Origin of the sequence: Kitasatospora sp. NPDC005856 (assembly GCF_040629945.1) — a bacterium.
Lineage (GTDB): Bacteria > Actinomycetota > Actinomycetes > Streptomycetales > Streptomycetaceae > Kitasatospora.
The window spans coordinates 56981-111462 of record NZ_JBEXWT010000016.1 but is presented as its reverse complement, the minus strand read 5'-3'; the positions used below and the strand labels follow the sequence as shown (position 1 = coordinate 111462).

Here is a 54482-nt window from a genome sequence, read left to right as displayed (position 1 = left end):
CCGGCGGTCGGCGTCGAGGCGGCTGCCCCACCGCAGCTGGCCGAACTCGCCGCGCACGGCCTGGGCGTGGCCGTGCTGCCGGACCCGGGCCCGCTGCCCGGTCTGCGGGTGCGCCCGCTGACCGGTCCCGTCCCCCGGGTCCGGATCGCGCTCGCCTGGCCGGCCGACCGGACCTCCTCACCGCCGACCGTCGCCCTGGTGGCCCACCTGCGGCAGGCCTACCCCGGGCCGGTCGGTGCTCAGGCTCCGGCCGGTACTCAGGCTCCGGTCGACACGCGGACTCCGGCCGGCACCGCCGCGCCGTCGGCGATGTGCAGCAGCGCGGCCGCGCCGTCGAGCACCTCCCGGTCGAGCGGGAAGTAGCCCTGCCGCGGGAGGATGTCGGTGCGGGTACGGGCATCGGCCGGCAACGCGGTGTCCGTCAACTCCCAGGCCGCACCGCGCCCCTGGAGGTGGGCCTCGTACGTCCCCGGCGCCGGCTCGGCGAGCCCGAGCGCCTCGCTGCGCCCCAGGCTCCCGGCGACGAAGGCGTAGCGCTCGCCCAACAGCGTGCCCACGATGTGGCCCGCTCCCGTCCACCGGCAGTCCAGCTCGCCCAGCGTCCAGGCGCTCGGGTTGTGCTGCAGGTGCCGGTTGTGGGCGAAGAGCAGGGTCGGTCCGCGCCGGGCCTCGATCTCGCGGATGTCGAGGAGGTTCTGCGCCATCAGCGCGTCCCGCACGCCCAGCAGGGCGCTGATCCGGGCGCTCTGGGTGCGGCCCCGGACCGCCGACTGGGCGTGGTAGCGCAGCAGCCCGATCCCGGCGGCCAGCCGGGCGCGGGCCTCGTACCACGCGGCCGGTGAGGTCGATCCGATCAGTTCCGGTGCCCGCATGTGGAGTTGGAGGAGCAGGTCGTCCGCGAGGCAGCGCAGCCGCACTGCCTCGGCGCTGTCACCCGGCGACCGGGCCGGATCCATCACCGCCTCCGTATGGCTCCAGCGCTCGTCCTCGCCCGCCACGCCGGCGACGTCCAGGTCCGACCCCAGGTAGTCGCGGGCGTGTTCGAGGTAGCCGCGCGGGCTGGGGGCGCTGGTGTTCTCGGTCGGGATGTCGAAGCCGTGGAAGGCCAGCCGCTCGGCGGGCGACCGGTCCCGGTTGAACTCCCGCATCCAGGCGACGAGTCGGCGGTTGGGAGCGAGTTCCCCGAACCCGTGCGTGAAGCCTTCCCTCAGCGCCGAGTCGAGCGTGCCGACGCCCTCCCGGACGTAGGCGTCCACGGCGAAGGCGGCCACCCGGTCGGTCTCCAGGGCGATCGACCGGAAGCCCCGGTCGACCAGCCGGGCGAACAGCTCGTTGCGGACCAGCCCGAACGCCGGCTCCTGGTGCGTCGGCTCGCCGAGGCCCAGCAGCTCGCAGGCGGGGGTGATGAGGTCATCCATGTCCTGGTTCATGGACCTCAAGCGTATCCTTGAAGGAACGGTTGAGACTTTTCCCGCTATCACCGCTCAACCGCCGCAGAAAGCCTCAAACGGCCCCGAACTCGGACAGCACGGCCGGGGTGGATCGATCGGCTTCGAACGCCCACCCGGGCCCGGAACGGGAGACGACCGGACGACCATGCGACCCGCCGACCTCGCCCGCGAGCACGGCATCTCGACCCAGGCGATCCGCAACTACGAGCGCGACGGCTGCCTCCCGCCCGCCGAACGCACGCCCACGGGGTACCGGATCTACACCGAGCTGCACGCGTCCGCCCTGCGCGCCTACCTCACCCTCGTCCCGGCGTACGGGTACGCCACCGCCGGCTCGGTCATGACCGCCGTCCATGCCGACCGGCTCGACCACGCCCTCACCGAACTCGACCGGGGCCACGCCCAGTTGCTGCGCGACCGAGAGACCCTCGCCGCCGTCCGCGAGGCCGTCGGCCACCTGACCGGCGGCGCCACCGCCGGAACCGGGCTTCCCGCACCACCCGGCCACCGCTCCGTCGGCGAGGTCGCGCACCGGCTCGGCGTCACCCCCGCGACCCTGCGGGCCTGGGAGGCCGCCGGCATCCTCACCCCGGCCCGGGACCGCGCCACCGGCCACCGCCGCTACCTCCCCGCGGACGTCCGGGACGCCGAACTCGCCCACCTGCTCCGCCGGGGCGGCTACCTGCTGAACCACATCGCCACCGTGCTGCGGCAGCTCCGCACGACGGGCGGCAGCGGTGAGCCGGCCGCCGCCCTCGACGCCTGGCAGCAGCGCCTCACCACCCGGGGCCTCTTGATGCTCACCGCCTCGGCCCGCCTCGACGACTACCTGGCACTGCGCACCGGAACGCCCCGACCGGTTTGACCTCAAGGCCACCCGAGGGCCCAGGGTGATCCGCGCGGACACCGAAGCAGCAACCGTCACCCCGCCGGAAGGCCGGTCGACACGCGACCCTCCAAAAACAGGACAGCCGGTTTGTCAATACAAAACCGAACGCGCCGTTTTCTTCCTCCCCCGAGCAATCCCCGCTGGGCGGAACGCCGGACTGCCGGTCCATCTCGAACCGCTTCGCCCGAGGCCCACCAGCGCCGCCCCGGAACACCCCGGAACGCCCCGACTCAGGCGGACCCGATCCCGGCCGCCTCCTCCGCACCCCGCCCGGCCGTCTCGTCGGCGACGGGCTCCGCCGCCCGGGACGCCGCCAGCTCCGCGACCACCCGGGCTCCCCGGTCCACCGCGAGGTCGAGCGTGGCCAGCACCCCGGGCACCGCGACACTGGGCATCACATGCTGGTACAGCGAGGCGATCCGGCGCTCCAGGTCCGCCCGGCCGGACATCTTCTGGGACTGGATCTGCACCCCGGTCCAGGCCCCGGTGACCAGCCAGGCCGTCTCGGCGGGCACCACCTGGGGCAGCAGTTCACCACGCCGGCCCGCCGTCTCCAGCACGCTCTCGGCCCGCTGGATCCAGCCGGGCGCCGCACCGCCACTGAAGTCGCCGAACACGTCCTGGCCGAGGGAGAGCCGCGCGCCGGCGCTCAGCACCGGGTCGCGTGGCATGAGATGGGCGACCACCATCCCGAGGTCCACGAACTCCTGGAGCTTGCAGTGCCGTTCGGGGATCTCGTCCCGGCCGAACTGCTCATCCACGACCCCCTGGGCGAGCTCCCGCTTCGACGCGAAGTGGAAGTACACCGCACCGCGGGTCACCCCGGCGCGGGCCACGACCTCGCCGATCGTCGCCCCCTCGTACCCGTGCTCGTCGAAGACCGACGCCGCCGCCTCCAGGATCAGTCGACGCGTCCGGACCGCCCGCTCCTGCCGCACCACCGCAACCACCCACCCGAAAGGCTCGGCAAACAAAACCAAACACCCCGTATCTTACCCGTCGAGCTCGGCGCGGAGCCTTGCTTCCCAGGCCGCCTGGGCCGTCCTCGAGCGGACCAAAACCGCGTAGACGGTACGGGACGGGCAGATGGCCGACATCTCGCACCGGCCCTCACGACCGGAGCAAAAACTCCCACTTGCCATCGGGCGGACGACGAAGGAGCAGTGAATCATAATGAACCTGTCAACCTATCCGTCCGACATCACCGCAGGTCAACAACGCCCACTCGACAAACCTGATCCCCGGACGACAATCGACATGCACCCACGGTGCCCGACCGAACACGCTCGGCCGCCGACGAACCTTCGCTCTGGCTTCTTGAAAACCAAACCGGTAGGTACGTATCTTACGAGCCCTGAGCAGCCCACCCCGCCCGTCACGGCCTTTCGGAGCGCTCCCTATGACTCTGCTTACCTACCCCACTCTCACCTCCACCCTCGCCACCGCCACCGGCACCGGCACCGGCACCGGCACAGACTCGCGGACGATCCCCGGCCCGACCGCTGCAGCCCCGGCACCTCGCCTGACCAGCACCGTCGCCAAGGAGTACGTCCACCGCGCCTGCCACGCCGAGGTCTTCATCACCGGCAGCCAACAGCTGACCACCACCGTCTTCGCCGTCACCGCGCAATGGCCGCGGGCCCACACCTTCTTCACTACGCCGGACGGCACCCGGCACGACCCGATACAAGCTGCTGAAACGATCCGCCAAGCCGGCCTCTACCTCGCCCACACCCGGTTCGGCGTACCGCTCGACCACAAGTTCATGATGTGGAACCTCGACTACACCACCCGGCCGCACCGACTGCTGATCGGCACGACGCCCACCGACCTCACCCTGGAGGTCCAGCTCCTCGCCCAGCCGCGCCGTTCCGGCACCACGGTCGACTTCACGCTGGAGACCGTCATCCAGCGGGGCACCCAGCGTGCCGCCACCGGGTACGCCCGCTTCACCACCGTCCCGGACTCCGCCTACCGGCGGCTGCGCCGGGGCCGCCACGACGCCGAGCACCCGCCGGCACCGATCATGACCGCCGCTCCGCTCCCGCCGGCCCGGGTCGGCCGGCTCCGCCCGTGCGACGTCGTCCTGACCCCGACCGACACCCCCGGCAGCTGGCTCCTCACGCCCGACTTCCGGCACCCGATCCTTTTCGACCACACCAACGACCACATCCCCGGCATGGTGCTGTTGGAGGCCGCCCGGCAGGCCGCCAACGCGCTGAGCAGCCCGGTCACCGTCACCCCGACCGCCGCGGCCACCACCTTCCACCGGTACGCCGAGCACGACACACCCACCACCATCACCGCCCGGTACACCCCCGGCGAGGACCCGGACGCCCTCACCACCACCGTGACCGGTCATCAGCACGGCGAACCGATCTTCACCACCGTGCTCACCGGCCACCCGGACCACCGCTGACCCGACGACCGTCGGCGCACCGACCTCACCACCCGAACGGCCCACCGGACCCTCCCCTGGGCTCTGGAAGATCGTCGCAACAGCCCGGTTCAAGGGGAGCGATGGACTTCGAGATCCGGGACCGGTCCGTGAACCGGGGCTGCCGGGCGCTGACAGAGGAACGGCGTGCTGACGCTCAGCTCATGCAGCAGGGCACGGGCAACGAGGAAGCGTGTCGGATCGTCGGGATCAACGATCGGACGGGGCGGCGGTGGGGTCACGGCCGCGCCCCGTCCGGCACTGATGCGGGCGGGGCACCGCCGATCACGGCTCCCGCGCCCGGGCCGCCTTCCGGCCCTGCGCGCCACCTTCACGAAGACGAGCGGATCCACATCGCCGACCGGCTCCGCGAGAAGGCCACCGTGCGGGGCATCACCGCCGAGCCGGGCCGAAGCCCGTCCACGATCAGCCGGGAGATCCGCCGAAACCGGCACCCGGGCAACGGCCCCTATCGGCCACACACCGTCCGGGCCCGCGCGGATGCCTGTCGGCCGCGCCCGAAGCCCGGCACGATCGGCCTCTGCCCGGAGCTGCGGGACTTCGTCCAGGACCGCCTGGACCGCAGGTGGAGCCCGGAACAGTTCTGCCACGCTCTGCGAGACAGCTTTCCCGAGCGGCCGCAGACGCACGTGGTCCACGAGACGGTCCCCGAGGCTCTCTACCTGCAAGGCCGGGGCGAGTTGCGCCGCGAGCCGGTGGGCGCTCTGCGCACCGGGCCCGCCCGCCGCGTCTCCCACCGGCGGGCCGCCGCGCGCCGGCCCGGGTTCGCCCATCCGACGGCCCGCGCCGCCACACCACCGTGAAGGTCATCCCGCACCCACCTCTCCCCGTAGCCCGGCGAACAGGTCGGTCTCTATCCCGCCGTCCCCTGACGCCGCACCCGCCGCCGACACCAGGCTCCGGGCCAGGTGGTAGTCCTCGGTCGGCCAGACCTCGCGCTCGATGTCCCGAGGGTGGGCCATGAAGGCCACACCCGGCTGGACCTGGGTGGCGTGCGCCAGCATCGCCGCGTCCCGTACGGGGAACTGCTCGGCACAGGCCACCCGGGTGGTGGTGGCCAGGGCCGGCGGGGTGTCGGGCCAGCCGGCGAGCAGCTCGCCCATCTCCGAGGGGACTCCCCGTTCCGTCATGGCCTCGTGCATGGCGTGGAACCAGGCCCGGGAGAGCGCCAGGTGGTAGTAGAGCTTGGACACCTGCCAGGCCTCGCCCAGCCCGGGGTGGCGCTCCGGGTCGGCGGCGGCCTCGACGGCCGCCACCGTGACCTGGTGGGTCATCACGTGGTCCGGGTGCGGGTAGCCGCCGGTCTCGTCGTAGGTGATCACCACCTGCGGGCGGAACTCCCGGATCAGCGCGACCAGCGGCGCCGCCGCGCTCTCCACCGGCTCGGCGGCGAAGCAGCCCTCCGGGAGCCGTTCGTCCGGCCCAGGCATCCCGGAGTCGACGAAGCCGAGGAACCGCTGGCGCACACCGAGGATCTCCCGGGCGGCCGCCATCTCCTCGCGCCGGACGCGGGCGATGTCGGCCCGGACCTCGGGCCGGTCCATGGCCGGGTTGAGCACCGAGCCGCGCTCGCCGCCGGTGCAGGTGGCGACCAGGACGTCCACGCCCTCGGCCGCGTACCGGGCGAGGGTGGCCGCTCCCTTGCTGGACTCGTCGTCGGGGTGCGCGTGGACGCTGAGCAGGCGAAGGCCTTCGGGGTGACGGGTGGACACGGGTACCTCCAGGTCCTTGGGTGATGGGGAGGACTGAGCGGTGATCAACCGGACCGGCGGGTGTTCGGGTAGAGCAGCGCCGGAGCGATGGCGAGCGCCGACAGGGCCAGCACCCACCAGAAGGTCTCGCCGAAGGCCGCGCCCGGCTGGCCCGGGTGCCTGCCCTGCGCCTGCTGGAGCGCCAGCGTCAGCACCGCCGTGCCGAGCGCCCCGCCCACCCGGTTCAGTACGTTGACGGCACCCGCCGCCGTCGGCACCTGGTCCTTCTCGACGCTCCCGTACACCGCTGCCAGCCCGGGGATCGCGATGATCCCCATGCCCGCGCCGCGCAGTGCCAGCGAGCCGGCGATCAGCCAGCCGGCCGGCTCGGAGCCGCTGCCCAGCTGGGTGAACGCGACCGTGCCGACCAGGGAGCAGGCGATGCCGATCAGGACCAGCGGACGCGGCGCGACGCGGTCGGTCAACCGGGCGGCCACCATGGCGGTGACCGCCGTCCCGAGGGCCTGCGGAGCCAGCAGCAGACCGGCCTCCACCGCGCTGCTGTGCCGCAGCTGCTGGTAGTAGAGCGGCACCAGGAACATCGAGCTGTAGAGCGCGGCGCCCTGCAGGAAGCTGTTCGCCGTCGCCACCGTGAAGCCGCGCCGGGCGAACAGCCGCAGGTCGATCAGCGGCGTCCGGATGCCCTCACGCCCCACCCGCAGCGCGTGCCAGCCGTAGACCGCGACCAGCACCGCCCCCAGCACCAGGGCGACCCAGCCGGCCGTCGCACCCTCACCGATCGTCGAGAGCCCGTAGACCAGCCCGGTCAGGCCGGGCGAGAGCAGCGCCAGGCCGGTCACGTCCAGCCGGGGCTTCGGCGCGTCCGACGCCTCGTCAGCCGGCAGCCAGCGGGCGGCGAGCAGCAGGATCAACAGCCCGACCGGCACGTTCAGCAGGAACATCCAACGCCAGTCGAAGTGCTCCAGCACCAGCCCGCCGAGGATCGGCCCCAGAACCGGGGCCAGGCTGATCGGAAGCATCAGCGTTCCCATCACCCGACCGACCCTGGACGGCCCAGCCGCTTGTATGATGATCGCCTGGCCGAGCGGTTGAATCATCCCGCCGCCGATCCCCTGCAGCACTCGGAAGGCGATCAGACTGCCCGTCGACCAGGCCAGGCCGCACAGCGCCGACCCGAGCACGAACAGGACGACCGAGGCGAGCCACGCCCGCCGCCCCCCGAAGCGACCGGCGGCCCAACCCGAGAGCGGCATGGTCAGCGAGATCGCCAGCAGGTACCCCGTGGCCACCCACTGCACCGTCGCGATCGAGCTGTGCAGATCGCGGCCGACGGAGTCGATGCCGACGTTGACGATCGTGCTGTCCAGCAGCGCGAGCACCGGCCCCAGGGCGAGCACCCCGCCCATCTTCCACAGGCCCGGCGGGATCGCCTCCGGCTCCCCGTCCCGGACTCCTGTCGGCCGGCCCTTGCCGGTGACGGATGTGGTCATGCGCCCTCCCCTGGTCGCCCCTTGGGCGAGCGGCCCCCGGAGCCTCGTGCGGTCGTTCCGACGCTCGTCCGGCGCACTCTCGGTCGCTCACCCCGGCGGCCGCTCCGGCCGCCCGAGAAGAACTTAGGACGGACCCACCGATTGGGTCAAATCTAATTTCTGTGCTCGACCCAGCTTCGTGCGCTAGGCTCCCCGGCATGACCGATACCGGGACGACTCCGAACCTGCGCGAGCTCAACAAGCGCCGCACCCGTGAGGCGATCTCGCACGCCGCGACCAGACTCTTCATCGAGCGGGGCTTCGACCGCACGACCATCGCCGAGGTCGCGGCCGCCGCGGGCGTCGCCAAGATGACCGTCACCAACCACTTCCCGCGCAAGGAGGACCTCTTCTTCGACCTGCACGAGGAGCTCGTCCTCCGGCTCGCCGCAGCCGTCGCCGAGCGCGCGCCGGGCGAGTCCGCGCTCGCCGCACTGCGCCGCGACTGCCTCGCCGGCCTCGACCGGCACGACGCCCGGCTCGGCTTCTCCGGCCCGGCCTTCGCCCGCACCGTCTTCGACAGCCCCGCGCTCGGCGCCCGGCTGCGCGAACTGCAGGAGCAGAGCGAGACGGCACTCGCCGAGGCGCTGGCCGAGGCGGTACACGAGATACCCGTCGGCTTCGAGTGCCGGGTCGCCGCCGCGCTGCTCGCCGCCGTCGACCGGGCGGTGTTCGCCGAAGTGTTCCGCCGCACCCTGGCCGGCGAGGAGCAGGCGGCGATCGCCGCCGCGGTCCGCCCGTCCGCGGTCCAGGCCTACGACCGCCTGGAGGGCGCCCTCGGGAACTTCGCCGCACTGGAAGCCTGAGACTCCCGAGCACCGCACCGGGCCGCGGCTCTGCCCCCGCTGCTCCCAGACCGGACCTGGCCAGGCCAGGGCACGCTTGACGAAAGGTTGACCTGCTCACGGCAGAAGGTTGACGATCATCGCCTCTATGGTCGGCCCATGCCCTCACAGCCCATCAGGCCCACCGTGCTGCCGGTCCTGCCCTACCGCAAGCCCACCCGCGGAAGGGACTACTGGGTCCTGGACAACGTGCTGCCGGACCCGGACGCCGTCCGGGAGCGCTGCCTGGCCCGGGGGGACTGGACCGAGGGCTACCCGCACCGCCCCGAGACCTGGCCCGGACTGCGCACCATGCCGGGTCTGGAACCCTCGGAACTGGCCCGGGTCGAGTCGCTGGTCCGCAAGGCCACCGGCGCCTCCCGGCTCTGGGTGCAGAGCACCCCGGGCGGTGGCACGCTCAACCACAACTGCGTCCAGGTCGTCGGCGCCGGAGAGTCGGAGTCCCGCCCGCACACCGACTCCCGCGCGCTCTGCCGCTACGCCGCCGTGCTCTACCTCAGCCCCGGCGCCCCCAAGGACGCCGGCACCAGCTTCTACCGCCAGCAGTTCCCCGGCGGCCGCCTCGGCGGCAACCTGGTCAACGCCCCGCACAACAACCTGGTCGAGGCACTCGGCACCCGCCACGTGCCGGCCGACCACTTCACCGAGGACGTCCGCGTCCCCAACCGCTACAACCAGCTGCTCCTCTACCACGCCAACCTGATCCACAGCGCCACCGGCTACTACGGCACCGACCTGGCCGAGCGGCGGATGACGGCCGTCTTCTTCTGGATGGCCTGACCCGGCGGACGGCCCGACCGGACAGGCGCCCTCCGGAGCGTCCGGCGCTCACCCGACCCCCACGTGCGCCAGGCTCGCCCTGATCAGCGCCGCCGCCAACCCGTCCGGGTCCCCCGGCCGGACCGGCACCGCCAGTCCCTCCGGTTCGCCAAGCAGTCCGGTTCGCCAGGCAGTCCGATCGTCCGGACCCCGCGGGAGGTGTGGCCGAACCGGTCCGGCAGTCCGGCAACGGCCGGTTCCACGGCCATCACCTCCATCCCTCCCCGGTTGCCCCGATTCGGATGCCCCTCACCCGGGGAAGCTCGCCGCATGAGCGAGCGAAGCACGGGGGTCTCCCCGTCCGAAGGTTGGGGGAGAGTCGTGGAGGGGTGCGCGCGGGCGAAAGCCCCCGCCGAGCAAGGTGTGCACATCAGCGAGCGAAGCGAGGCGGGCGCATGAGTCGTGACGCCGTGCCCACGACCGAGACCGTCCGCCCCGACTGGGCCGCGATCGACCAGCTGCCCACGGTCGAGCTGCTGCGCCTGATGAACGCCGAGGACCGCACGGTTCCCGCCGCCGTCGCCGGGGAACTGGAGCGGATCGCCGCCGTGGTCGATGCGGTGGCCGCCAGAATGGCGCGTGGTGGTCGGCTGGTCTACGCCGGGGCGGGGACGGCCGGGCGACTCGGTGTGCTGGACGCCGTCGAGTGCCCGCCGACCTTCGGCACCGATCCGGCGCTGGTCGTCGGCCTGATCGCGGGCGGGCGCTCGGCCGTCACCGCCGCGGCCGAGGGCTCCGAGGACCGCACCGACCTCGCCGAGGCCGACGTGGCCGCCCTCGCCCTCACCCCCGCCGACACCCTGGTGGGCGTCTCCGCGTCCGGACGTACCCCGTACCCGCTGGCCGCCGTCCGCGTCGCGCGGGCGGCCGGGGCGCTGACGGTCGGACTGGCGTGCAACCGTGGCTCGGCGCTCGCGGCCGCGGCCGAGCTGGGCATCGAGGTGGAGGTCGGCCCGGAGGTGCTGGCCGGATCGACCCGGCTCAAGGCGGGCACGGCGCAGAAGCTGGTGCTGAACCTGCTCTCCACGGCCGTGATGGTCCGGCTCGGCCGGACGTACGGAAATCTGATGGTCGATCTCCGCGCCACCAACGACAAGCTGCGCGACCGCGCCCGACGGATCGTCGCCGAGGCGACCGGCGCCGACGAGGGCGCGGTCGACCGCGCCCTGACCGTGACCGGCGGCCGGGTCAAGGACGCGATCCTCTCCCTGCTCGCGGACGTGGACGCCCCCACCGCCGCCCGCCTGCTCACGGCCTCGGACGGGCGGCTGCGCGAAGCCCTCCGCCTCGCCCGGGCGTAGCAGCCCCCGCCTCACCTCCGCCCTAGCAGCCCCGCCTCGTCCAGCCACGCCAGGGCCTCCCGCTCACCCCACCCGCACGTCCGCCGCCGCGACGACCTCGCCGAGGCGCGGGAAGTCCAGCTCCACCGACGCCCGGTGCTCCTCCGCCGAGAGCGCGGCCATCGCGTCCTCGACGAACACCAGCCGGTATCCGTGGTCGCCGGCGGCCCGGGCGCTCGACTCCACGCCGAGGTTGGTCGCGATCCCGGCGAACACCACGGTCTCCACGCCCCGCGCCCGGAGCAGCTCGTCCAGGCCGGTGCCCTGGAAGGCCCCGATGGTGCGCTTCACCACGACCTCGTCGGCCGCCGCCGCGACCTCCGCGAGCAGCTCGCTCCCGGGCGGCTGCTCGGTGACGTTCGGACGCTCGACCCGCACCGCGACGACGAGCGCGCCCGCCGACCGGAACTCCCGGGCCAGCTCCAGCGAGGCCTTCACCACCTCCGAACCGGTGCGCGGCGCGAGCGGGTTGGCGACGATCCGGTCCATCAGGTCGATCAGGACCAGGGCCGTGCTGCGGGCTTCGAGGGTGGTCATGGGGTCACGCTAGCCCATCGGACGACTGCTCCCCCGAAGCCCGGCCCCCCTGCGAATCCCGGCCCGACGCCGACGCCCGACCCGTCCCCGACGCCCGGCCCGCCTTCGAATCCCGGCCCGACGCCGGAGCGCCCTCCGCCGCCTCCCGCGTGATCTCCGCCCGGAACCCCTCGATCAGCACCCGCAGCCCGTACTCGAAGTCGGCGTCGTGGTCGGTCATCCGCAGCACGTCGACCGCTTCGCGCAGCAACGGCAGTTCGCGCAGGGACTCGTCCGGGAACGGCGGCCGTTCGCGGTCCTCGGCGTCCTGTCGCCAGGCCTGCTCCTCGGTGACCCAGCCCATGATGTACCGGTCGACGGTCAACAGCAGTCGCAGCGCCGTTCGCGGCTTCAGCCCTGCCCCGCAGAGGGCGCTCAACTGGGCCTCGACTGCCGGAAGTTCGTCCTCGGTGGGCAGGGTTCCGGCGTGCACCCGGGCGCCGTCGCGGTACGCGAGCAGGGCGTTGCGCTTGGCGCGGGCGTCGGTGGCGATCCACTCGGGCCAGTGCGCCGGGTCCGGCTCACGGTCGGGCGGGAGGGCTTCGGCGAGCATCGCCTCGGCCATCAGGTCGAGCAGCTCCCGCTTGCTCTTGAAGTGCCAGTACAACGCCGGTGACTGGACGCCGAGTTCACGGGCGAGCCGACGGGTGGTCAGTCCGTCGATGCCCTCCTCGTTGAGCAGGCGCAATGCCGTGCGCACCACCTCGTCGCGTTGCAGCGCCATCCGATCAACCTCCTGGGATACCGGCAGTCGTCGGCGACTGCCGGCGGTTATCCGCTTGCCAGGCCACCTTATCGCCGATAAGTTCCCGAGCTGGAATTTATCAGCGATAAGGACAGCCGTCACGACACCGACGGCCACGAAGGGATCCCACCCCTCATGACCTCCGGACCGCACGCACCCTCCGCGCCGAACACCGCCCCCACACCGAGCACGACCTCCGGAGCGCGCCGCTCCTGGTCCCGGCTGCTGCCGAACACCGCGCCCTGGAGGTCCTCCCGGGACTTCCGGCTGACCTGGACCTCCGGCACGGTCACCCTGCTCGGCTCGATCTTCACCATGACGGCGATCCCGCTCCAGATCGCCGACCTCACCGGCTCGCCGCTGGCCGTGGGCGCGGTCGGCGCCGCCGAACTCGTGCCCACCGTCCTGTTCGGCCTCTACGGCGGCGTCCTCGCCGACCGTGCCGACCGCCGCACCGTCGCCCTGGTCACCGAGGTCGCGCTGGCCGCGCTCAGCGCTCTGCTGCTGGCCAATGCACTGCTCGGCACCCCCGCCGTCTGGCCGCTCTACCTCACCGCCGGGGTGGCGGCGGCGCTGCAGGGCATCCAGCAGCCTTCGGTCGAGGCGATGATCCCCCGGCTGGTGCCCCAGGACCAGCTGGTGGCAGCGGGTGCCCTGCTCTCGCTGCGCTGGAGCATCGGCGGCGTGGCGGCCCCGGCGGCGGCCGGCCTGCTGATCGCGACCGCCGGCGTCCCGGCGGCGTACCTGGTGGACCTGGGCACCTTCCTGCTCTCGATCGCCCTGCTCGCCCGGGTCCGGCCGGTCCCCTCGGAGCGGGACGCCGAGGCACCGCAGCTCACCGAGTTCCTCGACGGCGCCCGGTACGCGGCCCGGCGGCCCGACCTGGTCGGCACCTATCTGGCCGATCTCGCGGCCACCGTCTTCGCCCTGCCCACCGCGCTCTTCCCTTTCCTGGCCGCGGAGTTGGACGCCACCTGGGCGCTCGGCCTGCTCTACTCGGCCGGCGCGGTCGGCAGCCTGACCGCCGCCGCGACCGGCGGGTGGGCGGAGCGGGTCCACCGGCACGGCCGACTGGTCCTGCTCTCCGCCGCCCTGGTCGGCGCGGCGACGGCGGCGGCCGCGTTCGCCCCGGGCCTGTGGGCCGTCCTGCTCTGCCTGACCGTCGCGGGCGGCGCCCACTGGATCGGCGACACCTTCCGCAGCGCCATCTGGAACCAGTCCATTCCGGACGAACTCCGGGGCCGCGCGGCCGGGTTGGAGATGCTGATCGGCTCCGCCGGGCCGGCCCTGGGCGACCTGCGGGCCGGCGGGCTCGCCGCCCGCCAGGGCATCCGGGCGGCCCTGCGCACCGGCGGCCTGCTCTGCCTCGGCAGCTCGGCCGTCCTGTCCGCCGCGGTCCCGGCGCTCTGGCGCTACGACCAGCGGGCGCACCGCACCGAGCCGGCCACGGCGGAGCCCACCCCGTGACGCGCCCCACGCCCCAGCCGCACCGGCAACCGCACCGGCCTCACCCCAGGGACCACCGCTCAGTCCAGGACGAGCGCCACCGCGTGCCGCTCGATCAGCTCCCCCAGCTGCCGGACGTCCTCGACGCCGCGCTTGGGCAGCATGGTCACCACCCCCGTGTCCTCACTGCCGGCCATCAGCAGGAACAGACCGGGCGTCTCCAGGTAGTACCGCTGCTCCGGCCAGCCGAGCTCGGTGACCGAGGCCGCGGTGTCGACGACCACCCCGTAGTCGTCCAGCAGGACCCTGAACTCGCCCTTGTCCGCCGCCACCCGCGCCACCCGCCGCACCCGCGGCCGGAGCGACACGAACACCGTCAGCAGCGCGAACAGCACCAGCGGCACGGCCGGCAGCAGCGCCATCCCGCCGACGACGGCGAGCAGCCCGGCAGCCACCGTCGCACCGGCGGCCACCATGTACCTGGCGCGCCACGCCCGGCGCCCGGCCGCCGTGCGCCGGCCCCACGCCGCGAACGCCTCCCGGAAGTCGGCGGCCGTCGGCGTATAGCGGACCTCGACCCACGTCACCGCTCGCTCATCCGCACTCATGTCCTCGCCCTCCGGCCCCCGGTACGCACGACTCCCGACGCACGATTCCGACACACAACTCCCGGCGGACCACTCCCGGCGCCCGCCTCGCCGGATCGTAGCAAAGACCGTACGTACCCGATTCGATCGCTCCTACGGAACCCGTGCCCGCCCCGGCCGCGCCCGACCCGGTGCCCGGCGACACCATCAACAGCGTCAGGAACCTGTTCCCCCACCGCCTGCCGCCGTTCCGCCGCCCGGCCCGACCGACCCACCTCGTCCCCGGCGCAGCGGCTCCCATGAGACCCCGGCCGGAACCCGGCGCGGGCCTCCTCGGACCGTCACACCGTGAGCGCCCGTGCCGAGGCCCGGATCGGCGCCGGAAGCTCCGTCCACCCCCGCAGGTAGCGGTCCACCGCCGCGGCCACCGCCCGCCCCTCGGCGATCGCCCAGACGATCAGCGACTGCCCTCGCCCGGCGTCCCCCGCGACGAACACGCCCTCCGCCTCCGTGGCGAAGCCGTCGTCCCTGGCCAGGGTGCCCTCCGGCCCGGTGGTGAGGCCGAGTTGGGCGAACAGCCGCCGGTCCGGCTCCGGCCCGGTGAAGCCCAGCGCGAGCAGCGCCAGCTGCGCGGGCAGGGGCCGCTCGGTGCCGGTCCGCGGGCTGCGGTCGGCCGGCTCGGCTTCGGCGAAACGGACGGCGGCCAACCGGCCGTCCGGGCCGGCCTCGAAGCCCACGGTGGTCGCCGCGAACACCCTGGGCCCGGCCTCCGCGGCGCCGGACTCCTCGTGCGAGGTGGTCTCCCGGTACACCTTGGGGTGCACCGGCCAGGGCTGTCCGGAGGCCCGGCCCTGCGGCGGACGCGGGTTGATGTCCAGTTGGGTGACCGAGGCGGCGCGCTGGCGCAGAGCCGTTCCCAGGCAGTCCGCCGCCGTGTCCCCACCGCCGACGATCACCACGTCCCGCCCCTCGGCGGACACCGGCGGGACCGGGCAGTCGCCCTCGTCCACCCGGTTCGCCCAGGTCAGGTACTCGATCGCCTGGTGCACCCCGGGCCGGTCCCGCCCCGGCACCGCCAGCTCCCGGCAGGCGCCCGCGCCGACCGCGACCACGACCGCGTCGTACTCCGCCCGCAGTTCCTCGCCCGGGACGTCCCGGCCGACCCGTACACCGGTGCGGAAGGTGGTGCCCTCGGCCCGCAGCTGGTCCAGTCGTCGCTCCAGCCGGTGCTTCTCCAGCCGGAAGGGCGGGATGCCGTACCGCAGCAACCCGCCCGCGCGGTCGGCCCGCTCGTACACCGTGACGGCGTGCCCGGCCCTGGTCAGCTGCTGGGCGGCGGCCAGCCCGGCCGGGCCCGAGCCGATCACCGCGACCCGCCGCCCCCCGGCCCGCTCGGGGCGGTCGGGCGGACGGGGTCCGTCCCAGCCCTCCTCCCAGGCCCGGTCGGCGATCGCCAGCTCCACGTTCTTGATCGTCACCGCGGCGCCGTCGATCGCCAGCACGCAGGCGCTCTCGCAGGGAGCCGGGCAGAGCCGCCCGGTGAACTCCGGGAAGTTGTTGGTCGCCAGCAGTCGCGCCGCGGCCGCCCGCCAGTCCGAACCCCCACCCGCGCCCGCCCCAGCGACCGCCCCCGGCTCCCCATCCCCACCGGCCTCCGACCGCGCCACCAGCCGGTTCCAGTCCGGCACCAGGTTCCCCAGGGGACAGGCGTGGTGGCAGAACGGCAGCCCGCAGTCCATGCACCGCCCCGCCTGCCCGCCCACCAGCGGCAACAGCTCGCCCGGCCGGTACACCTCCTGCCAGTCCCCCAGCCGCTCCCGCGCGTCCCGCCGCGCCCGCTCCGCGCGCGGGGTGGTGAAGAAGGCCATCCGGTCTGCCATCGCGGCCTCCGGCAGGGCGTGCCGACTCGGACCAGGCGGCCCACCCGGCAGCGCGCCACCGTACGGCCACCGTACGCCCGCGAAGCACCGCGCAAAAGGGGGGCCGTCGCGGACGGTCCCGGGGCGGGCACGAACACCCCGGGGCCGCCCGGAAACGCCGTGAGCACGTCAGGGAGAATCTCCGCCATGACCCACACCGTGCTGATCGCCGAGGACGACCGGGCCATCCGCGACTCGCTCGCCCGCGCCCTGATGCTGGAGGGCTACCGGGTGCGGGTCTCCGCCGACGGCACCCAGACCCTGGCCGTCCTCGCCGAACAGCGCCCGGACGTCCTGGTGCTCGACGTGATGATGCCCACGCCGGACGGCCTGGAGGTCTGCCGCAGGCTGCGCGCGGCCGGCGACCGCACCCCGGTGCTGATGCTCACCGCCCGGGTCGAGGTCGCCGACCGGATCGCCGGCCTCGACGCCGGCGCCGACGACTACCTGGTCAAACCCTTCGACGTGGACGAGCTGTTCGCCCGCCTGCGCGCCCTGCTGCGCCGCCACCCTCCCGAGCCCTCGACCGAGGTGCTGGCCGTCGGCGACCTGCGGGTCGAGCCGCCGGCCCGGCGGGCCTGGCGCGCCGGGCAGGAGCTCGAACTCTCCCGCACCGAGTTCGACCTGCTGGAGCTGCTCGTCCGGCACACCGGCTCCGTCCTCGACCAGGCCACCTTCTACGAGCAGATCTGGGGCTACGACTTCGGCCCCGGTTCGAAGAACCTCGCGGTGTTCATCGGCTACCTGCGCCGCAAGCTCGACCGCCCGGGCCTGGTACCGCTGATCCACACCGTCCGAGGCGTCGGCTACACCCTGCGCGAGCCGTGACCGGTCCCGCCCGCCGAAAGAGGCCCGGGTCGCCACGCCCCGCCCGCCGGGACAGGCCCGGGTCGCCACGCCCCGCCCGCCGCCTCCCCGGATTGCCGCGCCCGGGCCTGCGCACCACCCTCGCACTGGCCTTCGCCGCGATGACCGCACTGGTCGCGGTGCTGATCGGCGCACTCGGCTACCACGCCGCCGCCCGGTTGATCCGGGACGACGAGACCGCGGACTTCACCGCCGCCGTCGACTCCGTCGACCGACAGGTCGAGCGGCAGGTGCTCTTCCCGGGCGACTTCGCCGGCCCGAGCGGCCTGAGCAACGACCTGGTGCGCCCGATCCGGGTCACCACGCAGTCCCTCGCCCCCGACGGCCTGGTGCTGCCCGGCACCGCGCGGCTCGACCTGCCCCCGACGTCGGGCGACTACGACCTCGCCCGGGCCGAGCAGCCCGGCCGCACCTCCATCGGGCTGCGCCACCGGCACGGCGACACCTACCGGGTCGGCGTGGTCTCGCTCGGCGGCGGGCGCGGAGCGATCCAGATCATCCAGCAGGTCGGACCCACCGAGGAGCTGCTGGCCACCCTGCGGGACCGCACGGTGGCCCTGGTGGCGGTCGTCACGGCCCTCGCCGGCGGAGCCGGCCGGCTGCTCGCCGGGCGGATCACCGGTCGGCTGGTCCGGCTCACCGAGGCGGCCGAACTGGTCGCCGCCAGTGGGCGGTTGGACGTCCCGGTGCCCGCCGCCGGAACGGACGAGGTGGGCCGGCTCGGCCGAGCCTTCGACCGGATGCTGGTCCGGCTCGCCACCGCGAAGGAGAACCAGCGCAGGCTGGTGCAGGACGCCGGACACGAGCTGCGCACCCCGCTGACCAGCCTGCGCACCAATCTCTCGGTGCTGCCCGACCTGGACCGGCTTCCGCCCGCCGAACGCGCCGCGCTGATGGCCGATCTGGTCGAGGAGTCCCGGGAGTTGAGCCACCTGGTGGAGGAACTGGTGGCGCTCGCGGCGGACCGCAGGGCGGACGAGCAGCCGACCGAGGTGGTGCTCGCCGACGTCGTCCGGCAGGCCGCCGCCCAGGCCCGGCGGCGCAGCGACCGGGAGATCGTGGTGGACGCGGACGGAACCGTGGTAACCGCCCGGCCGGACGCACTGGCCCGCGCGGTCGGCAACCTGCTGGACAACGCCGCCAAGTTCGACCCGTCCGGGACCGGCCCGATCGAGGTGGTGGTGCGCGGCCCGCGGGTCGAGGTGCGCGACCGCGGCCCGGGCATCGACGCGGCCGACCTCGACCGGGTCTTCGACCGCTTCTACCGGGCCACCGCCGCTCGCAGCCTGCCCGGCTCCGGACTGGGCCTGGCCATCGTGCACGAGGTGGCCCGCTCGCACGGCGGAAGGGCCTTCGCCGCCAACCGTGAGGGCGGCGGCGCGGTGATCGGCTTCACGCTCGGCGACTGAGGGCCCTCGCCGCAACCACGCGGGCCCGGTGCACGGGGCACCGGGCCGGCCGGGCCCTCCGGAGGGTTCGTCAGGAGGCCCTGGTCACCCCCACCACTGCTCCGGCACCGGCTCCGGCTCGGACTCGGACGTGTCCGGGATCGTCACCGGTTCGGCGCAACGCACCAGCAGATCACCCTCCTCCGTCCCGGCGACGAGGTAGCCGCACTCGCGGAGCACGACCGCGGCCGCGCCGCTCAGCGCCGCGAGCGCCTCCCGGGAGGGCGGCCCGCCCGGCTCCGCGCCCGGCGTCCAGCCGACCACCACACCCTCGGGGTGACGGTCGATCCACAGCGGTGAGGGCCCCGGTCCGGTGTCGAACCCGGCGCGGGCCAGGGCCTCGGTGACGTCCTCGAAGAGTTCACGGTGATCCACCATTGGCGCAGCGTAGGCCCGGGAGCGCGCCACGCCCGGCCGCGGCGCGCGCCGAAACGGTTCAGCGGCACTCGACCGCAGCATCGGTACCCGTTGGGCCGAGCGGCGGCCAGCCGATCGGGCGTCAGGAGCCTCCGTCCGGCCCGACACGAGCGGCCGGACGGCCCGATGGACGTGCACAGTCGGCCCCCTGCCGACAGCATGACAGAGTAAGCGCTCCATCACCCTGAGCAACGGGTCCAGCGGAACACCTGGTCCGCGCGCCGGTCCGGCCGGCGGGCCCGTATCGAGAGGTCCCATGATCACAACACTTCGCCGGCCGGCGCTCCCGCCGGCGGGCCTCCAGCACGGTTCGCCGAGGACGCCGGGGAGCCCGTCGTGAGAGCCGACCAGCAGTCGCAGCCGGGACCGGTGACCAGCACGCGCGCCAACCCCGCCAACATGGCCGAGTCCCTGTCCGACTGGACCGACGGCCGGCTGGGCATCTACTCCCTGGCCAAGTCCAATCTGCGCAAGATCTTTCCCGACCACTGGTCCTTCATGCTGGGCGAGATCGCGCTCTACACCTTCGTCATCATCATTCTCACCGGCGTCTGGCTGACCATGTTCTTCACGCCGAGCATGGGCGAGGTCGTCTACGACGGGACGTACGTCCCCCTGCGGGGCATCCCGATGTCCGAGGCCTACGCGTCGACGCTCAAGATCAGCTTCGACGTGCGCGGCGGCCTGCTGATGCGCCAGATCCACCACTGGGCGGCGATCGTCTTCGTCGCCTCGATGCTGACCCACATGATGCGCGTCTTCTTCACCGGCGCGTTCCGCAAGCCGCGCGAGATCAACTGGGTCTTCGGCGCCATGCTGCTGATCCTCGGCATGTTCGACGGCTTCATGGGCTACTCGCTGCCGGACGACCTGCTCTCCGGCACCGGCATCCGCTTCATGGAGGGTGCCATCCTCGCCGTCCCGATCGTCGGGACGTACCTGTCGTTCTTCCTCTTCGGCGGCGAGTTCCCGGGCACCGACATCATCCCCCGGCTGTTCACCGTCCACGTCCTGCTGATCCCGGGCGTCATGGTGGGCCTGCTCGCGGCGCACCTGATCCTGGTCTTCTACCACAAGCACACCCAGTTCGCCGGGCCCGGCCGGACCAACGAGAACGTGGTCGGCATGCCGCTGCTGCCGGTCTACACCGCCAAGGCCGGCGGCTTCTTCTTCCTGGTCTTCGGCGTGGTCGCGGTGATGTCCGCGATCGCCACGGTCAACCCGATCTGGGCGTACGGGCCGTACCGTCCGGACCAGGTCTCCACCGACGCCCAGCCGGACTGGTACATGGGCTTCTCCGAGGGCCTGATCCGCGTGATGCCCGGGTGGGAGATCAGCGTCTGGGGCGGTCACACCCTCAACCTCGGGGTGTTCATCCCGCTGATGGTCTTCCCGCTCGTGCTGCTGGTCATCTGGGGCTACCCCTTCCTGGAGGCCTGGATCACCGGGGACCGGGGCGAGCACCACATCGCCGACCGCCCGCGCAACGCCCCGGTCCGCACCGCCTTCGGCGCGGCCTGGATGAGCCTCTACCTGCTCCTGCTGGCCGGCGGCGGCAACGACCTGCTGGCCACCCACTTCCACCTCTCGATCAACGCGATCACCTACGCGGTGCGCATCGGCTTCTTCACCGTGCCGGTGGTCGTCTTCGTCATCACCAAGCGGTGGTGCCTGGGCCTCCAGCGGCGGGACAAGGAGAAGGTGCTGCACGGCCGGGAGACCGGCGTCATCAACCGGCTCCAGCACGGCGAGTTCATCGAGGTGCACGCGCCGCTGCCGCCGGGCCGCCTCTTCACCCTCACCGCCCACGACCAGCCCCAGCCCTCCGAACTGCCGCCCGAGGTGGACGAGAACGGGGTGGCCCGCAAGGCCGGGCTGTGGACCCGCACGCGGGTGAAGCTCTCCCGCGGCTTCTACGGCAAGGGCAGCCAGATCGCCAAGCCCACCGTCGAGGAGCACGAGGAGATCAGCAGCGGCCACGGCCACCACTGATCCGCGCCCCGACACGAAGCAGGGCCCGCCGCACCGGAAACGGTGCGGCGGGCCCTCGTCGTGCCCGGGCCGGTGGACGGCAGCCCGGGACCGCTCAGCCGCGCAGGACGGCGGGGACGACGGCGAACAGCGCCGCCGCCACGGTGACGGAGAGGCAGAGCGCCGCCCAGCGGGCGCAGATCCGACGGCACTCGACGCGGTAGCGGGCGGCCAGCCGGCGGCAGCGCTCGACCGCGCGGTCGACGACCTCCTCGGCGTAGCGCACCCGGTCCGCGGCATAGGCCTGCTCGAGGCTCTCCCGCTCCGCCGCCGGCAGCCAGGGGAACTGCGCGGCGAACGCGCGGGCGTCCCGTTCGGCCGCCGCGACCTCCGCCTCCCAGGCCAGGAACCCCTCGATGCGGGCGAACTCCGCCCGGGAGTTCACCCGGGGGCGGGCGCCGGCGGACCTGCCCCGGCGGGGGGTCCGCGCTCTCGGCGGACGCTGTCTGCCACCCATTGACCGCTCCTCAAGTCCTGTCGAGTCGTCCTGCCGGACCAGCCTGCGGGGACGGGCTCCCGACAGGGATCGCTCCGCGACCAGGCAACTACTACCAGCGACGAACAGCAGGTGGCGGGCGGCTCGCCACAGGCCGGGCGATTCTTGCCGGACGGTGGAGCGGGGGCCGCACCGACCGGGCAGCGCGCGAGCGGCCCCCTGCGGTGCCCGGGGACCTCCGGGTGAACACGGACGGACCCGCCGCTCGGTGCGCCGAGGGGCGGGCCGGTCCCGTCGTGCCAGGGGTGGCAGGGGAGCGCCCCGCCGGGTGGGGAACAATGGACGGCATGTCCCGACGTCGTTCCGCGCCCCGCGCCGCCGCGCCCCGGCTGCTGCCCTCCTCCCCCTGCCCGTGCGGCCTGCCCGCCAGCTACGGCGACTGCTGCGGCCGACTGCACCGGGGCCAGACGGCGGCCGGCACCGCCGAGTCCCTGATGCGGTCCCGGTTCAGCGCCTTCGCCGCGCAGGACGAGGCGTACCTGCTGCGTACCTGGCACCCGGACACCCGGCCCGCGGAGGTCGACTTCGACCCGGGCCTGCGCTGGACCGGGCTGGAGGTGGTCGCCACCACCGAGGGCGGCGCGTTCCACGCGGAGGGCACGGTCGCCTTCCGGGCCCACTGGACCGAGGGCGGCGAGCAGGGTGTGCTCACCGAGAACAGCCGCTTCGTGCGGCACGAGGGCGCCTGGGTGTACCTCGACGCCCTCTCGCTCGGCTGAGCCGCCCGGCCCGCGGCCGCCGGGGTGCCGCTCCGGCGGGCCACTCCGGCGGGCCGGCTACAGGTAGTCGTCCAGCCGGGCCAGGGCGAAGCCCTGCGCGGTGACGTCGTTGACGACCTTGCGCAGCAGATCCGGCATGGAGGCCTTCCAGATGTCGGTGCCCCTGAAGTGGGTCAGGATGATGTCGCCCGGATGCAGCTGCCGGTCGTCGTAGCGCCATTCCATGTGGTCGGGGAAGGCCTCCTCGTTCCACAGCGGCACCGCCTCCACCCCGCAGGACGCCGCCGCGCGCAGGGTGTCGTCGTTGTACTCGCCGTAGGGCGGCCGGAACAGCCGGGGGCGGACGCCGATCTGCTGCTCCAGCCGGTCCTGCTGGTTGCAGATCTCCTGGCGCTGGGTCTCGTAGTCCAGCACCTTCAGGTTGCGGTGGTTGATCGTGTGGTTGTTGATCTCCACGCCGTGGGCGTGCAGGTCGCGGAAGTAGCCGTAGTTCTCGCGGACGAGGTAGTCGGAGACGTAGGTGCTGAGCGGGATGCCCAGCTCCTCGGCCATCCGGGAGAACTCGGGATCCTTCTCGGCGCCGTCGTCGACGGTCAGGAAGACCACCTTGTCGTCGGTCGGGACCCGGTAGACGACGGGCGGGCGGCCCTCCGCGAGCTTGACCCCCTGCACCGGGGTGAGCGCGGCCCTGGTCGCCGGGCGCGGCGGGGCCTTCAGCGGCGGGCGCTCCAGGCCCCAGCGCTGGGCGGCCTCCGCGGTGGCGCGGGCGGCGGCCTCCTGACGGGCCGTGGCCTCGCCGCCGCTCTGCTCCTCCTGGTGGGCCGCTCCGGGCTGCAGCGGCTGCGCCGCGGGCGGGGCGGCGGGGGCGGCACCCTCCGCCGCCCCGGCGGCCTCCGCCTCCGCGACACCGGCACCGGCACCGGCACCGGCCGGAGCCGCGGCTGGCTCGGCGGCCGGAGCCGCCTTCGCGTTCGCATCGGCGATCGGGGCGGGCTTCGGCCCGGCGGGAGCGGCCGGACCGGCACAGCCGGCCAGGACGGCGGAGAGGCAGACGGTGGCCAGCAGGCCGGTCCGTACGCCGGCCCGATGCCGCTGATTCCCCCTCAGATCAGCACTAATACGACAAACTGATGGTCTGTTCATGGGAGCACTGCTCCCCCGTCGCGCCCCACCGCCAATCCCCTCATCACTCGCGCGGGGCAACGACGCACCGGGGCCTTGCCGTTCCTTTGCCCGCGCGGTGGGCGGCCGGACGGCCGGACGGGGCCGAAGTGCCGGGCCGCCGGGCCGCCGGGAAAACCGATTGCGGCGACGGCGCCATGAAGTGGATCATGCGCGCATGACGAACACCGCGCCCCGCAGCTCCGGCACCTGGACCGTCGCCCCGGCCGACGTGACCATCCCGGAGGCCCTGGACCTGCTGCGCGAGTACTACTACGACGTGGCCAACCGCTACTACCGCCTGCACCTCGACCGGGAGGGCACCCCCGAGGAACTGGAGTCCGGCCTGGCCGACTCCCCCAGCGACGACCTCGCCGCCCCGGACGGCCTCTTCCTGATCGGCCGTCACGACGGCCTCGCCCACTCCTGCGCCGGTCTGCGGCGACTCGACGCCACCACCGCCGAACTCACCCGCGTCTTCGTCCGCCCCGGCCTGCGCGGCACCGGCGGCGGCGCCGAACTGCTGGCCGCCGTCGACCGGGCCGCCCGCTCCCTGGGCGCGGACCGGATCGTCCTCGACACCCGCCTCGACCTGCTCGAGGCCCGTGCGCTCTACCTGCGCAACGGGTACCGGGAGATCCCCGCCTACAGCAGCGGACCGTACGCCGAGATCTGGTACGGGAAGGACCTCACCGCCGTGGAGCAACAGCACTGACCCCGAGGGGCCGGCTCGCCGAAGCGCCGGTGGGGGGCCGCTCCTTCAGACCTCTGCCGTGGGACGGGCCGGGCCGAGGTGGTGCACGGCGGTGCGGTCGGCGTGCGCGGCGAGCAGGTCCCGCAGCTGGTGGGCCGCGGCCTCCAGGTGGTCGCCGTCGCGGCCGGCGTGGAGGGTTTCGAGGACGAAGGCGACGCGGGTCGTGTCCCGGGTGACACGGGTGCGGTGGGCGTCGCGGTGGTTCCAGTGGCGGGTGAGGACGTCGGTGGTGTCGGCGTAGATGATCTCGCCGGGGTTGGGGTGCTCGACGGCGTCGGGGTCGCCGAGCGGGGTGAAGGACTCGGTGCCGTCCGCGTGCCGGATGACGACGTCACCGGTGACGCGGTCGAGGTCGAAGGCGCCGGCGGGCAGGCCGTGGCGGACGGAGACGGCGTTGTAGGAGTCCACGGCCGGGTTGACGCGCGGCAGCGCTCCCTTCTTGGCGAGGCGGCGGCCGAGGGCGTCGACGCTGGGGCGGATGCGGCGGGGGTTGGTGCCGAAGGAGCGGTAGGCGGCGTGCCAGGCCTCGATGCGGGGGTCGCTCTCGTCGGCGGGCTGCCAGCTGCCGTCGGCGAGCCGCTGCTCCAGGTCCGCCAGGGCGGCGGTGGTGTGGGGCCAGGGCTCGTGGCCGCGCAGGCCGGTGGCGGTGACCACGGCGATGAGGGTGTCGGGGAAGGCGGCGGCGACGGCGGGGTCGAGGCGGAAGACGGGCATGGGCGGGCTCCGTTTCATGGGTCCGGTGGGGGGCGGGGGCAGGACTTTCGCATGCCGACGCGGTCCGGGGCCGGTGGTCCGGGCGCCGGTGCGGCCCGGACGGCGGGGCCGCCGGTGCGGTCAGGTGAGGGCGAGGAGGCTGACGGCGAGGGCGGCGGCGCCCAGGCCGAGGAGTTGGCCGCGGTGGACGCGTTCGGCGAGGACGCCGCGGGCGAGCAGGACGGTGCCGGCCGGGTAGAGGGCGGTGATCACGGCGACGACGGTGAGGTCGCCGCTGCGGGCGGCGAGCAGGAACAGCAGGTTCGCCAGGGAGTCCAGGACGCCCGCGGTGGCGGACAGCGCGTACGCGGGACGTTCGGAGCCCAGGCGGCGGCGCAGCAGAGCGGCCGCGGCCAGCGTGACCGCCGAGGAGATCGCCCGGCCGGTGATCAGCGGGGCGACCCCGCTGTCGGCGGGCGCCTGGTGCAGGAAGACCAGCTGGAGGGCGATGGCGGAGCCCGCACCGAAGGCCAGCAGCAGCGCGGTGCGGGAGGGGCGGGCGGAGCCCGCGCCGTGCCCGGCGCTGACCAGGACGACGGCCGCCAGAGCCAGCGGCAGGCCCACCAGCCCGGCAGTGCCCAGGTGCTCGCCCTCCAGCAGGCCCACCGCGACGGGCAGCGCGGCGGACACCAGGGCCGTCACCGGGGACAGGACGTTCATCGGGCCGATCGCCAGTGTGCGGTAGAGCAGGACGAAGGCGGCGGCCGAGGCGACACCCGACGCCGCGCCCCAGCCGAGCGCGCCCGCGCTGAAGGAGGCGCCGAGGACCGGCCACACCAGCAGCTCCACCAGGAGACTGGCCGGGGCCGCGACCAGCACGGTCCGCAGCACGTGCGCCTTGCGGGCACCGAGGCCGCCGAGGAAGTCGGCGCACCCGTAGGCCAGTGAACTGCCCAGGGCCAGCAGCAGAGCGATCACGGCAACATCCCTTACCATTTCAGTGGAACGACTACACAGTACATCCAATCGACCGGTTCAGTGCAACAAAACGACCGGACCGTGCATTCGAGTGGTCCGCTACGAGGATGGTGATCACATGACCGAGACGGCCGCAGCCCTGCGGACGGTCGCGCAGAACGTCAAGGCCGCCCGCCGGCGCGCGGGCCTCTCCCTGGACGAACTCAGCCGGCGCGCCCAGGTCAGCAAGGGCGCCCTGGTCGGTCTGGAGAAGGCCCAGGGCAACCCCAACCTGGCCACCCTCGTCCGTCTCGCCGACACCCTCGGCGTCTCGGTGTCCGACCTGATGCAGGGGCGGCCCGAAGGGCGCGTCCGCCTCGTCGCCGCCGACGACGTGGCACCGCTGTGGACCGGGGAACGGGGCAGCGACGCCCGGCTCATGCTGACCACCGCGGGCCCGACTCCCGTCGAGGTGTGGCGCTGGCGGCTGGAACCGGGCGAGGAGTACCCCAGCCACCCCCACCAGGCCGGCGTCGTGGAGACCGTCAGCGTCACCTCCGGCCGCATGACCCTGGTCGTCGACGGCACCGAGCACACCGTCGAGGCGGGCCAGACCGCCGCCTTCGACGGCGACAGTGCCCACACCTACCGCGGCTCGGGCACCGGGACGTGCCACCTGATCATGACCGTCCACCTGCCGCCCGGACCCGTCGCCGCGACCTGACCGGCGAACCCGTCCGGCTCGAACCCGTCGACCCCGATGAGCCGATGACCCGGCGACCCCGTGGCCCGGCGGCCCGGCGTGCCCGGACGTGGCCGCCGGAACGATCCGGGGCTACACCGCCCCGGCGTCCGCGTGCGGCTCCGGTCCGTCCGTCAAGGCGGCCGCGAGTTCGGCCGCCGAGGGCGGGTTGGCGCCCGGACGGGCGACCGTCAGCGCGGCCGCCGTCACCGCCTGGGTGAGGCAGACCCCGAGGTCGGCGTCGGCCGCACGGGCGTGCAGGAAGGCGGCCATGAAGGAGTCGCCGGCGCCGACGGTGTCCGCGACCGGTACCGGCAGGGCCGCCGCCTCGGCGCGTCCGCCCTCGGCGGTGCGCGCGAACGCGCCCTCGGCACCGAGGGTGACCGCGACCACCGCCGGGCCGAGGGCCAGCCAGCGCTCGGCGACCGCCTCGGGCCGCTCGCCCGGGTAGAGCCAGGCCAGGTCCTCGTCGCTGGCCTTGACCAGGTCGCTCAGCGCCACCCAGCGCTCGACCCGGCGGACGGCCTCGGCCCGATCCCCCATCAGCGCCGGGCGCACGTTCGGGTCGTAGCTGATCCGCGCCCGCCCGTGCCAGCGCTCGACCAGCGCCCGCACCGATGCCGCGCCGGGTTCGGTGACCGCGGCGATCGAGCCGAGGTGGATCACGGTGGGCGGCTCGGCGATCCCGGTCGGCGGCAGCGTCCAGTGGATGTCGAAGGTGTAGCGGGCCCGCCCCTGCCCGTCCAGCTCCACCACCGCCGAGGGCGTCCGGGCGACCTCGGCGGCCCGCACCCGCACGCCCGCCGACTCCAGGTGGCGCCGGATCAGCCGCCCGTTGTCGTCCGGCCCCAGCTCGGTGAGCAGCGTGGCCGGGCGGCCCAGCCGGGCCAGGCCGTAGGCGACGTTCGCGGGGCTGCCGCCGGGGTGCACCCGGTCCGGCGCCACACCCGATCGGACGATGTCGGCGACGCATTCGCCGATCACCAGAACGGGTGAAGCTGGACTGGTCACGGCGGCTCCTGGCATCCGGTACGCGGGCGTCGTCTCGGTCGCCAGCCTACGGGGTGCGTTCGGGCGCGCGGCGCCGGACAGCGGAGTACGGCCGCCGGACCTGGCCAGGTTTTCCGACGGCCGTGGATCGTCCGTCAGGGGACGATGCACTCCTCACGTTAGCCCGCGTGCGGAGGCGCCGCCATCACCCTGGGCCGTCCGGGGGACCACGGTGTGAGGCCGAGGTGCAGGAATCGCGCCCGGGCCGCTCCGGCGGTCCACTAGCATCCGTGGCCCAGGCGTTCAGCTCCGGCGGATCCCGCCTCCGCTCCCGGTCGTGAATCGCGGTGATCACCTTGTTCGGGCCCCGCGCCGGTCTCCTTCCCTCGCTCGTGCTCAGTGCGGTCGTGCTGTCGGCGAGCGTGCCGACGGCCGGCGCCGCCGACGGGCTGGGCGATCCGGTCTTCCCCTCGCTCGGGAACACCGGGTACCGGGCGCTCGGGTACGACCTCGCCTTCGACTACCGGGCCGGGACCAGGACGGTGGACGGCACGGCCCTGATCACCGTGCGGCCGGACCGCGCCCTGGCCCGGCTGGACCTGGACGCGCTCGGGCTGACCGTGCGCGCCGTCCGGGTCGACGGGCGGCCCGCGCGGTTCGCGACCCACGACGAGAAGCTGACGGTCACTCCGGCCAGGCCGTTCCGCCCGGGCGCCACCGCCCGGCTCGCCGTCGAGTACACCGCCGACCCCCGGGCCGCGCTGCCGCACACCGGCTGGGTCCCCACCCCGGACGGCTTCGCGGTGGCGGGCCAGCCGGACAGCGCCCACACCGTCTTCCCGTGCAACGACCACCCGGGCGACAAGGCCCGGTTCACCATCGCGGTGACCGCCCCGGACGCCCTCCTCGGCGTGGCCAACGGGGAGTTGACGGCCACCGAGCGGCTGGGCGACGGCCGCACCACCCGCCGTTACGTCTCCCGCGAACCGATGGCCACCGAACTGGTCCAGGTCTCGGTCGGCGACCACACCGTGCGCGAACGCACCGGCCCGCACGGCCTGCCGCTGCGCGACGTCGTGCCGACCGCCCGCGCCGCCGAGCTGGAGCCCGCGCTCGCCCTCACCCCCGGCCAGCTCGCCTGGGCCGAAGCCCGCCTGGGGCCGTTCCCGTTCGAGACGTACGGGATCCTGCCGGTCGACACGGACGACCCGGCGGCCTTCGCCTTCACCGGTCTGGAGACCCAGACGCTCACCCTCTACAAGCCGAACTTCCTGCGGCAGGCGGAGCCGGCGATCGGCTCGCACATGATGCACGAGCTGGTCCACTCCTGGTTCGGCGACAGCGTCTCCCCCGCCACCTGGTCCGACCTCTGGCTCAACGAGGGCCACGCCGACTTCTACGGACTGACGTACCGCTACGAGCGCGGGTGGCCTGACGCCTGGGGCTTCACCACCCTGGTCGACCGGATGCGCCACCTCTACGGGCTGGGCGACCAGTGGCGGCACGACTCCGGGCCGGTCGCCTCCCCCACCGCCGCCGACCTCTTCGACAGCCAGCGGTACACCGGCGGCGCGCTGGTGCTGTTCGCACTGCGGGAGAAGGTCGGGACGGAGACCTTCGACCGGATCGAGCGCACCTTCCTGGGCACCCACCGGTACGGGAACGCGTCCACCGAGGACTATGTGCGGACGGCCTCGGCGGTGTCCGGTCAGGACCTGCGGGGCTTCCTCCGGGACTGGCTGTACGGGCTGCGGACACCGCCGATGCCGGGCCATCCGGACTGGGTGGTGGGCCCGGTCGGCCCGACCGGGGCGGCTCCGGGAGCTCCGGGAGCCACGGCGGTTCCCGGGCGCTCGGTCCGGGAGGGTGGGGCCGCGGTGGCGGGCGGGCCCGCGGTGGCGCGGGGCTCCGGGACGCTCTGACGGCGCGGCTGGGGCTGTTGGTGCACGCCCGGCGCGCCGCCGTGCGTCCGGTCGCACCGTACGCGCCCCTGACCGGCAGGGGCGGGTGGGGCCATGGTGGTTCCCACGGCCCGCCGGCCGCCCGGCAGAGACCCGGTCGGTTCGCGGGCCGTCCAACGCTTGCCGACGCTCCCCGCCGTGAACCCGCGACGGGCCCGAACCGTAACCCTTCCGGCGCAGCGTCGTTGGACCGGCCATGAAGAAGCGCAGCATGCTTGCCGTTGCCTCGCTCGCCGTTGGTGTCGTGGCCTCCCTCACCGCGCCTAGTGCGCACGCCAGTGCCGTGGGCGGGCAGGAGGGACTGCCCGGGCCGCTGAGCAGCGCTCCGGACGTGGTCCCCGGGCAGGTCGGTGACGCGGGTGGCGTCCTCGGGGAGGCCACCGGCTATGTGACCGGGTCGGCGAACGGCCTGGTGGCGGCCGCTCCCGCGTAGTCGGGCACCGGTCGGCCCCGATGTCCTGGTCCCCGTTCTCCGGTCCCCGGTCGCCGTCGGCCGCGGTTCAGGACATCGGGGCTCCGAGGTCCTGGGTCCAGTAGGGGGTGCCGGTGGAGCTGGTGGCGAAGCCGACGCCGATGTCCTTGAATCCGCAGTCGAGCATGTTGGACTGGTGGATTCCGCCGTCCATCCAGCGGGCGAAGACGGCGGCCGGGGTGGTCGGACCCCGGTCGAGGTTCTCGCCCCACTGGGACCAGCGGTAGCCGGCGGCGGTGATCCGGGCCTCGGTTCGGACGCCCTCCGGGTTGACGTGGTCGAAGAAGCCGCGGGTGGCCATGTCGTCCGCGTGCTTCTGGGCCGAGCCGTGCAGCCGGGGGTCGATCCGCAGCGGGGCGCAGCCGGCCCTGGCGCGTTCGGCGTTGACCAGGTCCACCAGCTGGCGTTCCGGGTTGGGCTGCGGTGTCGCGGTGGCGGTGCGGCTGGCGGTCGGCGTCGGTGTGGGAGACGCCGTCGGTGTCGGGCTCTCCGCGGGTGTCGGGGTCGGTATCGGCGCGGACGCGGCGGGTGCGGCGGCGACCGTCGGGGTGTCCTGTGCCGCGGCCGGGGCGGTGGGCTCCGGTGCCGTCGCCTGCGGAGGCTCGCCGGCCTGCGGCCAGACCAGGGCGAGGGTGGTCACCGCGACCGCCGCGGCCGCCCCGCCCGCCAGGACGGCCTTGCGGGCCGCGGTGCCGGCCCAGCCGCCGTGTCCTCCCGCGCCCGCACCCGAGTGCGCTCCGGCCCCGGCCCCCGCTCCGGTGGCGGCCGTCGAGGAGGCGACGGTGGCCGCGGTCTGCTGGAAGTGCAGCAGTACGGGCCAGTCGAGCGGCACTGGCACCAGGGCGAGGCCGGCCAGCAGTCCTTCGGCCGGGAAGAGGTCCCGGCCGAGGCCGCCGCAGTCGGCGCAGTCGCGGATGTGGCGGGCGATGCGCTTGCGCCAGACCGAGTTCGGAGTGCCGTCGAAGCCCGCGGTGAGCTCGGTCAGCCCGGGGCAGCGCGGGTAGGCGCAGAGCGCTCGGACGACGACGCGGCCCGCTTCGAGCTGCTTCTTCATCCGCTGGACGCGCACGGCGGTGTGCTGCGGACTCAGGTCGAGGGCGTCGGCGAGTTCGGCGCGGGTCAGCTCGCCGGCGGCCTCCAACCACCAGAGGGCGAGCAGCTCGCGGTCGTCGGGGTCCAGCCAGCGGGTGGCCTCGGCCACCTCGCGGCGCTGGCCGGACAGGCCGAGGCGCAGGATGGTGAGGTCCGTGAAGTCGGCCCGGGGGTCGGCGACCTCCCAGGTCTCGTCCAGGCCGCCGACGGTCGGCTGCTGCTGGCCCGCGGCGTACCGACGGCGTACCTGGTTCATGGTGATGGCCACCAGCCAGGACCGGAAGGACTCCGGCTCGCGGAGCCCTTCCAGGCCGTCCAGGGCGCGGATCATGGTCTCCTGCGCGACGTCGTCCACGTCGACGTGGCCGCCGAGGGCGCGGCCGGCCACGTTGTAGACGAGCGGGAGCCAGGCGGCGACCAGCGCCTCCTGGGCCTGCCGGTCGCCTGCCTGCGCCGCCAGCACCAGGGCGGTCCCGGTCCTGTTCTGCACCTCAGCGTTCATCGTCCGCACTCCGTCTTGCCGTATCCGTCCGCCGCTGCCTCCTCGGAGACCCGCGTGGAGTGATCAGATAACAACAATGTGCACGGAATCGGAAAATCGGCCCGGACCGCTCGGATCTGACGGCTGTGGCCCGGACCGCTCGTCTCGGGCCGCAGCCGTCAGGCCCGGGCCGGCTCACGCCGGGGACGCGAACACCTGGGTCCACCACGGGCCGTTGTTGCCGGTCCGCACGCCCACGCCGAGCTGGGTGAACGAGCAGTTGAGGATGTTGGCCCGGTGGCCCGGGCTGTTCATCCAGGAGTTCATCACCGCGGCCGGGTCCTTCTGGCCGCGGGCGATGTTCTCGCCCCAGCTGCTCCAGCTGTAGCCGGCCACCTCGATCCGGTGGTCGGCGTGGTAGCCCTCGGGGCTGGCGTGGTCGAAGTAGTTGCGGTCGGCCATGTCGTCGCTGTGCGACTGGGCGGCATTCGTCAGCCGGGTCTCGGAGCTGACCGGCCCGCAGCCGGCCTTCGTCCGCTCGACGTTGACCAGGTCCACGACCTGCTGGGCGTACGACGGAGCCGCACCCCCGCCCGCCGGCGGAACCCCTCCCCCGCCCACCTGCGGGGGCAGGGTGGGTCGCTTGATGGAGAGCGGGAAGTCGATGACGGAACGGGCGGCGCTCGGGGGGGCCGCCCTGGGCACGGGAGTCGCCGGGCTGGCGGTCCGGGTGGCGGACGGGGAGGCCGGAGCGGTCCCGGTCGGCGCGGCCGGAGCGCTCGCCGTGGCCGCCGGGTCGGTGGCGGTGGGACCGGCCGGGGGCAGGGCGTCCGGGTTCGTCCCACCGGTGCCGGGCACCTGGATGCCGTCGTGCGTGCCCAGCTCCGCGGAGATCAGCGCGTCGGCGGCCATCGACTGGCCGGCCACGTCCCGGTCGGTCTGCTTGCCGCCGTACGCCGCGTAGCCCGCGCCGGCCAGCGCGGCGAACAGCCCGGTGCCGGCCACGGCGGCGACGACCGCGGTGACCGGCACGATCCCGCCGCGCCGACGCGCCCGCCGGCCCCGGCCGGTGTGGCGCTCCGCAGCCCGCCGCGCCGCCCGGCCGCCGGAGCGGCCGCGGGTTCCGCCCCCGCTGTCGCTGCCGACGCCGCCTCCGCTCGCCGGGAGGATGGTCGTCCTGTCGTCGCTGTTCACGTGGCCACGCTTTCTGTTCCGGGTCGACTGGTCGGGTGTCGACACATGGGAGACCTCCGGGCGGCGCGCCGATAACAGAAACTCCGAACGAATGTCCGGCGACCGGGCCTCGGCCTCAGCCGGCCGGCGCCTCCGGAGCCATGTCGTAGGTGAGGAACCTGGTCCGGGTGGCGACCTGGTCATATTTTCCACGGGCCCGGTAATTGTCCTCGGAGGTGATCCAGCGGACGGTGTTCCACCCGCGTTCCGCCGCGATTTCCCGCAGGCGGCCCAACAGCGCGTCGACCGCACCACCGCCCCGGACCTCCGGCGCCACGAACAGATCGTCCAGGAAGCACCCGACTGCCCCGTGCAGCGGTCGCGCGAACGGACGGTAGTGCGCGAGCCCGACCGGCCTACCGTCGCCGTCCCGCACCAGCAGCCCCGCCAGCTCGTGCCCCGGATCCGTCAGCCAGGACCACACCAGCTCGGCCTTCTCCTCCGGCATCGGGACCCGGTAGAACTCGCAGTACCCACGGAACAGTTCGCGCCAGGCCGGGTAGTCGGCGGCCTCGGGCGCTCCGACGCTCCAGGAGGTCGTGGGCGTGTCACTCATCTCGGTCTCCATCACTCGGAAGGCGGTGCGAGCCCTCAGCATGACGCCCCGTCGTCCGGCCGCTGATCACCTCCCCGGCCAAGACCGACCGCCCTCTGCGCCACTGCGGCGCCTTGCGCCGACGGGTCACGGGAGGGGCCGTGCCGTGGCGCCCGCACGGATCAGACGGAGGAACAGGGCCCTGTGCTCGTGCCAGGCCCGGGGGTCGGGCGAGCGCTCCTTCAGCGCGTCGGCGACGACCAGGAGCAGCCGCACGACGTCCTCGGGGGCGCGTCGGCGGCATCGCCGTCCCGAGGGCGCGGTACTGGCACACCGACACGTACGAGAAGACCGACGGCCGGCGGCAGGTGGTGTGGTCCCAGGCCACCGCGATCCGGTGGGCGGGAGGAACCCACCCGGGCCCCGGGCATCGGCGGCGAGCGGAGCCGCCGATGCCGTTCGGCGGCCTCGGGACCGACGGGGCTGCCCGCCGGAGGTCCTGCCGCGGGAGCGGGGGTCGTGGTGCGGGAGCGGGACCGGGGGCGGATGCTGAGGGCCGTGGAGGTGGTGGTGTGGCGGGCTTGCTGCGGTTGGCGTCGGTGTCCCGGGAGGTGGCGGCGGAGGCCGGACGGCGGGCGAAGACGGGGCTGCTGGCCGCTTGCCTGCGCGACCTCGGGCCGGTGGAGGGGGCGGCGGCGGTGGCCCTGCTGTCCGGGGAGTCCCAGCGGCTGCGGACCGGGATCGGTCCGGCTGCGCTGCGCGGCCTGCCGGAACCAGCGCCGGAGGCCTCGCTCGGGGTGCGGGAGGTGGAGCGGGAGCTGGAACTGATCGCGGGGGTGCACGGGGCGGGGGCCCAGGCGCAACGGCGGCGGCTGTTGCACGGGCTGTTCGCACGGGCGACCGAGGTGGAACAGGGGTTCCTGCGGGCGGTGCTGGTCGGGGACCTGCGGCAGGGGGCGCTGGACGCGGTGGTGGGGGACGCCGTGGCGCAGGCGGCCGGGGTGCCGGCGTCGGCGGTGCGGCGGGCGTTGATGTTCCGGGGGTCGGCCCGCGCGGTCGCGGAGGCCGCGCTGACCGGTGGGCAGACGGCGCTGGCGGCGTTCCGGCTCGAGGTGGGACGGGCGGTGCGGCCGATGCTCGCCGCCTCCGCGCCGGACGTGGCCGGCGCGCTGGAGCGCACCGGCCCGGCCGCGGTGGAGTGGAAGCTGGACGGCATCCGGGTGCAGGTGCACCGGGAGGGCGGGCGGGTCGCGGTGTTCACCCGCGGGCTGGACGACATCACCGCCCGCGTCCCCGAGGTGGCCGAGGCCGCACTGGCACTGCCGCTGGGTTCGGCGGTGCTGGACGGCGAGGCGATCGCGCTCGGTCCGGCCGGCCGGCCGCGCCCGTTCCAGGAGACCGCCGCACGCACCGCCTCCCGGCGGGACCCGGACCGGCTGCGCGCCGAAGTCCCGCTGCACACCTACTTCTTCGACCTGCTGCACCGGGACGGCGAGGACCTGGTCGACCGTCCGGGCCGGGAGCGCTGGGCGGCGCTGGCCGAGGCGGTGCCGGACGGCCTGCGGCCGGCCCGGGTCGAGACCGGGGACCGCGACCGGGCGCTGGCCTTCTTCCGCGAGACGCTGGCGCTCGGCCACGAGGGCGTGCTGGTGAAGGATCCGGCCGCCCCGTACGCGGCCGGGCGGCGCGGCGCGGGCTGGATCAAGGTGAAGCCCCGGCACACCCTGGACCTGGTGGTGCTGGCCGCCGAGTGGGGCAGCGGGCGGCGGCAGGGCTTCCTCAGCAACCTGCACCTGGGCGCCCGGGCCGCGGGCGAGCCGGGGCTGGGCCCGTGGGTGATGCTCGGCAAGACCTTCAAGGGCCTGACCGACGAGACGCTCGCCCGGCAGACCGTCGAACTGCTGGCCCGGGAGACCGGACGGGACGCCTGGACGGTGCGGGTCCGACCGGAACTGGTCGTCGAGATCGCCTTCGACGGGGTGCAGCGCAGCTCCCGCTATCCGGCCGGCCTCACCCTGCGGTTCGCCCGGGTGGTGCGCTACCGGCCGGACAAGAGCGCCGACGAGGCCGACACCGTCGCGACCGTCCGGGAGATCGCCTCCGCCGAGGGGCTGTGAACCCCACGGGCAGTCGGCCCGGACCGGGGCTGCGGCACGCACGCGCTTCGAGGTGACGTCGATTCAAACCTTCCCCACTGCTGGGCAGTTGACACAGGAGCCTAATCGGCCATTCTCGGCGATCCCGCCACCGCACCCTCCAGGGAAGGATCAGCGGCGGCTAGGTTGACATGGACAACGAGAGGCGGCCGCCGGGCAGCCGGCGGCGCACTGGCGAGAGGTGCCCACCATGAAGGTGAGTGTCGACCGGGACCGCTGCTGCAGCTCCGGACTGTGCGTCATGAACGTTCCCGAGGTCTTCGACCAGGACGACGACGACAGTCTGGTGAGGCTCCGTCAGATGTCGTTCCGGCCCGATCAGTTCGCCGACCTCAGACTGGCCGCCCAGCTCTGCCCGGGCGGTGCGATCACCGTGGTCGAGGACGAGCCGGCGGAGGCCGAGGCCGTCGCGGTCGACGACTGACCCCCGCCCGCCGGTCCGACCGCCGACCCCAGCGAGATCCAGCGGCCGCCACCCCAACCGCGCCCGCAACCGCAACCGCAACCGACGAACGCTCAACAAGCACGCCCCCACCGGTGAACCATCGCGACGCAAGGAGACCCCGCCTTGACTAGCTCCTCCACCGCCCCCGCCCTCGCCCTCCCGGCCCGGCACTCGGCCGGCTGTCCGTACGGCCCGCCCCCCGCGTACACCGAGGCCGCCGCCACCTCCAGCCTGACCCGCGCCACCATGCCCGGGGGCGAGTCCGTCTGGCTCGTCACCGGCTACGCCGAGGTCCGCGCCATCCTGTCCGACCGCCGGTTCAGCTCCGACGTGCGCCACCCGTCCTTCCCCCTGCTGATCGCCGGCGGCCGGGATCGGATCACCGAGAACCCGAGCTTCCTGAACCTCGACGACCCCGAGCACAACCGGCTGCGCCGCATGGTCACCGGCGACTTCCTGGTCAAGCGGATCGAGGCGATGCGCCCGGACATCCAGCGGATCACGGACGAGACGCTGGACACGATGACCGCAGGCCGCACCGGGGCCGACCTGGTCGCCGACTTCGCGCTGCCCATCCCCTCGCTGGTGATCTGCCTGCTGCTCGGCGTCCCGTACGAGGACCACGAGTTCTTCCAGCGCGTCAGCCGGGCGCTGCTCAGCCGGAGCAGCTCACCCGAGCAACTCCTGGACGCCCGGGACGAGATGCTGGAGTACCTGAAGGAGCTGACGGCCCGCAAGCGCAAGGAGCCGCAGGACGACATCCTCAGCCGTCTCGCCGTCCGCGACGACCTCACCACGCAGGAGATCGCCAGCACCGGCTTCCTGCTGCTGGTCGGCGGGCACGAGACGACCGCGAACATGATCTCGCTCTCCACCGCCCTGCTGCTGGAGCAGCCGGAGCAGATCAGCAGGCTGGCCGACCCGGCCGCGCTGCCCGGCGCGGTGGAGGAGCTGCTGCGCCACCTCACCATCATCCACACCGGGGTGGCCCGGGTCGCGCTGGAGGACGTGGAGCTGGCCGGCACGACGATCCGGGCCGACGAGGGCGTGATGGCGATGCTCTCCACCGCCAACCGGGACGCGGAGGTGTTCGGCGGCGCCGGCCGGCCGGCCGAGGAGCTGGACCTGGACCGGGACGCCCGGCGGCACCTGGCCTTCGGCTTCGGCGTGCACCAGTGCCTCGGCCAGCCGCTGGCCCGCGCCGAGCTGCAGATCGCGCTGGCCACGCTCTTCCGGCGACTGCCCGGGCTGCGGCTGACCGTCCCCCACGAGGAGCTGGAGTTCCGCACCGACGCGTTCATCTACGGCATGCGGTCACTGCCCGTCGCCTGGTGACGACCGGGTGAGGCCGGATGCGTCCGGGCGGGTCCGGGCGGGTCCGGGTGAGACCCGCGTGGCGGGTGGGTCCGGGTGAGGCCCGAATCGGGTCCGGGTGAGGCCCGCGGAGCCCCGCGGAAGCCCGCCGGGTCACCCGACTGGCCCCGGCGCCGGGGCGGAGGCAGGCTGGGAGGGCGAAGAGACACCACCGGCCCTGCCGCGCCCGCGCCCCGGCGCGCCGGGACCGGCCGAGGAGACGGAGCCCGCGATGACCGACATGAGCGACCGCTCCAAGGTGAGCACCGAGGAAGACGAGGACGTCCGCGCCGCGGACCCCGAGGAGGGAGTCCCCTCGATGCAGAACCTGCACGCTCAGGACACCTCCCAGGCGGAGGGCGCCCCCATGCTGGACGAACCCGGCCAACCCGGCTGACCGTCCGCCGTACCGACTCGACCGCCCGGTGGGACCGGGCGGTCGCCGCGACCGCAGGTGTCGCTGCTCAGGCGGCGGTCCACCCGCGGGGGAGGATAGGCGCATGACCGAACACGACCAAGGCAACCGTCAGGCCCGGCAGCCCGCGGACCCGCGCACGTCGTGGGCGACCTGGACCACCCAATCGATCATCAGCGGCCCCGGTGGAGTCACCACCACCGAGGTCGGCCCGATCTCCGGCGACCTCACCGTGCACACCACCTGGGTGGACGGCGAGGCCAGGCTGACCGTCCAGTACACCGGCGCGCTGGACTGGTACACGGTCGCAGGCAGCCCGGTACCGGCGGGCGACGAGAGCACCGCGCGGGCGATCCACCAGGCGATGGTGAACGGCGTCAAGGCCGGCCGCGGCGCGGGTGCCCCGGCGCCCCCGAAGCTCTAGGAACCCCCGGGAAGCCCGGCGGGTGGCGGAACGACGGCGCGCCCGGGACCTCTCCCGGGCGCGCCGTGCTGCTCCCGCCGTGCTGCTCCCTGGGCCCACCACGACTCCCACGGCTCCCCACGGTTACGGAGCCTTCGCGCCCTTCGGCGCCGGCGCGGCCGCGGCCCAGTAGCTGCCGTCCGCCGGGCGGCGCTCGCGCAGGTCCTGCCGCACCTCGCCGGCCAGCCGGCGGGTGTCGCGGCGGTTCATGGTCGCGCCGATGCCGGCGCCGACCAGCAGCGGCATCACCGCCGGAAGGTGCCGCAGCGAGCTGCGGGTCAGCCGGCGGCGGACCTGCTGGCGCACCTCCGAGCTGATCGCCAGCGCGGCGAAGCCGGCGGGCCGCACCAGCAGGCTCGCGTCGATCCCTCGGCGGTTGGCCCAGGCCCCGAGGTAAGCACCCGCCCGATGGGTGGCGGTGCCCTGCGCCGGGGTGCCGTAGACCTCGTGCAGCTCGGCGATCAGCTTGATCTCCACGGCCGCCACCGCGAGCGTCTCGGCGGCGATCTCCACCGGCATCGCGGGCGGCACCGGCAGCATCGCCACCGCTCCGACGCCCGCGCCGAGCGCGCTGGAGGCCCGGACGGCGCCGGCGACCAACAGGTCGGCCAGCTGCTCCGGGAAGGCCGCCTCCGGGTGCTGCGCCCGCAGGGTGGCGAGGTCGCGCACCGGGATCCGGGGAGCGGTCTGCACCAGCTGTTCGGTCAGGGCCCTGCCGCCGTACACGGCGCCCCTGGCCGCTCCCCTGGCGGCGGCCCGGCCACCGTGGCCGAGCAGCCGGGCGGTGTGCAGCACCACGGCCCGGCCGCGGCCGCGCTGCTCCGCCGCGTACTCGGCGACCGGGCCGACGGGCTGCTCGGACTCCTCGACCAGTTCGGCGAGCTGCTCGCTCAGGTCGGGCTCGGGGACCGGCCGGGAGCGGCCCGGCCTGCGGAAGACTGCCATGGGAATCCGGTGCCCCTTTCGCGACGACGGCACGGCCCGGAACGGCCTGGAACGGCCTAGTCGGCGACCTCCACCCCCCGCCAGAAGGCCACCCGGTCGCGCACGTGCTCGGCCTCGGGTTTCGGGTCGGCGTAGAACCAGGCGGCGTCCGGGTTGGTCCGCCCGTCCACCTCCAGGGTGTAGTAGCCGGCGGTGCCCTTCCAGCCGCACACCGTGGTGGTCTCCGAGGGGCGCAGGTACTCGGCGCGCACCGCCTCGGCCGGGAAGTAGTGGTTGCCCTCGACGACGACGGTGTCCGCGCTCTCGGCGATCACGACGCCCTGCCAACTCGCTGTGGTCATACGGCGATTGTGCCCGACGGCGGACAGCCTCGCCCAGGGTTCCCGGCTCCGGCCGACCGCGGTCGGGCCGGTTCAGGGCATCGGGTGGGCGTGCACCGGCACATGCGGACTCTGGTGGCCGCCGCTGGCGAGCATCCGGACCTCGCCGGCGTCGCTGATCTCGGCCCGGACGATGCCGCTCTCGTCCTCGTACACCGGATGGCCGCCCGGCCCGCTCGCATCGGTGCGGGTGACCACCACGACGTCCTGCGGGGCCTGGGTGCCCGGGGTTCCGGGGAAGGTGAGGGCGTAGCGCTCGGCGGGTTCCATCACACCTGCTCCTGCCTACCCGGCGGCCTCGGCCGGCACGGCGGCCGGCATGTGCGAACCGCGGACCTCCAGCTCCGCGAGCAGCCGGGCGGTGGCCTCCGCGACCGCCTCCACCGCGCGGTCGAAGGCCTCCCGGTTGTGCGCCGCGGGGGCGCGGAAGCCGGAGACCTTGCGGACGTACTGGAGCGCGGCGGCGTGGAAGTCCTCCTCGCCGGCGTCGGGCGTGACGGGGGGTCGCAGCGTCTTGATGTTGCGGCACATGCTCCCAGTCTCGCTCGCGGGAGCCGTGTCGGCGACTCCCTCTCGTCACGAGCACCTCACGGCGCCGTCATCCGGCCGGATTAGGATGCCCGATGAACGAATTCGTCCCACCTTCGTCCATTTCATCCCGCCGCGCGCTTCCCCGGTCCGTCGGCATCACTCCGGAGTCACCCCCTTGCCTCTCGCGCTGCTCGCGCTGGCCGTCACCGCGTTCGCCATCGGAACCACCGAATTCGCCGCCATGGGGCTGCTCCCCCAGGTCGCCGACAGTCTCCACGTCTCCATCCCGCAGGCGGGCTGGCTGATCTCGGCGTACGCGCTGGGGGTGGTGGTCGGTGCGCCGCTGCTGACCGCGCTGGCCGCCGGCCGGCCGCGCAAGGCGGTGCTGGTGGCGCTCGCCGGGCTGTTCGCGACCGGCAACCTGCTGTGCGCGGTGGCCCCGGACTTCTGGACCCTGGCCGCCGCCCGGCTGATCACCGGGCTGCCGCACGGCGCCTTCTTCGGGGCGGGCGCGGTGGCGGCGGCCGAACTGGTCGCGCCGGACCGGCGGGCCCGGGCGGTGGCCGTGATGTTCTCCGGCCTGACCGTCGCCAACATCGTCGGCGTCCCGGCCGCGACCCTGCTCGGCCAGCACCTGGGCTGGCGGGCGACCATGCTGGTGGTCGTGCTGATCGCGGCCGCCGGGACGGTCGCCATCGCCCGGCTGGTGCCCGCGCTGCCCTCCCCCGGCCAGTCCGGGCTCGGGCACGAGCTGCGGGCCTTCCGCAGCGGGCAGCTCTGGCTGGCGCTGGCCACCGTGGTGTTCGGCTGCGGCGGCTTCTTCGCCTGCTACAGCTACATCGCCCCCCTGCTCACGAACGTCTCCGGGTACGCCACCGGCTCGGTGACCCTGGTGCTGGCGCTGTTCGGGGTCGGCATGACGATCGGCAACGTGCTGGGCGGGTACGCCGCCGACCGGGCGCTGCGCCCCACCGTGTGCGCGGCCTTCGTCCTGCTCTCCGCCACCCTCGCGCTGTTCGCCGTGACGGCGCACGCCCGCTGGTCGGCGGCGGTCACGGTGGTGCTGATCGGGCTGTTCGGCTTCGCGATCGTGCCGGCCGTGCAGACCCTGGTGCTCCGGAAGGCGCGCAGCGCGCCGACCCTCGCCTCGGCGACCGTCCAGGGCGCCTTCAACCTGGCCAACGCCCAGGGCGCGTACTTCGGCGGACTGGCGCTGGACGCCGGACTCGGCTGGACCGCGCCGACGCTGGTCGGCGCGGGGCTGGCCGCCACGGGGACGGTGATCGCGGTGCTCGCCTGGACGGTCGACCGGCGCCGGCCCGACCCGGTGGCGACGGAACCGGCGGCGGGACCGGCGACGCACCCGGCGGCGGAAGCGACGGCCGCGATGGTCACCGCCTAGCTAGACGGGCCGTATGTCCCGGTGGGCGTCGGCGAGCAGCTGGTAGCCGGCGCCGTTGGACGTGATGCCCGCCCTCTCCTCCTCGGTCAGCTCCCGGCGGACCTTGGCCGGGACGCCGGCGACCAGCGAGCCGGGCGGCACGACCATGCCCTGCGGCACCACCGCGCCGGCCGCGACCAGCGAGCCGGTGCCGATCCGGGCGCCGTTGAGCACGGTGGCGTTCATGCCCACCAGCACGTCGTCCTCGACGGTGCAGCCGTGCAGCACGGCGTTGTGGCCGACCGAGATCCGCTCGCCGACCACCAGCGGGAAGCCGGGGTCGGCGTGCAGGGTGCAGTTGTCCTGGATGTTGCTGCCCGCGCCGACGCTGATCGACTCGGCGTCGCCGCGCAGCACCGCGCCGTACCAGATGCCGGCGCCGGCGGCGACGGTCACGTCCCCGACCACGACGGCGTTCGGCGCCACGAAGGCGCCCGGGTCGACGGCGGGCACCCGGCCCCCGACTGCGGCGATCAGCGGCTCTGCCATGTCTCGTCCTCCTGGTGACGGTGGGCCGTCGGCTCGCCGTCAGCGTAGGGGGTCGGTCACGGCGCCGTGCGGGCGAGGTCGGGTACGGCGGTTCCGGGCCGGGGCCCGCAGAGGGCGGTGACGGTCACCTTGTCCCAGGCCGCCCGGGCGGCGGCCTCGTCCGGGACGTCGTAGACGGTGGCGTCGGCGGCGTACTGCCGTGCCCCGTCCGGGGAGGACAGCATCATCGTGCTGTAGCCGGGGTTGCCGCCGGCGTGGCCCCGGAAGGGGCCGCACGGGGTGTCCAGGCGCTGGAGGCCGAGGCCGTAACTCCGGCCCTCGCCGTGGGTGGTGGTCTCCTTCATCGCGGCGAGTTCGGCGGGGCGCAGCAGGTGGCCGCCGAGCAGGGCGCGGAGGGTGGCCGCGACGGCGGCGCGCAGGGCCGGCCGGCGGCGTGCGGTGGTCGGGGCGGTACGGTCGACGGTCATGCCGTCCTCCTGGTCCGGGGAGGGAGGAGATCGTCAACTCCCCTGTACACCCGGTCACTTGACACCATTCCCGACACCGGCCGCGCGGTCGTCCCCCTCCGGGCGGGCGGCGGACCCCTACGGATCCCGGAGCCGTACACCGAGACGGCTCGGGGTACGGCTCCGGGGACGGGCCCGGTACGCCCGGTCAGCTCAGCGGCGCCTTGGTGCGCAGGACCTCGACGAAGGCGCGCAGCCACGCCGGGTGGTCGGGCCAGGCGCGGGCCGAGACGACCGTGCCGTCCACCACGGCCTCGCCGTCCACGAACTCGGCGCCCGCCGCCTTCACGTCCGGGGCCAGCGCCGGGTAGGCGGAGGTGCGGCGGCCGTCCAGCACGCCGGCGGCGGCGGTGATCAGCGGGCCGTGGCAGATCTGGGCGACGGGCTTGTCCTCGGCGAAGAAGTGCTGCGCGATCCGCTGCACGTCCGGGTCGTTGCGCAGGTACTCGGGGGCGCGGCCGCCGGGGATGACCAGGGCCACGTAGTCGGCCGGGTCGACGTCGGCGAGGGCCACGTCGGCGGGCCAGGTGTAGCCGGGCTTCTCGGTGTAGGTGTCGAACCCCTCGACGAAGTCGTGCACCACGAACTGGAGGCGCTTCTTCGTCGGGGCCGCGATGTCGACCTGGTAGCCCTCCTCGCGCAGCCGCTGGTACGGGTAGAACACCTCCAGTGACTCGGCGGCGTCCCCGGTGACGAGCAGGATCTTCGATGTCATCGCCGACATCCCTCCACGTGGTCGAGCCTCAGGTCGGGTACGGGCGCCGGGCCGTGGCGGCCGGCCCGGGCCCGGTCCAACCTCCCGTACCGAGGTCACCGTTGGCAACGGGGCGCACCGAGCGCACAACGGCGCACACGGACGTGCGCGCGCCGGTTGTGAGGGGTGCACGACGGTCGGACGCCCGGCTGCGGGGGCCGGCGGCCCGCGTCCTAGACTCCTGCTGCCCACGACCGTCCTTCCCGCGGAGGAGCCCATGACCGACCCCACCACCTACCTCGTCCTCCCCGGCTACCAGAATTCCGGCCCCGAGCACTGGCAGACCCGCTGGGAGGCGGCCGAGCCGGAGTCCTTCCGCCGGGTCGGGCAGGCGGACTGGGACCACCCGGAGCGGCCGGACTGGGTGGCCCGGGTGGACGCGGCGGTGGCCGCGGCCGCCGCCGAGGGCCCGGTGGTGCTGGTCGCCCACAGCCTGGGCTGCGTCACGGCGGCCCACTGGGTGGCCACCGCCTCCGCCGAGCGGACCGCCGCCGTCCGGGGCGCGCTGCTGGTGGCCCCGGCGGACGTCGACACCGCCGAGGTCCCGGAGCTGGTGGACTTCCGTCCGGTGGCGCTGGAGCCCTTCCCGTTCCCGGCCGTGGTGGTCTCCTCGACCGACGACCCGTGGGTCTCCCCCGAGCGCGCCCGCGCATTTGCCACCGCCTGGGGCGCCCGGTACGTCGAACCGGGCGCGTACGGGCACCTCAACTCCGACTCCGGACTGGGCGACTGGCCGGAGGGCCGGAAGCTGCTCGCCGAGCTGTGACCGCGGCAACGGGGGCGGAGCAACGACGGGCGGGGGAACGATGGACCGGGGGACGATGGACCGGGGGACGATGGACCGGGGGACGATGGGCCGGGGGACGATGAGCCGACGGACGTCCCGGGCCAGGCGCGTCCTGGTCCGGCTGCTGGCGGTCGGCGGGCTGGCCGCCGTCCTGCTCTACACCGAGGGGCAGTGGGAGAGCCGCTCGGGCGGGCGGATGCTGGTGGCCGACCTGTTCAACCGGCCGGAGCTGCTGCTCGGCGGCGCGCTGGCGGCGCTGATCGCGGCCGCCTGGCTGGGCGACCTGCGCACTGCGGTGCGGACGGCCACCCGGGCCGTCACGGTGACCGCCGGGGTGGTGTTCCTGCTCGGGGTGGTGGCCGCGCACAAGGTGTCGGCGGCCGAGACCCGCAGCCGGGAGGACGCCCCGGCCGGCGCCGAGTGCGCCCTGGTGGTGGTGCACCGCTCGTACGCCACCGGGCCGGAGTCCGGGGAGCACTGGCAGGTGCTGCTGGAGAGCGGCGAGGGCTGGTCGGCCCGGCGCTGGTCGCTGGCCGACATCGGCCGGGGCGACGGCGAAGCCCGGCTGGTGGAGGCGAGCTGGACCGGTCGCTCGCAGATCACCGTCGTCACCGACTCCTACCGGCGGGTGTTCAACCTCGACCAGGACAGCGGCGAGCCGGTACTCGCGAGGTAGGGCGGACCGGCCCGGGCCCGTCGACACCGGACACCCCGGTGCCACGGCCCAGGCGTCACGGCCCAGGCGTCACCCCCCGGTGTCACTGCTCCGGCGTCACGACCCCGGCGTCGCCGCTGTCCGCCATGTGCGCGATCATCTGTTCCCGCACCCGGTCGAGGTGGCGGGCCATCACCTCGGCGGCGCGGTCGGCACGGCCTTCGGCGATGGCCTCCGCGAGCTCCTCGTGGTCGGCCATCGAGGCCTCGGTGTGCGAGGTCGGCACGTTGTGCAGGCTGCGGAGCACGGTGATCTGCTGGTGCACGCGCTCCACCTGTTCGGCGATGCGGGGGCTGCGGGCCGCGTCGAGCAGTGCGCGGTGGAAGTCGAGGCTGCTGCGGTGGGCGAACCGGCGACCCCCGGCCATCAGCTTCCTCGACCGGTCGCACGCCCGGCGCAGCGCCGTGACGTCCTTGCGGTCGCGCCGCCCGGCGGCCAGGCGCGCGGCGGCGGTCTCCAGCGCGGACCGCAGCTCGAACAGCGCCTCGACCTCCGCCACGCCGGCCTCGAAGACGACGGCACCCTTGTTGGGCACGTGCACCAGCAGGCCCTCGCTGACGAGCTGCCGGATGGCCTCGCGCAGGGGCCCTCTGCTGACACCCAGCTCCCGGGCGACCTCCACCTCGTTGATCCGGGTTCCGGACGGGATCTCGCCGGTGAGGATGCGCTCGCGGAGCGCGCCGACGAGCTGGCCCGCCAGGCCGCGCCGGAGGGTCTCTGACATGGGTGGTGTCCGTCCGTTCGGGACTGGCCGTTCCGTCGTCCGGCCAGGTGAGGGGGTGTGCCCGGGGCGACGGCCGCGACGCCGGGGGGGCGGCGGACGACGGTGGACAGGGCCTGACCCGAGTATGTCAGCACCCGGCCGCGGCATCGGCGCAGACAGGGTTAGAGTGATAACTGTTGACACTTTGGGTCGTCCCTCGGGCCGTCGGGCCGAGGAGATTCGGCCGTGGGGCCGAGGAGAGGGGAATGCGCCGTGCACGCGATGGTGGCGGAGGTGTGGCGAGGTGACTTCCTGGAGTCGGTGCACCACGGGACGGTCCTCGCGACCGGGCCGGACGGGCGGACCGTCCTGAGCGTCGGCGAGACCGACCGCCCGATGTACCCCCGGTCGTCCAACAAGCCGCTCCAGGCCCTCGGCATGCTGCGGGCCGGGCTCGGCCTGGACGGCGAACTGCTGGCCCTGGCCTGCGCCAGCCACTCCGGCGAGGCCTTCCACCTCGGGGGCGTACGCGCGATCCTCTCCGGTGCCGGCCTCGACGCCCGCGCACTGCGCTGCACGGCCGCGCTGCCCATCGGGGACGCCGCGCTGCGGGACCACCTGGCGGCCGGCGGCGGTCCCACTCCGCTGACGATGAACTGCTCGGGCAAGCACGCCGCGATGCTCGCGACCTGTGTCGCCAACGGCTGGGACACGGCCACCTACCTCGACCCCCGCCATCCCCTGCAGCGGGCCCTGCGCGAGACCGTCGAGGACCTGGCGGGCGAGAAGGTCGCCGCGACCGGCGTGGACGGCTGCGGGGCGCCGCTGTTCGCCATCGGCTACCGCGGCCTGGCCCGGGCCTTCGCCACCCTGGCGACGGGCCCGGCCGGTTCGCTGGAACGGCGGGTCGCCCGGGCGATGAACGAGCACGCCGAATACGTCGGCGGGACCGGTCGGGACGTGACCCGCCTGATGCGCGCCCTCCCCGGCTCGGTCGCCAAGGACGGCGCGGAAGGGGTCTACGCCCTGGCGCTCCCCGACGGCTCCTCCGTCGCGCTCAAGATCGCGGACGGCTCCACCCGGGCCCGCCCCGTGGTCCTGGTCGCCGCGCTTCGGCGGCTCGGCGTCCCGGTGGACACCGACGACACCCTCACCGAACTGGCCACCGTCCCCGTCCTCGGGCACGGCGAACCGGTCGGCGCGGTGCGCCCGGCCCCGGCGCTCCTCGCCGACCGCTGACCTGCGTCGACCCCGCCCTCGGACCCGCCCTCGAACCCGTGCGTGTCCCCGCCCGCCGACGCGCCGCGGCCCCGCACGGGCAGCCGTACCCGTGCGGGGCCGGGCGGTTCGCCGGTCCTCAGGCGGTCACTGGCCCTCGGGGTCGGTGGCGCCGGGCGGGACGGAGGGCCCGGTGCGGCCGGGGGCCGGGTTGACGCCGCGCGGCTTGCCGCCGGTGGCGGGGGCGCCGGTGCAGGTGGCCGGGCCCGGCGAGCCGCCGGGGGTGGTGCAGTTGGTGTCCCGCCGCACCGGGTCCGGGATGTAGACGGTGGTGAAGTCCTTCTCCGGCATGTTCCGCACCGCGTCGCTCATCGCCTGCTGCCAGATCGGGCCGGGGCCGGTGGCGCCGAAGACCTCGGCCTGGTACTTGCCGCCGATCCGGATGTTGCGCATCGGCACCTTGGTGCCGGGGCTGCCCAGCCAGACCGAGCCCGCCAGGTTGCCGGTGTAGCCGGTGAACCAGGCGGACTTCTTCTCGTCCGTCGTCCCGGTCTTGCCGGCGATCTGACGGCGGTCGTCCAGGCCGAGGTCCCGCGCGGTGCCGCCCTTCTCGGTCACCCCGAGCAGCACGCTGTTGATCACGTCGGCGGTGTCCTCGGACATCGCCTGGCTGCACCGCGCCGGGGGCACCGGGACGTCCGCGCCGTCCACCGTGGTGATCCGGTTGATCGCCATCGGCGCGCAGTAGGTGCCCCGGGCGGCGAAGGTCGCGTACACGTTGGCCATGGTCAGCGGGCTGACCTCCTGGGTGCCGAGGCCGAGCGCGGGCACCTCCTGCAGCGCCGAGCCGTCCGCCTTGCCCTCCATGCCCAGCTTGTTGGCCATCTGCTTGACCGCGCAGAGGCCGATCTCCTGCTCCATCTGCACGAAGTAGGTGTTCACGGAGAGCGCCATGGCCTGCTTGAGCTCGTACGGGCCGACCTCGGAGGCGCTCTCGTTGGGGATGGTCCCCTCCTTCTTCCCCTTGCTGAGGTTCTTCCAGGTGCCGTCGCAGGTCCTCATCGTCGGCCAGTCCATCCGGTTGGGCGAGTCGTACCGCTGGGTGGGCGGCAGACCGGCCTCCAGGGCGGCCGCGGCCACGATCGGCTTGAAGTTGGAGCCGGGCTGGAAGCCGATGCCGCCGCCCATCGCCGCGTCCACGTTGTAGTTGACGACGGTCTCGTTCTTCTCCTTGGCCAGGCCGTACGGGCGGGTCTGCGCCATCGCCAGGATCTTGCCGCTGCCGGGCTCGACCATCGTCATCGCGGCCGAGACCGGGTCGGTGACGTACACCTTGGTGGAGACGGCGTTCTGGGCGGCGGCCTGCTTGTCCGGGTCCAGCGTGGTGTAGATGTTCAGGCCGCCGGTGTCCCACAGCTTCTTGCGCTCGGCCGCGCTCTTGCCGAACACCGGCTCCTGCTTGACCACGTGCCGGACGTAGTCGCAGAAGAAGCCCATACCGGCCTGGGCGGTGATGCAGCCGTTGCGCGGGTCCTTGTAGGCGAGGCCGAGCGGGGCGGCCTTCGCCTCCCGGGCCTGGTCCGCGGTGATGTGCTTGCTCTCCACCATCTTGTCGATGACGGTGTCGCGGCGCTTCTGGGCGGCCACCGGGTGCAGCTTCGGGTCGTACTGGGACGGGTTCTGCACCAGCCCGGCGAGCATCGCCGCCTCGGGCAGGCTGAGGTCCTTGGCGTCCTTGCTGAAGTAGCGCTGGGAGGCGGCCTGGATGCCGTACGCCTGGTGGCCGTAGAAGGTGATGTTGAGGTAGTTGGTGAGGATCTGGTCCTTGGTCAGGTCCTCCTCCAGCTTGATGGCGTACCGGAGTTCCTGGATCTTGCGGCCGAGGGTCTTGCGCTGGGCCTCGCGCACCGCCTCCAGGTCGTCCCCGGCCTTCTCCACGTTGACGTTCTTCACGTACTGCTGGGTCAGCGTGGAGGCGCCCTGGACGGCGGCTCCGCTCTCCGCGTTCTTGGTGATCGCGCGCAGGATGCCCTTGAGGTCGACGGCGCCGTGCTCGTAGAAGCGGGCGTCCTCGATGTCGACCTGCGCGGTGCGGATCAGCGGGGACATCTGGTCGGCGGGGATGACGGTCCGGTCGCGCTCGTACACCTTGGCGATCAGGCCGCCCTTGGCGTCGAAGATCTGCGTCGCCTGGGTCAGCGGCGGGGTCATGAAGTCGTCGGGGATGCTCTCGAAGCCCTCGGCGCCGTTCTTCGCCCCGAGTCCGACCGCCCCGGCCGCCGGGAGGATCAGGCCCGCCAGCAGGACGCCGCCCAGGACGCTGGCGCCGAGGAAGGTGGCCGCGTGGCCCAGGATGCCGATCGGGGTCGCGCGGCGCCTCGGGCGCGGCACCCAGGTGTCGCCCGGGTCCGAGGCGGCGGGTATGCGGCTCTTCGGTGACATAGATCGAACATTACGGCCGTCACCAGGCCCTGGGAGGCCGGTGCTGGTGAAGGATTGTCACAAAATCGCGACGGATTCGACTCATTCCCGAGGGTCGAACGGGCGTGCGCGCGGAGACAAGGGCCGTTCGTCTACGGCTGGTCGCCCCGCGCGCCCGCCTCCTGCGGCGCTCGGGCCGCGACGCCCGCGCCGGATCAGCCGCTCAGCCGCTCAGCCGCTCAGCCGCTCAGCCGCTCAGCCCGCCGGGCAGAAGACGTCCCGGGCCGGGCGGTGGCCGCTCACCAGGTAGTCCGTCACCACCCGGTCGCCGCAGGCGTTCCCGTTGGCCCCGTAGACGCCGTGGCCGCCCGAGTCCACCGTCACCATCCGCGCCCGGTCCCCGAAGGCCGCCCGCAGCTTGAGCGCACCGGCGTACGGCGTCGCGGGGTCGCGCAGGTTCTGCGTGAGCAGCACGTTGGCCGGGCCGCGGTCGGTGACCCGCACCGGCGGCTCGGCGGGCGCGAACGGCCAGAAGGCACAGGGCATCACGTTCACCGGCAGGCCGGCGGTGAGCGGACGGGCGGCCCGGTTCTCGGCGACGGCCTTGGTGTAGCCGGCCGGGTCGGTGGGCCACCGGACGTCGTTGCAGAGGGTGCCGACCGAGACCGCGGCGTTGTTCTGCACGGCCTGCGCGGCCTGTTCGCTCAGCACCGGCGCCGCCGGCAGCTCGGCCCGGCCCAGACCGGCCAGCATCAGCCGTGCGAGCTCCGGGAACCTGCTGTCCGCGTACATGGTCTCCAACAGGGTCTCGCGCAGCACGTTGCCGTTCAGCTCCGCCGGGTTGGCGCCCTCCCAGGGGATCGGGGCCCGGTCGAGGCGGGCGGCGAGGTCGAGGAAGAGCGGCCGGACCTCCTCGGGGGTGTCCGCGACCCGGTTCGGGTTGTCCGGAGCGGACGCCCACCTGGCGAAGTCCGGGAAGCGGTCCTCGATGCCCCGGCCGTAGGCCTCCAGCCAGCCGCGCCCGACCCGCGCCGGATCCGGGTCGTCGTTGCTGTCCAGCACGATCCGGTCGGTCCGCTCGGGGAACATGGTGGCGTAGGCGGCGCCCGCGTAGGTGCCGTACGAGACGCCCCAGAGGGAGAGGCGGCGCTCGCCGAGGGCGCGGCGGATGCTGTCGATGTCGCGGGCCTCGTTGCGGGTGGAGATGCTGCGCAGCACCGGGCCGCCGTTGCGGGCGCAGGTCTCGGCGACGCGGCGGGCGGTGGCCAGGTTCCCGTCGATCGAGCCGTCGGCGGCCGGCCAGGGACGCAGCTTGACCATCGACAGGTCGGCCGGGTCGAGCCCGCAGCTGACCGGAGTGGAGCGGCCGACGCCGCGCGGGTCGAAGCCGACCACGTCGTAGTGGTCCCGGACGGGCTGCGGCAGGCGTCCGGCCATGCCGTGGACGAGGTCGAGACTGGAGCCGCCCGGCCCACCGGGGACGGCCAGCAGGACGCCGCGGCGCCGGCCGGGTTCGGCGGCGGCGATCCGGGAGACGGCGAGGGTGATGCGGGGGCCGTTCGGGTCGGCGTAGTCCAGCGGGACGCTGACCTCGGCGCACCGCTGGGGGCTGTCGTCCAGGGTGCCGGCACAGGCCTCCCAGCTCAGGCCGTCCCTCCCGGACGGCACGGCGTCGGCCGCACCGGCGGGCAGGGCGCTCAGCGCGGTGACGGCGAGGGCGGCGGCCGCGGTGGCCGCGGCGGTGATGGTGCGGGTGGGCTTCGTCATGCCCAAGAGTCTGCTGTGGCAGGGCACTTGGGCCCATCCGGACAGCAGGCCGGTCCGGGGTGGGGAAATCCCCCGGGTCGCGGTGGAGACCGCCGCCGGTCGCGGCCTCCAGCCGTGGGGAGCGGGGGTGGTGGAGCGGAGCCGGTCCGTTCAGAGGCCGAGCAGGTCCGGGTCGGTGGCCAGCGCGCGCAGCGGCTCGCGCGGGTCGGCGACCAGCCTGCGCTCCGTCAGGTCCAGGATGCCGCCGACCCCGGTGATCTCGGCGGCCAGCACGCCGTCCTCGCGGACCAGCCGCTGCACCAGCTGGAAGGTCTTGCCGTCCCGCCAGGTGAAGGAGCAGCCGACCTCCACCGAGTCGCCCGCGCGCAGCTCCCGCAGGTACTTGACCGTGGTCTCCAGGACCACCGGGCCGACCCCCTCGGCCACCAGGTCCGCCTGGCGGATCCCGGCCGCCCGCAGGTACTCCCAGCGGGCGTGCTCGGCGTACTGGAGGTAGACGGCCTGGTTGAGGTGGCCCTGGGAGTCGGTCTCGTACCCGCGGACGGTGATGCGTGTGGTGAAATCCTGGTCACTCATGCCCCCGCACGGTACTCCGGCCGCGGGCGCCCCACCTCGTGTCCTGCGTCACCCCCGCCGATCCGGTCTGCTCACCCGGGCAGGGTGGCCAGCAGCCGCGTGAGGGCGTCCGGACGCCGGTCGACGGGCAGGTACTCGACGGGGTGGAAGCCGCAGCCGAGCGCGGTCGCGCCGCCGTCGCAGGTGAGGTCGTCGCCGACCATCAGGACGTCGGCCGGGGCGAGGCCGAGCCGCTCGCAGGCGGTCTCGAAGATCACCGGGTCGGGCTTCTGCGCGCCGACCTCGCAGGACAGCACGTAGACGTCGACCAGTTCGTCCAGGCCGTGCGCGCGGAAGATCGGCCGCAGGTCCCAGCCGACGTTGCTCACCACCGCGACCGGCACGCCCCGGCGGCGCAGCTCGCGCAGCACGGGGACGGCGTCCGGGTAGGGGCGCCAGTTCGCGGGCGCCCAGTGGGACTCGTAGAGGGCGTCCACGTCGAGGGCCGCGGGCGGCTCCGCGGCCCGGGTGAGCGCGGTGTACGCGGCGCGGTGCAGCTCGGGGGTCAAGTCCCGGGTGTCCCAGGCCTGCTGGACCTCCGGCGGGATGCGGCGCGGCGGCACCCCGCCGGGCAGGGCGCCGAACTCCTCCAGCCGGGCCACCAGTTCGGCCTCCTCCCGGGCGGGCAGGACGAGGCCGGTGGCGGCGGTGTGGGCCGCCAGCCACTCGGCGGTGGAGACGACCCTGAAGAGGGTGCCGGAGAAGTCGAACATCACGCCTTTGGTCATGGGGCCGAGCCTACGGGGTGCCCGACGGCTCCGGGCCGCCCGGGTCAGGGCAGTTCGGCTCAGGGCAGGGTGAGGATGCGCGGGCCGTCCTCGGTGATGGCGACGGAGTGTTCGACGTGGGCGGCCCGGCTGCCGTCGACGGTGCGCAGCGTCCAGCCGTCCGGGTCGGTGCGGTGGTCGTCGCGTCCGCCGGCCAGCAGCATCGGCTCGATCGCCAGCACCAGGCCGGGGCGCAGCGGGTAACCCCGGCCCGGGCGGCCCTCGTTGGCCACGTGCGGGTCCTCGTGCATCCGGCGGCCGATGCCGTGCCCGCCGTAACCGTCCAGCAGGCCGTACCGGCCGGCGCGGGCGACGGTGCCGATGGCGTGGGCGATGTCCCCGGTCCGGTTGCCGACGACGGCGGCGGCGATGCCCGCCTCCAGGGCGCGCCGGGTGGTCTCGATCAGGGCGGTGTCCTCGGGGCGGGCGGTGCCGACGGTGAAGCTGATCGCCGAGTCCCCGGCCCAGCCGTCCAGGAGGGCGCCGCAGTCGATGCTCACCAGGTCGCCGTCGCGCAGCCGGTAGCCGTCCGGGATGCCGTGCACGACGGCGTCGTTCACGGAGGCGCAGATGACGGCCGGGAACGGGACGGGCGCGAAGTCCGGGCGGTAGCCGAGGAACGGCGAGGAGGCCCCGGCCGCCTTGAGCACGCCCCGCGCGACCTCGTCCAGCTCCAGCAGGCTCACGCCGACCGCCGCCTGTTCCCGGACGGCCGCCAGCGCCTGCGCGACCACCCGTCCGGCCTCGCGCATCGCGGCCAGTGCGGTGTCCGACTTGAGTTCGACCATGGTGCATCTCTCCCCTGGATCCAATTCTTATACCGGTATTTGTATCACGGTCGCGGACTGTGGACACCGGGCGGCGAGGGGGCCGTAGACTCGTCGGCATGGTGAGGACTCCGCTGACCCCGTGGGAGCGCGAGCGCGGCGAGCGCTTCGGGGCGCTGCTGCGCGAGGCGCGCGGCGAGCGCAGCATGGTCGAGGTGGCGGCGGCGGCCGGCGTCTCGGCCGAGACGCTGCGGAAGATCGAGACGGGCCGGGCACCCACACCGTCCTTCTTCACCATCGCGGCGCTGGCCTTCGCGCTCGACCTGTCCATGGACGAACTGGCGGCCGCCTGCGCACTCCCGGAGGACGGCGAGGCGCTCTCCGCCTGACACTCCCCCGGCCGCTCCTCCGCGGCGGACCCGGCGTGGCGGCACCCCCGGACGACGGCGGCCCGCCCTGCGCGGGGTGCGCGGGGCGGGCCGTCTTGTCGCGGCGCTCGACCGTCGTGGCGGCGTCCGGCCGCGGCGGTCCGGGCGTTCAGCCGTGGCGGGTTCAGCCGACCGAGCTGTTGTAGCTCTCGATCGCCGGCTGGAGCTCCTTCGCCGCGTCGGCCAGGGCCTGCTGGGCCGGCTTGCTGCCCGCGATGGTCTGCTCGATCGCGGTCTCCACGCCCTTGCGGGCCTGCGGCATCACGCCGAGCAGGCAGCCGGCCGTGGCCGGGGTCGGCTTGGTGGCCTTCAGCTGGTCGATCGCGGTCTGGAACTGCGGGTACTTGGCCACCCACTCCTTGTCCTTGGGGTCGTCCAGGGACTTGGTGTTGACCGGGAAGTAGCCGGTGCCGGTGTGCCAGACGGCCTGCTGCTCGGGGGCGGAGACGAACTTCTCGAACTCCCAGGCGGCGCGCTTCTCGGCGTCCGAGTGGCCGGGGCCGCTGATCCACAGCGAGGCGCCGCCGATCACCGGGCCGCCCTGGTCTGCGGCGGTGACCTTCGGGAAGGCCGCGGTGCCGACGCCGAACTTCGCGGCCTCGGTGTAGCCGCGCAGCACGCCGGTGGACTCCAGGTGCATCGCGACCGTCCCGGCCTTGAACGCGGCCTGGGCGTCGTCGGTGGTGCGGCCGGTGTTGGCCGCGTAGCCGCCCTTGACCAGGTCGGCCCACCACTGGACGATCTGGGCGCCCTGGGCGGAGTCGAAGACGACCTTGCCCGCCTTGTTGCCGCGGCCGTTGTCGTTGTCGCAGTACATGGCGCCGGACTCGGCGAGCAGCTGCTCGACGAACCAGCCGTAGATGGCGGCGCCGAAGCCGTAGCGGACGGTCTTGCCGTCGGCGTCCTTCTTGGTCAGCTTCTTGGCCACCTCGCCCAGCTCGGCCAGGTCCTTGGGGGCCTGCGCCGGGTCGAGGCCGGCCTCCTTGAAGGCGTCGGTGTTCAGGTAGAGCAGCGGCATCGAGGAGTTGAACGGCATCGACTGGAGCTTGCC

58 protein-coding genes (2 of these 58 running past the window's edge) are annotated in these 54482 nt (G+C 74.1%); 26 read left to right on the top strand and 32 right to left on the bottom strand.

The features are described from left to right. On the top strand, nucleotides 1-363 hold the 3' portion of the coding sequence (locus ABZ449_RS13180) for a LysR family transcriptional regulator substrate-binding protein (RefSeq protein WP_360344877.1). It extends 327 nt beyond the left edge of the window; the window shows 363 of its 690 coding nt (coding positions 328-690); its start codon lies off the left edge, out of view; it ends in the stop codon at nucleotides 361-363. On the opposite strand, the gene ABZ449_RS13175 is transcribed toward ABZ449_RS13180, so the two are convergent. Next, a complete protein-coding gene (locus ABZ449_RS13175; RefSeq protein WP_360344846.1) occupies nucleotides 258-1430 on the bottom strand; it encodes an erythromycin esterase family protein in 1173 nt (390 codons plus the stop codon). The two genes, ABZ449_RS13180 and ABZ449_RS13175, sit on opposite strands and share 106 nt — an antisense overlap. Nucleotides 1431-1596: 166 nt before the next feature. Between ABZ449_RS13175 and ABZ449_RS13170 the strand changes: the two genes are divergently transcribed. Beyond that, entirely contained in the window at nucleotides 1597-2316 is a 720-nt protein-coding gene (locus ABZ449_RS13170; RefSeq protein WP_360344844.1) for a TioE family transcriptional regulator, read from the top strand. Between the two features lie 254 nt (nucleotides 2317-2570). On the opposite strand, the gene ABZ449_RS13165 is transcribed toward ABZ449_RS13170, so the two are convergent. Continuing rightward, entirely contained in the window at nucleotides 2571-3290 is a 720-nt protein-coding gene (locus tag ABZ449_RS13165; RefSeq protein ID WP_360344842.1) for a ScbR family autoregulator-binding transcription factor, read from the bottom strand. Between the two features lie 449 nt (nucleotides 3291-3739). Here ABZ449_RS13165 and ABZ449_RS13160 point away from each other — a divergent pair, with 449 nt between their 5' ends. Both ABZ449_RS13160 and ABZ449_RS13155 read left to right on the top strand, forming a co-directional pair. Further along, nucleotides 3740-4759, top strand: coding sequence for a ScbA/BarX family gamma-butyrolactone biosynthesis protein (locus tag ABZ449_RS13160; RefSeq protein ID WP_360344840.1), 1020 nt, complete (start codon nucleotides 3740-3742; stop codon nucleotides 4757-4759). Between the two features lie 101 nt (nucleotides 4760-4860). Continuing rightward, nucleotides 4861-5601 (top strand): helix-turn-helix domain-containing protein, encoded by a 741-nt coding sequence (locus ABZ449_RS13155; protein ID WP_360344838.1) that lies wholly within the window; start codon nucleotides 4861-4863, stop codon nucleotides 5599-5601. Nucleotides 5602-5604: 3 nt separating this feature from the next. Here the strand turns inward: ABZ449_RS13155 and mca are convergent, their stop codons facing one another. Next, nucleotides 5605-6510, bottom strand: a complete 906-nt coding sequence (gene mca / locus ABZ449_RS13150; RefSeq protein ID WP_360344836.1) for a mycothiol conjugate amidase Mca — start codon at nucleotides 6508-6510, stop codon at nucleotides 5605-5607. Between the two features lie 44 nt (nucleotides 6511-6554). Then, the gene (locus ABZ449_RS13145; RefSeq protein ID WP_360344834.1) at nucleotides 6555-8000 is read right to left on the bottom strand and encodes an MDR family MFS transporter; all 1446 of its coding nucleotides are present in this window, start codon (nucleotides 7998-8000) and stop codon (nucleotides 6555-6557) included. 197 nt (nucleotides 8001-8197) lie between these two features. Here ABZ449_RS13145 and ABZ449_RS13140 point away from each other — a divergent pair, with 197 nt between their 5' ends. The 3 genes from ABZ449_RS13140 (at nucleotide 8198) to murQ (ending at nucleotide 11004) form a co-directional block, all read left to right on the top strand. Then, complete coding sequence (locus ABZ449_RS13140) at nucleotides 8198-8845, top strand: TetR/AcrR family transcriptional regulator (protein WP_360344832.1); 648 nt, start codon at nucleotides 8198-8200, stop codon at nucleotides 8843-8845. A gap of 138 nt (nucleotides 8846-8983) precedes the next feature. Beyond that, on the top strand, nucleotides 8984-9664 hold the full coding sequence (locus tag ABZ449_RS13135; protein WP_360344830.1) for a DUF6445 family protein: 681 nt from the start codon (nucleotides 8984-8986) through the stop codon (nucleotides 9662-9664). Between the two features lie 434 nt (nucleotides 9665-10098). Then, on the top strand, nucleotides 10099-11004 hold the full coding sequence (murQ, locus tag ABZ449_RS13130; RefSeq protein WP_360344828.1) for an N-acetylmuramic acid 6-phosphate etherase: 906 nt from the start codon (nucleotides 10099-10101) through the stop codon (nucleotides 11002-11004). A 63-nt stretch (nucleotides 11005-11067) separates the two neighbouring features. On the opposite strand, the gene ABZ449_RS13125 is transcribed toward murQ, so the two are convergent. Beyond that, nucleotides 11068-11580 carry an isochorismatase family protein gene (locus tag ABZ449_RS13125; protein ID WP_360344826.1) on the bottom strand — a complete coding sequence of 171 codons (513 nt, stop codon included), beginning with the start codon at nucleotides 11578-11580 and terminating at the stop codon, nucleotides 11068-11070. Nucleotides 11581-11584: 4 nt separating this feature from the next. Next, nucleotides 11585-12343 (bottom strand): TetR/AcrR family transcriptional regulator C-terminal domain-containing protein, encoded by a 759-nt coding sequence (locus ABZ449_RS13120; RefSeq protein ID WP_360344824.1) that lies wholly within the window; start codon nucleotides 12341-12343, stop codon nucleotides 11585-11587. Nucleotides 12344-12499: 156 nt separating this feature from the next. Here ABZ449_RS13120 and ABZ449_RS13115 point away from each other — a divergent pair, with 156 nt between their 5' ends. Further along, nucleotides 12500-13831, top strand: a complete 1332-nt coding sequence (locus ABZ449_RS13115) for an MFS transporter (protein WP_360344822.1) — start codon at nucleotides 12500-12502, stop codon at nucleotides 13829-13831. A gap of 59 nt (nucleotides 13832-13890) precedes the next feature. Here the strand turns inward: ABZ449_RS13115 and ABZ449_RS13110 are convergent, their stop codons facing one another. Both ABZ449_RS13110 and ABZ449_RS13105 read right to left on the bottom strand, forming a co-directional pair. Continuing rightward, on the bottom strand, nucleotides 13891-14397 hold the full coding sequence (locus ABZ449_RS13110; RefSeq protein ID WP_360344820.1) for a YcxB family protein: 507 nt from the start codon (nucleotides 14395-14397) through the stop codon (nucleotides 13891-13893). Between the two features lie 341 nt (nucleotides 14398-14738). Then, on the bottom strand, nucleotides 14739-16277 hold the full coding sequence (locus ABZ449_RS13105) for a glutamate synthase subunit beta (RefSeq protein WP_360344818.1): 1539 nt from the start codon (nucleotides 16275-16277) through the stop codon (nucleotides 14739-14741). 186 nt (nucleotides 16278-16463) lie between these two features. Between ABZ449_RS13105 and ABZ449_RS13100 the strand changes: the two genes are divergently transcribed. Beyond that, on the top strand, nucleotides 16464-17144 hold the full coding sequence (locus ABZ449_RS13100; protein ID WP_360344816.1) for a response regulator transcription factor: 681 nt from the start codon (nucleotides 16464-16466) through the stop codon (nucleotides 17142-17144). Between the two features lie 92 nt (nucleotides 17145-17236). After that, on the top strand, nucleotides 17237-18592 hold the full coding sequence (locus ABZ449_RS13095) for an ATP-binding protein (protein WP_360344814.1): 1356 nt from the start codon (nucleotides 17237-17239) through the stop codon (nucleotides 18590-18592). Between the two features lie 84 nt (nucleotides 18593-18676). On the opposite strand, the gene ABZ449_RS13090 is transcribed toward ABZ449_RS13095, so the two are convergent. Continuing rightward, nucleotides 18677-19009 (bottom strand): hypothetical protein, encoded by a 333-nt coding sequence (locus ABZ449_RS13090; protein ID WP_360344812.1) that lies wholly within the window; start codon nucleotides 19007-19009, stop codon nucleotides 18677-18679. Nucleotides 19010-19447: 438 nt separating this feature from the next. On the opposite strand from ABZ449_RS13090, the gene ABZ449_RS13085 reads away from it, so the two are divergent. Continuing rightward, on the top strand, nucleotides 19448-21040 hold the full coding sequence (locus ABZ449_RS13085) for a ubiquinol-cytochrome c reductase cytochrome b subunit (RefSeq protein ID WP_360344875.1): 1593 nt from the start codon (nucleotides 19448-19450) through the stop codon (nucleotides 21038-21040). 94 nt (nucleotides 21041-21134) lie between these two features. Here the strand turns inward: ABZ449_RS13085 and ABZ449_RS13080 are convergent, their stop codons facing one another. Next, on the bottom strand, nucleotides 21135-21536 hold the full coding sequence (locus ABZ449_RS13080) for a hypothetical protein (protein ID WP_360344810.1): 402 nt from the start codon (nucleotides 21534-21536) through the stop codon (nucleotides 21135-21137). Nucleotides 21537-21862: 326 nt separating this feature from the next. On the opposite strand from ABZ449_RS13080, the gene ABZ449_RS13075 reads away from it, so the two are divergent. Further along, nucleotides 21863-22294 carry a YchJ family metal-binding protein gene (locus tag ABZ449_RS13075; RefSeq protein WP_360344808.1) on the top strand — a complete coding sequence of 144 codons (432 nt, stop codon included), beginning with the start codon at nucleotides 21863-21865 and terminating at the stop codon, nucleotides 22292-22294. 57 nt (nucleotides 22295-22351) lie between these two features. Here ABZ449_RS13075 and ABZ449_RS13070 read toward each other — a convergent pair whose 3' ends face one another. Next, nucleotides 22352-23437 carry a polysaccharide deacetylase family protein gene (locus ABZ449_RS13070; RefSeq protein WP_360344806.1) on the bottom strand — a complete coding sequence of 362 codons (1086 nt, stop codon included), beginning with the start codon at nucleotides 23435-23437 and terminating at the stop codon, nucleotides 22352-22354. 196 nt (nucleotides 23438-23633) lie between these two features. Here ABZ449_RS13070 and ABZ449_RS13065 point away from each other — a divergent pair, with 196 nt between their 5' ends. Continuing rightward, nucleotides 23634-24170: a GNAT family N-acetyltransferase gene (locus ABZ449_RS13065; protein WP_360344803.1), complete on the top strand. Its 537-nt coding sequence runs from the start codon at nucleotides 23634-23636 to the stop codon at nucleotides 24168-24170. Between the two features lie 45 nt (nucleotides 24171-24215). Here ABZ449_RS13065 and ABZ449_RS13060 read toward each other — a convergent pair whose 3' ends face one another. After that, entirely contained in the window at nucleotides 24216-24923 is a 708-nt protein-coding gene (locus tag ABZ449_RS13060) for a phenylalanine--tRNA ligase beta subunit-related protein (protein WP_360344801.1), read from the bottom strand. A gap of 120 nt (nucleotides 24924-25043) precedes the next feature. Beyond that, nucleotides 25044-25880 carry an EamA family transporter gene (locus ABZ449_RS13055; RefSeq protein ID WP_360344798.1) on the bottom strand — a complete coding sequence of 279 codons (837 nt, stop codon included), beginning with the start codon at nucleotides 25878-25880 and terminating at the stop codon, nucleotides 25044-25046. A gap of 118 nt (nucleotides 25881-25998) precedes the next feature. Between ABZ449_RS13055 and ABZ449_RS13050 the strand changes: the two genes are divergently transcribed. After that, a complete protein-coding gene (locus ABZ449_RS13050) occupies nucleotides 25999-26583 on the top strand; it encodes an XRE family transcriptional regulator (RefSeq protein ID WP_360344796.1) in 585 nt (194 codons plus the stop codon). A 111-nt stretch (nucleotides 26584-26694) separates the two neighbouring features. On the opposite strand, the gene ABZ449_RS13045 is transcribed toward ABZ449_RS13050, so the two are convergent. After that, nucleotides 26695-27612: a carbohydrate kinase gene (locus ABZ449_RS13045; RefSeq protein ID WP_360344794.1), complete on the bottom strand. Its 918-nt coding sequence runs from the start codon at nucleotides 27610-27612 to the stop codon at nucleotides 26695-26697. A gap of 371 nt (nucleotides 27613-27983) precedes the next feature. On the opposite strand from ABZ449_RS13045, the gene ABZ449_RS13040 reads away from it, so the two are divergent. Further along, nucleotides 27984-29513: a M1 family metallopeptidase gene (locus ABZ449_RS13040; RefSeq protein WP_360344792.1), complete on the top strand. Its 1530-nt coding sequence runs from the start codon at nucleotides 27984-27986 to the stop codon at nucleotides 29511-29513. A gap of 250 nt (nucleotides 29514-29763) precedes the next feature. Then, a complete protein-coding gene (locus tag ABZ449_RS13035) occupies nucleotides 29764-29985 on the top strand; it encodes a hypothetical protein (protein WP_360344790.1) in 222 nt (73 codons plus the stop codon). A 67-nt stretch (nucleotides 29986-30052) separates the two neighbouring features. On the opposite strand, the gene ABZ449_RS13030 is transcribed toward ABZ449_RS13035, so the two are convergent. The 4 genes from ABZ449_RS13030 to ABZ449_RS13015 form a co-directional block, all read right to left on the bottom strand. Then, a complete protein-coding gene (locus ABZ449_RS13030; RefSeq protein WP_360344788.1) occupies nucleotides 30053-31618 on the bottom strand; it encodes a sigma-70 family RNA polymerase sigma factor in 1566 nt (521 codons plus the stop codon). A 174-nt stretch (nucleotides 31619-31792) separates the two neighbouring features. Continuing rightward, on the bottom strand, nucleotides 31793-32791 hold the full coding sequence (locus tag ABZ449_RS13025) for a CAP domain-containing protein (protein WP_360344787.1): 999 nt from the start codon (nucleotides 32789-32791) through the stop codon (nucleotides 31793-31795). A gap of 115 nt (nucleotides 32792-32906) precedes the next feature. Then, a complete protein-coding gene (locus tag ABZ449_RS13020; protein ID WP_360344785.1) occupies nucleotides 32907-33386 on the bottom strand; it encodes a GNAT family N-acetyltransferase in 480 nt (159 codons plus the stop codon). Nucleotides 33387-33512: 126 nt separating this feature from the next. Further along, nucleotides 33513-33641 (bottom strand): hypothetical protein, encoded by a 129-nt coding sequence (locus tag ABZ449_RS13015; RefSeq protein ID WP_360344783.1) that lies wholly within the window; start codon nucleotides 33639-33641, stop codon nucleotides 33513-33515. Nucleotides 33642-33937: 296 nt separating this feature from the next. Here ABZ449_RS13015 and ABZ449_RS13010 point away from each other — a divergent pair, with 296 nt between their 5' ends. The 5 genes from ABZ449_RS13010 (at nucleotide 33938) to ABZ449_RS12990 (ending at nucleotide 38158) form a co-directional block, all read left to right on the top strand. Continuing rightward, complete coding sequence (locus ABZ449_RS13010; RefSeq protein ID WP_360344781.1) at nucleotides 33938-35482, top strand: ATP-dependent DNA ligase; 1545 nt, start codon at nucleotides 33938-33940, stop codon at nucleotides 35480-35482. Nucleotides 35483-35711: 229 nt separating this feature from the next. Next, nucleotides 35712-35945 (top strand): ferredoxin, encoded by a 234-nt coding sequence (locus tag ABZ449_RS13005; RefSeq protein ID WP_360344779.1) that lies wholly within the window; start codon nucleotides 35712-35714, stop codon nucleotides 35943-35945. 144 nt (nucleotides 35946-36089) lie between these two features. Then, nucleotides 36090-37301, top strand: a complete 1212-nt coding sequence (locus ABZ449_RS13000; RefSeq protein ID WP_360344777.1) for a cytochrome P450 — start codon at nucleotides 36090-36092, stop codon at nucleotides 37299-37301. Nucleotides 37302-37551: 250 nt separating this feature from the next. Beyond that, nucleotides 37552-37716, top strand: coding sequence for a hypothetical protein (locus ABZ449_RS12995; protein WP_360344775.1), 165 nt, complete (start codon nucleotides 37552-37554; stop codon nucleotides 37714-37716). Between the two features lie 103 nt (nucleotides 37717-37819). Further along, nucleotides 37820-38158, top strand: a complete 339-nt coding sequence (locus tag ABZ449_RS12990) for a hypothetical protein (RefSeq protein ID WP_360344773.1) — start codon at nucleotides 37820-37822, stop codon at nucleotides 38156-38158. A 123-nt stretch (nucleotides 38159-38281) separates the two neighbouring features. Here the strand turns inward: ABZ449_RS12990 and ABZ449_RS12985 are convergent, their stop codons facing one another. From ABZ449_RS12985 to ABZ449_RS12970, 4 genes are all read right to left on the bottom strand, one after another. Further along, the gene (locus ABZ449_RS12985) at nucleotides 38282-39142 is read right to left on the bottom strand and encodes a hypothetical protein (protein ID WP_360344771.1); all 861 of its coding nucleotides are present in this window, start codon (nucleotides 39140-39142) and stop codon (nucleotides 38282-38284) included. A gap of 56 nt (nucleotides 39143-39198) precedes the next feature. After that, on the bottom strand, nucleotides 39199-39483 hold the full coding sequence (locus ABZ449_RS12980) for a DUF427 domain-containing protein (protein ID WP_360344769.1): 285 nt from the start codon (nucleotides 39481-39483) through the stop codon (nucleotides 39199-39201). Nucleotides 39484-39555: 72 nt separating this feature from the next. Beyond that, nucleotides 39556-39792 (bottom strand): DUF6296 family protein, encoded by a 237-nt coding sequence (locus ABZ449_RS12975; protein WP_360344767.1) that lies wholly within the window; start codon nucleotides 39790-39792, stop codon nucleotides 39556-39558. A 15-nt stretch (nucleotides 39793-39807) separates the two neighbouring features. Then, nucleotides 39808-40053, bottom strand: coding sequence for a DUF2277 domain-containing protein (locus ABZ449_RS12970; RefSeq protein ID WP_360344765.1), 246 nt, complete (start codon nucleotides 40051-40053; stop codon nucleotides 39808-39810). Nucleotides 40054-40228: 175 nt separating this feature from the next. Here ABZ449_RS12970 and ABZ449_RS12965 point away from each other — a divergent pair, with 175 nt between their 5' ends. Next, entirely contained in the window at nucleotides 40229-41455 is a 1227-nt protein-coding gene (locus ABZ449_RS12965) for an MFS transporter (RefSeq protein WP_360344763.1), read from the top strand. Here the strand turns inward: ABZ449_RS12965 and ABZ449_RS12960 are convergent, their stop codons facing one another. The 3 genes from ABZ449_RS12960 to ABZ449_RS12950 form a co-directional block, all read right to left on the bottom strand. After that, complete coding sequence (locus tag ABZ449_RS12960) at nucleotides 41456-41983, bottom strand: gamma carbonic anhydrase family protein (protein ID WP_360344761.1); 528 nt, start codon at nucleotides 41981-41983, stop codon at nucleotides 41456-41458. Nucleotides 41984-42039: 56 nt separating this feature from the next. Further along, the gene (locus ABZ449_RS12955; protein ID WP_360344759.1) at nucleotides 42040-42450 is read right to left on the bottom strand and encodes a hypothetical protein; all 411 of its coding nucleotides are present in this window, start codon (nucleotides 42448-42450) and stop codon (nucleotides 42040-42042) included. A 187-nt stretch (nucleotides 42451-42637) separates the two neighbouring features. Further along, complete coding sequence (locus ABZ449_RS12950; protein WP_360344757.1) at nucleotides 42638-43204, bottom strand: DJ-1/PfpI family protein; 567 nt, start codon at nucleotides 43202-43204, stop codon at nucleotides 42638-42640. Between the two features lie 256 nt (nucleotides 43205-43460). Here ABZ449_RS12950 and ABZ449_RS12945 point away from each other — a divergent pair, with 256 nt between their 5' ends. Then, nucleotides 43461-44009: an alpha/beta fold hydrolase gene (locus ABZ449_RS12945; RefSeq protein WP_360344755.1), complete on the top strand. Its 549-nt coding sequence runs from the start codon at nucleotides 43461-43463 to the stop codon at nucleotides 44007-44009. Between the two features lie 100 nt (nucleotides 44010-44109). Next, on the top strand, nucleotides 44110-44706 hold the full coding sequence (locus ABZ449_RS12940) for a hypothetical protein (RefSeq protein WP_360344753.1): 597 nt from the start codon (nucleotides 44110-44112) through the stop codon (nucleotides 44704-44706). Nucleotides 44707-44788: 82 nt separating this feature from the next. On the opposite strand, the gene ABZ449_RS12935 is transcribed toward ABZ449_RS12940, so the two are convergent. Continuing rightward, on the bottom strand, nucleotides 44789-45469 hold the full coding sequence (locus tag ABZ449_RS12935) for a GntR family transcriptional regulator (RefSeq protein ID WP_360344751.1): 681 nt from the start codon (nucleotides 45467-45469) through the stop codon (nucleotides 44789-44791). Between the two features lie 261 nt (nucleotides 45470-45730). Between ABZ449_RS12935 and ABZ449_RS12930 the strand changes: the two genes are divergently transcribed. Beyond that, nucleotides 45731-46687 carry an asparaginase gene (locus ABZ449_RS12930; protein WP_360344873.1) on the top strand — a complete coding sequence of 319 codons (957 nt, stop codon included), beginning with the start codon at nucleotides 45731-45733 and terminating at the stop codon, nucleotides 46685-46687. Between the two features lie 126 nt (nucleotides 46688-46813). Here ABZ449_RS12930 and ABZ449_RS12925 read toward each other — a convergent pair whose 3' ends face one another. From ABZ449_RS12925 to map, 5 genes are all read right to left on the bottom strand, one after another. Further along, complete coding sequence (locus tag ABZ449_RS12925) at nucleotides 46814-49108, bottom strand: transglycosylase domain-containing protein (protein ID WP_360344749.1); 2295 nt, start codon at nucleotides 49106-49108, stop codon at nucleotides 46814-46816. A gap of 234 nt (nucleotides 49109-49342) precedes the next feature. Beyond that, nucleotides 49343-50854 (bottom strand): alpha/beta hydrolase, encoded by a 1512-nt coding sequence (locus ABZ449_RS12920; RefSeq protein WP_360344747.1) that lies wholly within the window; start codon nucleotides 50852-50854, stop codon nucleotides 49343-49345. A 150-nt stretch (nucleotides 50855-51004) separates the two neighbouring features. After that, on the bottom strand, nucleotides 51005-51430 hold the full coding sequence (locus ABZ449_RS12915; RefSeq protein WP_360344745.1) for a thioesterase family protein: 426 nt from the start codon (nucleotides 51428-51430) through the stop codon (nucleotides 51005-51007). Between the two features lie 71 nt (nucleotides 51431-51501). After that, nucleotides 51502-52197 (bottom strand): HAD-IA family hydrolase, encoded by a 696-nt coding sequence (locus ABZ449_RS12910; protein WP_360344743.1) that lies wholly within the window; start codon nucleotides 52195-52197, stop codon nucleotides 51502-51504. Nucleotides 52198-52256: 59 nt separating this feature from the next. Further along, nucleotides 52257-53024, bottom strand: a complete 768-nt coding sequence (map, locus tag ABZ449_RS12905) for a type I methionyl aminopeptidase (protein ID WP_360344741.1) — start codon at nucleotides 53022-53024, stop codon at nucleotides 52257-52259. A 98-nt stretch (nucleotides 53025-53122) separates the two neighbouring features. Between map and ABZ449_RS12900 the strand changes: the two genes are divergently transcribed. After that, nucleotides 53123-53392 (top strand): helix-turn-helix transcriptional regulator, encoded by a 270-nt coding sequence (locus ABZ449_RS12900; protein WP_360344739.1) that lies wholly within the window; start codon nucleotides 53123-53125, stop codon nucleotides 53390-53392. A 163-nt stretch (nucleotides 53393-53555) separates the two neighbouring features. Here ABZ449_RS12900 and ABZ449_RS12895 read toward each other — a convergent pair whose 3' ends face one another. Continuing rightward, a protein-coding gene (locus tag ABZ449_RS12895; RefSeq protein ID WP_360344737.1) for an ABC transporter substrate-binding protein crosses the window boundary here: on the bottom strand, nucleotides 53556-54482 show its 3' portion. Its footprint extends 468 nt past the window's final position; only the last 927 of its 1395 coding nucleotides appear in the window; the start codon falls outside the window, past its right edge — the gene reads right to left on this strand; it ends in the stop codon at nucleotides 53556-53558.

Coding starts and splice junctions, on each gene's coding strand:
- ABZ449_RS13175 (WP_360344846.1), bottom strand. CDS start 1,430: ATGAACCAGGACATGGATGACCTCATCACCCCCGCCTGCGAGCTGCTG.
- ABZ449_RS13170 (WP_360344844.1), top strand. CDS start 1,597: ATGCGACCCGCCGACCTCGCCCGCGAGCACGGCATCTCGACCCAGGCG.
- ABZ449_RS13160 (WP_360344840.1), top strand. CDS start 3,740: ATGACTCTGCTTACCTACCCCACTCTCACCTCCACCCTCGCCACCGCC.
- ABZ449_RS13155 (WP_360344838.1), top strand. CDS start 4,861: ATGGACTTCGAGATCCGGGACCGGTCCGTGAACCGGGGCTGCCGGGCG.
- ABZ449_RS13145 (WP_360344834.1), bottom strand. CDS start 8,000: ATGACCACATCCGTCACCGGCAAGGGCCGGCCGACAGGAGTCCGGGAC.
- ABZ449_RS13140 (WP_360344832.1), top strand. CDS start 8,198: ATGACCGATACCGGGACGACTCCGAACCTGCGCGAGCTCAACAAGCGC.
- ABZ449_RS13135 (WP_360344830.1), top strand. CDS start 8,984: ATGCCCTCACAGCCCATCAGGCCCACCGTGCTGCCGGTCCTGCCCTAC.
- murQ (WP_360344828.1), top strand. CDS start 10,099: ATGAGTCGTGACGCCGTGCCCACGACCGAGACCGTCCGCCCCGACTGG.
- ABZ449_RS13125 (WP_360344826.1), bottom strand. CDS start 11,580: ATGACCACCCTCGAAGCCCGCAGCACGGCCCTGGTCCTGATCGACCTG.
- ABZ449_RS13120 (WP_360344824.1), bottom strand. CDS start 12,343: ATGGCGCTGCAACGCGACGAGGTGGTGCGCACGGCATTGCGCCTGCTC.
- ABZ449_RS13115 (WP_360344822.1), top strand. CDS start 12,500: ATGACCTCCGGACCGCACGCACCCTCCGCGCCGAACACCGCCCCCACA.
- ABZ449_RS13105 (WP_360344818.1), bottom strand. CDS start 16,277: ATGGCAGACCGGATGGCCTTCTTCACCACCCCGCGCGCGGAGCGGGCG.
- ABZ449_RS13100 (WP_360344816.1), top strand. CDS start 16,464: ATGACCCACACCGTGCTGATCGCCGAGGACGACCGGGCCATCCGCGAC.
- ABZ449_RS13090 (WP_360344812.1), bottom strand. CDS start 19,009: ATGGTGGATCACCGTGAACTCTTCGAGGACGTCACCGAGGCCCTGGCC.
- ABZ449_RS13085 (WP_360344875.1), top strand. CDS start 19,448: ATGGCCGAGTCCCTGTCCGACTGGACCGACGGCCGGCTGGGCATCTAC.
- ABZ449_RS13080 (WP_360344810.1), bottom strand. CDS start 21,536: ATGGGTGGCAGACAGCGTCCGCCGAGAGCGCGGACCCCCCGCCGGGGC.
- ABZ449_RS13075 (WP_360344808.1), top strand. CDS start 21,863: ATGTCCCGACGTCGTTCCGCGCCCCGCGCCGCCGCGCCCCGGCTGCTG.
- ABZ449_RS13070 (WP_360344806.1), bottom strand. CDS start 23,437: ATGAACAGACCATCAGTTTGTCGTATTAGTGCTGATCTGAGGGGGAAT.
- ABZ449_RS13065 (WP_360344803.1), top strand. CDS start 23,634: ATGACGAACACCGCGCCCCGCAGCTCCGGCACCTGGACCGTCGCCCCG.
- ABZ449_RS13060 (WP_360344801.1), bottom strand. CDS start 24,923: ATGCCCGTCTTCCGCCTCGACCCCGCCGTCGCCGCCGCCTTCCCCGAC.
- ABZ449_RS13050 (WP_360344796.1), top strand. CDS start 25,999: ATGACCGAGACGGCCGCAGCCCTGCGGACGGTCGCGCAGAACGTCAAG.
- ABZ449_RS13035 (WP_360344790.1), top strand. CDS start 29,764: ATGCTTGCCGTTGCCTCGCTCGCCGTTGGTGTCGTGGCCTCCCTCACC.
- ABZ449_RS13030 (WP_360344788.1), bottom strand. CDS start 31,618: ATGAACGCTGAGGTGCAGAACAGGACCGGGACCGCCCTGGTGCTGGCG.
- ABZ449_RS13020 (WP_360344785.1), bottom strand. CDS start 33,386: ATGAGTGACACGCCCACGACCTCCTGGAGCGTCGGAGCGCCCGAGGCC.
- ABZ449_RS13005 (WP_360344779.1), top strand. CDS start 35,712: ATGAAGGTGAGTGTCGACCGGGACCGCTGCTGCAGCTCCGGACTGTGC.
- ABZ449_RS12995 (WP_360344775.1), top strand. CDS start 37,552: ATGACCGACATGAGCGACCGCTCCAAGGTGAGCACCGAGGAAGACGAG.
- ABZ449_RS12990 (WP_360344773.1), top strand. CDS start 37,820: ATGACCGAACACGACCAAGGCAACCGTCAGGCCCGGCAGCCCGCGGAC.
- ABZ449_RS12985 (WP_360344771.1), bottom strand. CDS start 39,142: ATGGCAGTCTTCCGCAGGCCGGGCCGCTCCCGGCCGGTCCCCGAGCCC.
- ABZ449_RS12980 (WP_360344769.1), bottom strand. CDS start 39,483: ATGACCACAGCGAGTTGGCAGGGCGTCGTGATCGCCGAGAGCGCGGAC.
- ABZ449_RS12975 (WP_360344767.1), bottom strand. CDS start 39,792: ATGGAACCCGCCGAGCGCTACGCCCTCACCTTCCCCGGAACCCCGGGC.
- ABZ449_RS12970 (WP_360344765.1), bottom strand. CDS start 40,053: ATGTGCCGCAACATCAAGACGCTGCGACCCCCCGTCACGCCCGACGCC.
- ABZ449_RS12960 (WP_360344761.1), bottom strand. CDS start 41,983: ATGGCAGAGCCGCTGATCGCCGCAGTCGGGGGCCGGGTGCCCGCCGTC.
- ABZ449_RS12955 (WP_360344759.1), bottom strand. CDS start 42,450: ATGACCGTCGACCGTACCGCCCCGACCACCGCACGCCGCCGGCCGGCC.
- ABZ449_RS12950 (WP_360344757.1), bottom strand. CDS start 43,204: ATGACATCGAAGATCCTGCTCGTCACCGGGGACGCCGCCGAGTCACTG.
- ABZ449_RS12945 (WP_360344755.1), top strand. CDS start 43,461: ATGACCGACCCCACCACCTACCTCGTCCTCCCCGGCTACCAGAATTCC.
- ABZ449_RS12940 (WP_360344753.1), top strand. CDS start 44,110: ATGAGCCGACGGACGTCCCGGGCCAGGCGCGTCCTGGTCCGGCTGCTG.
- ABZ449_RS12935 (WP_360344751.1), bottom strand. CDS start 45,469: ATGTCAGAGACCCTCCGGCGCGGCCTGGCGGGCCAGCTCGTCGGCGCG.
- ABZ449_RS12930 (WP_360344873.1), top strand. CDS start 45,731: ATGGTGGCGGAGGTGTGGCGAGGTGACTTCCTGGAGTCGGTGCACCAC.
- ABZ449_RS12925 (WP_360344749.1), bottom strand. CDS start 49,108: ATGTCACCGAAGAGCCGCATACCCGCCGCCTCGGACCCGGGCGACACC.
- ABZ449_RS12920 (WP_360344747.1), bottom strand. CDS start 50,854: ATGACGAAGCCCACCCGCACCATCACCGCCGCGGCCACCGCGGCCGCC.
- ABZ449_RS12915 (WP_360344745.1), bottom strand. CDS start 51,430: ATGAGTGACCAGGATTTCACCACACGCATCACCGTCCGCGGGTACGAG.
- ABZ449_RS12910 (WP_360344743.1), bottom strand. CDS start 52,197: ATGACCAAAGGCGTGATGTTCGACTTCTCCGGCACCCTCTTCAGGGTC.
- map (WP_360344741.1), bottom strand. CDS start 53,024: ATGGTCGAACTCAAGTCGGACACCGCACTGGCCGCGATGCGCGAGGCC.
- ABZ449_RS12900 (WP_360344739.1), top strand. CDS start 53,123: ATGGTGAGGACTCCGCTGACCCCGTGGGAGCGCGAGCGCGGCGAGCGC.